This window comes from Colwellia sp. 6M3 (assembly GCF_014077595.1).
In the GTDB taxonomy this organism is placed as follows: domain Bacteria; phylum Pseudomonadota; class Gammaproteobacteria; order Enterobacterales; family Alteromonadaceae; genus Cognaticolwellia.
In genome coordinates this window covers 1-43,003 of sequence record NZ_JACGWF010000030.1, presented here as the reverse complement: position 1 = coordinate 43,003, position 43,003 = coordinate 1, and the positions used below count along the sequence as shown (strand labels likewise).

Sequence of the window (43,003 nt, the reverse complement as noted above, 5' to 3'; positions counted from 1 at the left end):
AAAAAAATAATATATTTAAATTTAACTTAAATAAATCAATGAATAGTATAAATTATCCAACTACATATGCCTTTTAGTTATATAAATACATAAAAATAAATCAAAATAATTTAGAGTAAAAAAAAATAAAGAAATTATCATTGTAGTTTTAGAAAAGTAAAATTAAGACACACTGCTAAGTTAGTTGTTACTAACAGAACTTTTATTCTAAAAAAATCAACCTAAAAACGATAATTTATACCACTTGCAATGTAATGCAAACCTCACTATCTTGTGATTAGTTTCTTGCAGAACCCTACACTACATGTAGTTGTTAACTGTTTAAGGAATTAGCTGTATATCAAAAGGAAGTGAGTAAGCTCTCTGAATTTTCAGACTCCACATCTGAAAAACAGAGAACTTGAATTCAGTGCAAGCAGAAGTTTAAAATCTGGTGACTAAATCAGGTGTACTTGAACGGTACCTGAGTAGATTATAATTGATAAGCCTTTTTATCAATGATTATTATCCGCAAAATCCACCATTTTTAAAAACTTCTTTATGTTCAATCTTTTAACATAAGGAAATTATCATGAGTTTTTTATCTGATGATTTAGTTAATGTTTCGAGCTATACAAGAAGACGAAACGGTCTTCTTGAGTATGTGTGCGAACACACTCGAAACTACCCTAATACGAAATACTAAATATTAGTGAAAATTTTGGGGCTAATTATTAGCCCCCTTTTACAAAACTTAATTATAAGGAAAAATATTATGGCTAAAGGCTCTAGTATTAATGGAAATGGTAATAATCGTAATAATTCATACACTATAAAAGGGCGAGGTGTAGTTTCCCGACCTAAGTTAGTTAGTGAAATTAAACAAGGCTTACACCCTGACACTCATATCTATCTACGTAACGGTGTTGAATATGCGCGTAACAACAAAAACCAAGACAAACCTGATAATATCAACAATTAGGGCTTGATGAATTGAGGATGCTCTTGCAATAAAGCAAGAGCATTAAATTAAAAAGATACTCTTTTTAAAAGTTGACTTGAACAGGAGTATTATCTGCAATTACGGTAACATTTTGTGAAATGATGAAGTTTACTTCTTCGTTAACCTCTGGATCATCCTCAGTATCACAACTAACAGCAACGGTGTAATCACCTATAGTAATAAAACCTATTTCAAAGTTATAGCTTGTTTGTTCGCTATCAAAAGTCACTGCGGTACTTGCATAAGGTAAGTTTCCAGTTTCATCTCCACCGTTATCTTCTAAGGTATCAATAACCAAATCCGCACCTTCATATATATAGACACTTGCAACATTTGCAGTTGAATCAGAAAGTGGCGTACATTGATTTTCAATTAATAACGTTTCTGATACAGTTCCATTAATATGACCCGCTTCATTGTTATTAACTAATCTAACACCGCGTGGCTTAAGAAAATAACCAGCTTGACCAACAGGATTCGTCATTCCTTTATTTAAGTCAAATTCTAACGTGAAGTCTACCGTTCCACCTAACGTTGCAGTGAAACCATCTAATTTGAGTTCATTTGAAGGTACACTTACACTGATTTTATCACTCGTTTGTGCATCAATGCCGTAAGAACCATCACTCATGATTAAACGTAACTGTGTATAATCACCTGCTTCAATGCTGATACCATCGACTAAAGCAATTGAATCACTACCTTTATATTGTAATAAATCAAGACCTACCGTATTAGGAATAACATCACCGCTATTATCTAAACATAGATCATTGACTGCAATCATTCCTTCTTCATTACCTACAATGAAAACGGTATCTGCACCATTACCTTTAAGTTCTATTTGGTTGAAACATACAACGACTTCAGAAAGATCATCTACTGGCGCGTCACTTACCGATAAAGAAAAGCTAGGTAATGGTGTGATATTTTCTACTGGAGCTTTATCGCTTGAGCCGCCACAGGCAGTAATTAATAGAGCAGATAAAGTGAAGGTGGCAAGGTGTGTTTTATTTAACATAATTTTTCCTAATGAATTAAGGTTATAGCAACTGAATCTTTCAGCTTCTTATTCTTTAGTGAAATCAAACAAATATGAATATTACGTTTCATTATTGATAGACTTTTCTAAGAAAAATGACACAGTTATTGTTGCGTCACGATTGCTATTAAGCAATTTATCAATTGAACTTAAAGTTTCTATAGTAAGAGAGCTTAAGCCAACAAGGTTAAGCATAACATTTAATTGAGTACGATATATTGAAGGGTGATGCACATCTGTCACTGTTTAGTGCGGGAGATACCTACTTAAAGGTACAAAGTAGTAAAAAACCTTTAAGTGTAAAGCAAATGCAGCTGTAGATTAGTACAACAGGAGTATTCACTAATTATAAAGGCTTTAGGGGCCCTAAATAAAAGAAATAATAGCAAGTTATTCGGCTGTTTAGACTACTGGCTAAGTTACCTTACATTCTGATAGCTTAGACCTTAGCTCCTCATTAGATTTACTTAAAATGGTTATATCAGCCAGCGCAATATCTAACTCAGCTTGAGCAGCCAACATCTTACTTATTGTCGCAGTTTTATCTTTTTGAGCCGTAACTTCTCTAACTTTTACTTTGGCCAATTCAGCTTTAGTTTCATCTAGCAATGCTAATAAACGCACTACATCTTTATTCTCAGTAAAGACTTGATCACTACCTATTTTGGTTTCAATAGGTTCATCAGCTTCAATAAATTCATCAGTTTTGTTAACGAAATACAAAAACGATAATCTTAAAATATAAAACAATAACGTTAAGCATAAAACCACACCATATTGAAATGAGTGTTCCGTTAATGCGCTAGTGAATTTATCACTTAAACTACCATCGGCGACAACTAAGCTCATAAAAAAGTTATTGTGCCAAACAAGGGCGATTAAAAAGTAAACTAGAAAAAAGTTAGGCGCTTGATTTTGAGCTCGATTAAAAACTAGGGTTGATTTAAAAAATTTTGAAAGCATAAAAGTCCTTTTTTATAACTAAATAATCAATTTAGTATAAATATATTGATTGGATACTGAGGGTTTCGACTATTTTAATGCTGTAAAAACAATCAGTAAACCATCTTCGTTAGTTACTTCATTATAAGGTGGAATTATTGATATTTATATTATTATTTGTCATCGATATTGAGAAAATTAAAGCATTAGATCAAAAGAAGTGGTTTATTTTGGCCCTTACGACAAAGGAATAGCTTGTTCACAAATCTCAGGGGTTGCAAAAAAATACTAAACAACTTTATCAAAAGCTATGCTGCAAATATTATTATTAAAGAAGCCAAAGGTTGTTAATGCAAGGCTTAATAAGTTGATTTTAGGTTCAGTTATAAATGCTCGTTTACCATAATTTATTTAACTGTTAATACTCGTCAAAGTACCTTAAATCTAATCAAGGATTACCACTAAAACAGATTTATTCAACGGTGTATTTTAACACAACAACAACTCAGCGTGTTTATTCTACAATTGAACGCATATTACATTTCAGTAACCTGACCTATTCGTTAAAAAAATGTTATAAAGTACCGATAATATTAAAAATTCACTTAGTTTAACTCCTTCAGGAAGCACATGAAATATTCAATCAACACAGCCTTACTTTGTTTATGCATTGCTGTTAGTGGTATTGCGGTAGCCAAAAGCAGCATTAGTGACGATAAATTTCGTCAGCTAGAAGAAAACTTACCAACGCCAAATACTTATCGCACAGCGTCTGGTGCACCTGGCCATCAATATTGGCAACAAGAGGTGGATTATAAAATTGATATTACCCTAGATGACGAGAAACAAACGTTATCAGGCAGTGAAACAATTGATTATACAAACAACTCCCCTGATACTTTACGTTATTTGTGGTTACAGTTAGACCAAAATAAATTAGCTGATAATGCAGGTGCAAAAACAACACGCACAGCACCAGAGAAAAAAATCACTTATACCGGTTTACGCAATGTTATTGAAACAGACGAATTCCAGGGCGGTTATGACATTACTAAAGTAGCTGGTTCAAACGGCAAAGCGTTAAGTTATGTTATCAATGGCACTATGATGCGCATTGATTTACCAAAAGCGCTCAAATCAGGTGATAGCGTAGAGCTAAATATTAATTGGAACTACCAATTACATGAACAAAAAGTCTTAGGTGGCCGTTCAGGTTACGAGTATTTCAAAGAAGACGATAATTACCTTTACGAAATAGCGAGTTGGTTTCCTCGTGCTGCAGCTTACTACGATGTCATGGGTTGGCAGAACAAGCAGTTTATTGGTAGCGGCGAATTCACCTTAGAGTTTGGTGACTATGACGTTAGCATTACGGTTCCCGCTGATCACGTCGTAGCAGCAACAGGTGTGTTACAAAACCCAAAAGATGTTTTAACAAAAACTCAACGTAATCGTTTAGCAAAAGCTAAAGATGCCGATAAGCCAGTACTCGTTATTACACCTGAAGAAGCTTTAGAAAACGAAAAATCGCGTTCTACTAATACTAAGACTTGGGAATTTGAAGCGAAAAACGTACGAGATTTTGCTTTTGCCTCAAGCCGTAAATTTATTTGGGATGCACAAGGTTACAAAGGTGGAAAAACCGACACAATGGCGATGTCTTTCTACCCAAATGAAGGTAACCCGTTATGGGAAAAATACTCTACTGAGTCAATTATCCACACCATGGAGCAATATAATAAATATACCTTTGCTTATCCTTACCCTGTTTCTATCTCGGTAAATGGCCCTGTTGGTGGCATGGAATATCCGATGATCACTTTCAACGGCCCGCGCCCGACATTAGATAAAGAAACGGGTGAAAAAACCTATTCTCGCAGAACTAAATACGGACTTATTGGCGTAATTATTCATGAAGTGGGACACAACTATTTCCCAATGATTGTGAACTCGGACGAACGTCAGTGGACTTGGATGGATGAAGGTTTAAATACTTTTCTACAATTTGTTGCTGAACAAGCATGGGAAGAAGGTTACCCATCTCGTCGCGGTGATGCTGCAAATATTACCAGCTACATGAAAAGTGACAACCAAGTTCCTATCATGACGAATTCTGAATCAATTTTGCAATTTGGTAACAATGCATACGGTAAGCCAGCAACAGCATTAAACATTTTACGTGAAACTGTTATGGGCCGAGAGTTGTTTGATTTTGCTTTTAAAGAATACGCGCAACGCTGGAAGTTTAAACGCCCTACTCCTGCAGATTTTTTCCGTACTATGGAAGATGCCTCGGGTGTTGATTTAGATTGGTTCTGGCGTGGTTGGTTCTACACTACAGATCATGTTGATATTGCCTTAGGTAATATTCACTTATATCGTCCAAATAGCCAAAACCCTGATACGGAAGAAGCTTGGGAACGTGCATTAGATAACGAAAAGCCTGACTTTATTAGTAAAGTTCAAAATAAAGGCAAGTGGGTTAGAACTGACGATAAACCTGAGTTGTTAGACTTTTACAATGAGCATGATAAGTTTACAGCTACAAACGCAGCGCGTAATAAATATAACAAAAGCCATGCAAAATTAGAGCAATGGCAAAAAGACCTACTTATTGACGAAAGAAACTTCTACATTGTTGATTTTGAAAATAAAGGCGGACTTGTGATGCCCGTTATTTTAGAGCTAACTTATGCTGACAATACCACTGAGCGAGTAACTTTACCTGCTGAAATTTGGCGTCGTAATAGTAAGTTAGTCTCTAAATTATTTGTGCGTGAAAAAGAATTAACCGGTATCGCTATTGATCCTAACTGGGAAACCGCTGATGTAGATGTTAGTAATAATTACTGGCCTGCACGCCCAATTAAATCTCGCTTTGATTTATACAAACGCAAGAAAGATGACATGATGCGCGATTACAATGTTGAATTGAAAAGTACTAATGATAGCAAAAGTGCAGAAGAAGATAATGAGGCTGAACAGTAAACATGTTGTTAAGTCTAGCTAAACGCCTTTTGGTTTTGCTATTGTGTGGGTTAGCTGCTAATGCGGTTGCCCACCGTTACTTTTTTAGTATTTCCGATTTATCGTTAAATGAACGTACTCAATCAATTGAAGTTATTCACCAAATAACGGCTCATGATATCGACAACGCTATAGCTGAAACGAATCAAATACACTTCTCTGTTGCTCATCCTGATTATGAGAAGTTTATTCGCCAATACGTAGAAGCGCATTTTCAATTGCATTATCAAGACCAAGCCATAGCATTAAATTGGATTGGGCTTGAGGTGAGTAAAGGTAATATATCTATTTATCAAGAAGCTGAGTTTTCTCATGCTTTAACAGGCCTTAAAATAACTAATCGTTTATTGACTGAGCATTACCCAAAACAGGTGAATACAGTTAATTTCAAGGATAAGCAGATAAAAGGTAGCCTAACTTTCAAAAGATCAGTTATTATTAATGAAATAAAACCTTAAAATTAATACAACCAGATTTTTATTTTGCTCTAGAATGCGCAAAATAACCTTACCCTTTTAAATTGAGTCTTTGGAAAAAAATTCATGAATGCAGAGTTTATTAACCCCTTCCTTTCTTCGATGCTGAACGTGATGACAACCATGGCACAAATGGAACTCATTCCTGAGAAACCTCGCTTGAAAAAAAATGAAATAGCTAAAGGCGATGTTTCAGGATTAATTGGTATGGTAAGTCAACAAACCAAAGGTTCTTTATCTATTACCTTCGAGGGTAAGTTAGCACTTGCTACCATGAAAAAAATGGTCGGTGAAGGGCCAGATGAAATAAATGAAGAAATTACTGACCTCGTTGGTGAAATCACCAATATGGTTACCGGTGGTGCCAAGCGTATGCTGAGTGAAAAAGGTATAGAATTTGATATGGCAACGCCTATGGTAGTTTCAGGGCCTGGTCACTCTATTCATCACATGGCTGACGGTCCAATCGTTATCATTCCGCTCACTTCAGAATTTGGTAATGCCTATATCGAATTTAGTTTTGATAAATAGTTATATTTAATCCCGAAAACCAGCCTCGTTAATACGGGGCTTTTTTATGTTCAGGATGAACGGTATGTCATGGTCACATGGATGTGAAAGAATGACGATGTTCAGGATGAACGGTATGTCATGGTCACATGGATGTGAAAGAATGACGATGTTCAGGATGAACGGTATGTCATAGTCACATGGATGTGAAAGAATGACGATGTTCAGGATGAACGGTATGTCATGATCACATGGATGTGAAAGAATATTTGCGTCTACAACAAAAGAGTAAAATAACCTATGTGGCAACAAGTCGAGTTAACATTAAAACCTTTCCCTCGTGGTTTCCATTTGATCACTGAAGACATTGAACTGGCACTAGCTAAATTTCCACCTGTTCATTTTGGCTTATTACACCTTTTCATTAAACACTCATCAGCATCGCTTACCATTAATGAGAATGCCGATCCGACTGTACGTGATGATATGGAGCGACACTTTAATCAATTTGTCCCTGAAAATGCTCCCTACTATCGTCATACCTATGAAGGTTCAGATGATATGCCAGCCCATATTAAGGCAAGTACGTTAGGTAGTAATATTACTATTCCCTTAAAAAACGGCAGAATGAACCTAGGTATTTGGCAGGGAATTTACCTTGGTGAGCATAGAGATTATGGTGGTTCGAGAACGTTAGTCATTACTGTAAATGGTGAATAAATGTTGTGATATAACGAATGCCTTTGTTTACATCACACATTTTTAAACTGCGGTCTATTTTCTCATTCACTAATATTTTTTGAACGATTGAACTTATCTATACCATTAGGTACAATATAACTGATAAATATAATTAATGGTGATAATTGTGGTAAGTGGACGTAAACGAAAGTTTGATGAGCAAACAGCATTGCAAGCTGCAATGGAGGTTTTCTGGGCTAAAGGTTTTGTCGGTGCGTCTTTGGCCGATTTAACGAAAAGCATGAATATCAACAAACCTAGTATGTACAGCACGTTTGGCAATAAAGAAGCTTTATTTATAAAAGCGACTCAACATTATATTGATCATAATATGAAGGTACATCTAGATGCTTTGTTTACGCCCGACACGCCATTAAAAATCCGTTTAAAAAACTATATGATGTCGATAGTCGGTATGCAATGTAGTACTGAACAGCCTAAAGGTTGTTATCTTGTATTGTGCCAATCAGAAATTGCTGGTGGCGATATTCCCGATGAAGCCAAAAAGTTACTTATTGATATTGAAACTGCGCCAAACGCTTTATTTACCGATTTATTTACTACAGATAAAGAATCGATATCACTAGGCTTAAATGTAAATGCCGAAGGTAACGCATTAAGTTTATACACCGCATTAAAAGGCTGTGCTGCTATGGCTCGCTCTAAAGTAGCATCTACCGATCTTTCATTCGTTATTGATACTATTTTAGCTGGTGTGTTTATTAGTAATACTGATATCGAAGCAACAGCAATTAAATTGCAATCCTGACTTATAAGCTTTTGTTAATAAAGTTATTTTATTTTTTACTACCTTAAGCTTGGCTTTTTTTAACAATGTTTATTTAGACTTAATAGATATCAACTCGTTTTATCCGCCCTTCGAAAAAACATATAGCCCTTCATAAAGACAGGCTAACTTTCAAGCCTGTCTTTACACAACTAAAATAATCGTATCAGCGCATTGTAAAATATTTACACAAATATTTTTCAAAATAACTGTTGACTTAAATATACCGATCGGTACAATAACAATTAATTACCGACCGGTATAAAAAAATTTACTGGTTATTTTCTTTAAACTATAGATATATTATCTTCAAAAATATCTCAATAGATACTTTTGAAAGACATATTATTAAGGTACTTTGACATGACTACATTAACTACACACACAATCGAATCAGCACCAGAAGCAAGTAAAGCACTTTTAGAAAAGTCTGTTGGCGCATATGGCATGTTACCGAACTTACATGGCGTATTAGCTAGCGCACCTAATACATTAGATGCATATCAAATATTGCATGAGCTTTTCCTTAACACTTCATTTGACGCAGAAGAGCTTACCGTAGTATGGCAAGGCATTAATGTTGAACATGGCTGTAACTACTGTGTTCCTGCTCATACAGCGATTGCACACTCAATGAGTGTAGATGCGGATTTGATTCAAGCATTACGTGATGAAAAACCTATGCCAACCGCAAAACTACAAGCTTTACTTGATACAACATTAATTATTGTCCGTAACCGTGGTCACATTTCTGCTGACGAATTAGCAAACTTTTACGCAGCGGGTTATGGCGAGCAACAAGTATTGGAAATTCTTTTAGGCTTATCTCAAAAAGTGATCAGCAACTACACAAACCACATTGCTAATACCGTTGTTGATAAACCATTTAGTAAATTTGCTTGGGAAAAAGTATCTAAGTAATTTAAGCATAGTTTGAACGACCAAAGCTTGATTTCATGCTTTGGTCATTTTCATATCTCCATTTTAATGTTAAATACTTACGACATACATTCAAGTAATGCTATTAGAACAATGGTCGCTAGAAAAGCCATCATGATAACGTCAGGTTCTAATATCCGTTTTTAACATCAAACATAACTATTGAAGAGAAATACTATGAGCAATAAAATCAAAATAGATATCGTTTCAGATGTCGTATGTCCGTGGTGTGTTATCGGTTACGGCAATTTAACTAAAGCAATTTCAGAATTAGGGCTAGAAGGTAAGGTAGAAATTGAATGGCAACCCTTTGAGCTAAATCCCGATATGCCGTCAGAAGGCGAAGAGTTAGGTGCACATTCTGCACGTAAATATGGCTCTACCCCAGAAAGTAGCGCTAAATTTAGAACCGAAATGACAGCGCATGGTAAAACCGTTGATTTTGACTTTCACTACTTCGAAGGTATGAAAATCATTAATACGCGCGATGCTCATATATTACTTGAATATGCAAAAAAGCAAGGTAAGCAAACCGAATTAAAAATGCGTTTATTTTCTGCTTTTTTTACTGAGAAAAAAGACATTTCAAAACGAGATGTTCTAGCCAAAGAAATAGCGACTGTAGGGCTAAATGTGGAAGAAGCAATGGCGCATTTACAAAGCAGTAAAGCAATAGAAGCTGTTATTGAGCAAGAGTCTTATTGGCAAAAACTCGGTGTTTCTTCAGTTCCAACCGTGGTTTTTAACCGAAAGAGTGCCCTTGCAGGTGCCCAACCAGTTGAAGCATTTAAACAAATTTTAGCGGAACACTTAGAAAATTCATGATGATTCATTTATGTTATGAGCTTTAAAGAATACAAGTAAATAACATTGATAAAGCGTAAAGTGAAACATTGATAACGTTTTAATAACGATCAATGTTTCATTTTTTCTCTTTTGCTTATTTTGTTTATTTTGTTTATTTTGTTTATTTTGTTTATTTTGTTTATTTTGTTTATTTTGTTTATTTTGTTTATTTTGTTTATTTTGAACCTAGTGTTTAGAAATAACTTTAGTAAACTCCCTTTAATCTTATTAATAATGACTACTCAGCTAACTGAACAAGTACCCGACGAGTAATATTACATAAAAGTTCATAAGGGATAGTTGTCGCAAATGCTGCAACTTCTTCCACGGGTAAATCTTTGCCCCATAACGTTGCAATATCACCTACTTTGTCTTGGCTTTGTGAGCCTAAATCTACTGAGATCATATCCATTGATACTCGACCAATTAACGGTACGCGACGATTATTAATAAGCACAGGCGTACCATTAGTTGCATGACGTGGATAACCATCTCCATAGCCAATGGCAACGACACCTATGGTTGTGCTTTTTTCACTTGTCCAAGTACCGCCATAACCTACAGCTTCTCCTGCCGCTAATTGGCGAACAGATATCAAGCTTGATTGCAAAGTCATCACAGGTTCAATACCTTCAATAACATTATCTGCAGATAATGGCGAAACGCCATACAGTAATAAGCCAGGTCTGATCCATTGATAATGACTTTCTGGCCAAAGTAGAACACCGGCAGAGTTAGCCATACTTTTTTCTGATGGCAGTGCTGACGTTAACTCATCAAATAAGCAAACTTGTTGCTGAGTAGCAGGGTTATCTTTATCATCAGCACAACCTAAGTGGCTCATTAATACTATGGGTTGTTGAACATTTTTTGATTGCGTTAATGCTTGATAAAATGCCGGTAGCTGCTCAGGATTAATACCTAACCTGTGCATACCAGTATCAATTTTCAACCAAACTTTTAACGGGGTAGTTAAATTAGCGTTAACAATTGCAGCAAGTTGCTGTTCGTTATGTACTATAGTTTGTAAATTATTAGCGGCTAAGGTGTTTATATTTTCTTCAGAAAAAAAACCTTCAAGCAAAACAATAGGTTTAACTATTCCCGCCTCTCTCAAGGCAAGCGCTTCATCAATGCGAGCGACACCAAAAGCATCAGCATGAGGTAACGCATTAGCAATTCGCTCTAAGCCATGCCCGTAACCATTAGCTTTTAAAACTGCTAGCACTTTTGCATGGGGAGATAACGATTGAATAAGGCGGTAATTATTGCTTAAAGCCGCTAAATTAATTACCGCGGTTGCTGTGTGTAATGCCATTAGTACTTAGTCTTCATCCAGTACATGCGGGCCAGCATAATTGTCGAAACGTGAGAACTGCCCTTGGAAAGTAAGTGGTACACGACCTATAGGACCATTACGTTGCTTACCTATAATAATTTCAGCCATACCTTTGTATTCAGAATCGTCGTGATAAACCTCGTCACGGTAAATAAACATGATTAAATCGGCATCTTGCTCAATGGAACCTGACTCACGTAAATCTGAGTTAATAGGTCGTTTATCTGCACGTTGCTCCAAGCCACGGTTAAGTTGCGATAGAGCGACAACCGGCACTTGTAATTCTTTAGCTAAGGCTTTTAATGATCGAGATATTTCAGCGATTTCTAGCGTTCTGTTATCGGAAAACTGTGGTGCACGCATCAGTTGAAGGTAATCAATCATAATTAAGCTGATACCTCCATGATCTCGAGCAATACGTCTTGCTCTTGAGCGCACATCTGTTGGTGTCAAACCTGCAGCGTCATCGATAAACATTTTACCTTTTTCGATTAATAAGCCCATAGTTGACGATAAACGTGCCCAATCTTCATCTTCTAATTGCCCGGTACGAATTTTAGTTTGATCAATGCGACCCAGTGAGGCAAGCATTCTCATCATCAACTGTTCTGACGGCATCTCTAAACTAAAAATTAGCGCGGGTTTATCTTCTGTCATTGCCGCATTTTCTGCCAAGTTCATCGCGAAGGTTGTTTTACCCATCGATGGACGACCTGCAACAATAATTAAATCTGATTTTTGGAAGCCAGCAGTCATTTTATCGAGATCAGTAAAGCCGCTTGAAACACCAGTAACACCGTTAGTGGGTGATGCACAAAGTTTTTCAATACGATCAACTGTTTTTTCCAATACCGAACTGATGTTCTCTGGACCTTCAGATTTATTTGCTCGTTGTTCAGCAATAGCAAAAATCTTGGTTTCAGCGAAGTCGAGTAAGTCTGCACTGGTGCGCCCTTGCGGATCATAACCTGCTTCAGCTACTTCATTCGCAACACTGATCATTTCACGCGTAACGGCACGCTCACGTACAATATCTGCATAGGCAGTAATATTGGCGGCACTGGGCGTGTTTTTCATCATTTCAGCGAGATACATAAAGCCACCGGCATCATCAAGCTTTTGATCGTTTTCAAGTGCTTCAGATAAGGTGATCAAATCGACAGGATTACCTAGCTCAATTAAGCGGCCAATAGTTTCAAAGGTAATGCGATGAGAACGGCTATAAAAATCTTGTGCAACTACACGCTCACTGACTCGGTCCCAAGTTTCATTATCTAATAATAAACCACCTAGCACAGACTGCTCAGCCTCTAATGAATGTGGCGGAACCTTTAATTCATCAATTTGTTTATCTCGAGGAAATTGGTTGTTTCTACTAAACTTGGCTGGCTTGCGATCGGCCATATCACACCTTAAATGCTTGGCGATAATCTCAGCTAATGAAAGAAAATAATCTTCAATAGCGTAATAAAATTATTCGAAAATAAAGAGAGCTAATGTAGCAGAAATTCACCTTAAGCAAAATGATAAAACAAAAAGATTTATTTCATATACATTAAGTTTTTCGAGATATTGAAAGTGTTATTTATAGTGCTGTGGAAGATAATAAATTTGATTAAAATATAATGGGATTTACCGGTAAAATTTAGGCTATTCAAATACTGTAAGTGAACGCCTCAAAACATGAGGCGCTGCTGATATTATTTAACTTCTATACGACCACTCACGGTACTTGCTCGCACTGACCCACTGGCATTACCGGTTTCAAAAGACAATTTAGAACTTGGACCATATTTAGCGCGTCTAGCTTTTGCTGATGTTAGACCGTTGACAATGTTTCCCCCGGCATTAGTTTTTAAATTAAAACTCGCTTGTACTTCATTTTTAAAGTCGACCATTAAATCACCACTGACACTCGACATTTTCACCAAGCCATTTTCATTTAATGATAATTGGCTTTCAAATTCTCCGCTCACCGTTGAAACAATTAATTCATCAACTTTTGCGAGTTTTAATTCAATGTCACCCGACACTGAATTAGCCGATACTTCATTAGCTGTAGAACTTGAGGTTAAGTTGCCGCTCACCGTTTTAAAAAGTGCTCGCCCAGACGAGTTTCGATCATGAATGTCGCCACTTACCGATGACAAACGTAATTTTCCTGATAAGTTTGTACTTTCGATATTGCCACTGACCGTTGCTAACTCGATCTGTTGCATAAGATCTTTAGCATTAATATCACCACTAACAGTTTGTATTTCACTGCCATGAGTAAAGTGGCTAATATTAATATTTGAAGATACGCCTTTAAAGCTAACACGTACATGTTTAGGCATTACGATAGTAAGATCTGAACCTTCAACGCCCCATCCACTATGACTGTTGTTTGGTATTTCAACTTTAATAATGATACGCGAACCTGACTTTTCAAACGTTAAGCCTTCAGCTTTATTGTCTAACTCACCCGAAACTGAAACCGTATCGCCACTGTTACCTATAACCGTTACTTCACCGCGTAAATTTTCAATACTGACATTGGTAATATTGCCTAACAACATTGACTCATCGACACGTTCGCCAGCCACACTAGGTATTGCCGTAATCAACAGCAAAAGGGGTAAAAAATTACGTAAGCTTCTCATGTTAACCTCTTATATCGAGTCTAATAACGACTAAATTTTTTGCCACTGGGGGCTATATAATTGTGTCAGCAAATCTAACTCTTGCTGCTGTGTCCAACGTAATAAATTTAATAAATCACTATTATTAGGATCATCTGCTAAGGCTTTGCTAATCGTTTTTTGCGCAGAGCTTAGCTTAACTAATTCGGCCTGCATTGCCACCGGCAACTGCCTAATATCTGGTGTACCAAAACTCACCAACATACTTTGTTTTTGTTGTTCAAAGTCTTGTTGCATTGCAGCAACTAAGTTTACCGATGGCATACTTGTCAAAGGCTCAGGGCCTATTGTAACCCAAGTGAGCAATACCGCAGCAACTACAGAAGCGGCCCATGCAACAGGCATAAAGGTTTTGCGCTTGCTATGATTATTTGTTGTGGTTACTTTTTGGTTAATTGCTTTGTCGATACCAGACCATAAATCACGCTCAGGCGTTATTTCTTTGGGAAGCTGTGCAATCGCTTCTTGTAAGCGTTGTTCCGTATTTTTATTAACATTCATCGTTTCTTTCATCATTTACTCACTTAACGACTCGCGTAATAAGCCTCTAGCTCTATGGTATTGGGCTTTACTTGTGCCCACCGCCATGCCTAACATATTGGCAATTTCTTCATGACGATAACCCTCAATAGCAAATAAAACAAAAACCAGCCGTGCTCGTTCAGGTAGTGTTTGAATTTTTTTATCTAAGTTTGAACAATCTGGCATTTCAACTGTAGCAACTTCAATAGTTTGATCTTCAATACTAAAAACACGTTGTATCCAGCTTTTATTTTTACGAATATGTCCTAAAACAATATTTGTGGCGACACTATGTAACCAAGTTGAAAACTTACTTTCACCACGAAAATTACTGATTTTTTGCCACAATTGTACAAAAACTTCCTGACAAACATCTTCAGCGCTGTCTTTGTCGGCTAGCATACGCCAGCACAACGCATAAATACGCCGGTGGTAGTTTTTATAGAGATGATGAAATGCTTGCTGATCTCCTTGCTGAGCTTGCGCGATCCATTGCGGCTCCAGATCTGGGCTAAAACATTCATTGGCATCAATAATTTTCAACTTATCCAAAAAGTAAATTCTCGACGTATTTCATCATTATTAAGTTAGATGCAGTATGCCGCAAAAGGGTTTAAAAAAAAGTAAAAATAAAATAACGAAAAACAAAAGCAAGTGCGGTGATGCATTAAAAATACAATCATACTCATAAATATGAGCATATTATTAGCAGGTAGGAACTTAATTTTTGGCAAAAAAAAAGCACCAAAGGTGCTTTTTTCATCTGGTATATTAGCAGAATTACTTCTTGCTAAGAGCACCAAAACGCTTGTTGAATTTATCAACACGACCACCAGTCTCAGCAGCTTTTTGCTTACCAGTGTAGAATGGGTGACATTCTGAACATACGTCTAAATGTAAGTCTTTACCTACAGTTGAACGAGTTGTAATAACGTTACCACAAGAACAAGTTGCCTTGAACTCTACATAATTTGGATGAATACCGTCTTTCATGGGAAACCTCTGTTAAGGCCGTATCGCCACTTGATCAGTCATTATTGCTGCCAAGCACCATACGAGTTAAAAATAATGGAGGCGAATGTTATAGGATCATTATCGCTATAGCAATAAAAATCGCTAAAAAAGTAGGCACTTTTTAACATTATTACATTAAAACAAAAATAGCTTCATTTTGTAGCTTGGCATTGCGTCATTTAGCAGTAGAATAAGCACAACATTTGGTTTCACTATGGCAGTATTTTTGGCAATACCTTCTACAGACATTTATGTGCAAGTTGCAATACCGGTGCCTATGCGCCAGTTGTTTACTTACAAAGTACCTGCCGAATTAAATACTAAAACTATCACATTAGGCGAACGTGTAATTGTGCCTTTTGGCTCTCGCCAAGTGATCGCCATAGTTTTGTCGATAGATGAAAGCACAGAATATGCGCCAGAAAAAATAAAGTCTGTATTGAGTAGAGTCAGTGATAGCTTTAATTTTTCACCCACACTACTCAATTTTATTCAGCGTTGTAGCGACTATTACCATCACCCGATTGGTGATGTATTCCAACAAGCATTACCCGTACTGTTGAGACAAATAAAGCAACCTGACGTTGAATTACCCCAAATTTGGTTAACAAAATCAGACTTAAGTGATGAAGAGCAAGCAACCACAGCTAAACGCTCACCCAAACAAGCTGAATTATTAACTATGCTTAAGCAACACCATGGCATGACATGGTCAGAGTTATTAACGCTTGGCTTTAATAAAGCACAGCTCAACGCTTTAGAGAAAAAACAATTTATTTACAGTAAAACCCGAACAGTTTCTCAATTTAAGTGGCAAGATCAAGCATTACAACAAGAAAATAAGCTCGCATTATCCCCCGAGCAAGCCATTATTGTTGCTACCGTAAAAGAAATGCAATCGCAGTTTTCTTGTCACTTAGTCGACGGTATAACCGGCAGTGGTAAAACAGAAGTATATTTACAGGCTATTGAACAAATATTAGCAAAAAGTCAGCAAGTGCTAGTCTTAGTGCCTGAAATAGGGCTTACACCACAAACCCTAAGCCGTTTCGAACAACGTTTTAATGTACCTATTAGCTTGCATCACTCGGGGTTAAACGACAAAGAGCGTTTACAAACTTGGTTAGAAGCTCAGCGCGGTACAGCAGCGATTGTAATTGGTACACGTTCAGCTATATTCACACCGCTACATGATCTAGGTCTTATTATTGTTGATGAAGAGCACGACGCCTCATTCAAACAACAAGACAGTTTTCGCTATCATGCTCGCGACATTGCCATACTAAGAGCCAGACAACTTGATATCCCTATTATATTAGGCACAGCAACACCAAGTTTTGAATCGCTACAAAACGCCTTAACGGGAAAATACCATTATCATCAATTGCGCAAGCGTGCTGGTAATGCATCAACGGCTAAAATAACCCTTATCGATGTTGCACAGCAACAAATGGAACATGGGCTTTCTGGCACCTTAAAGCAAGCCATTAAAAACACCCTTGCCCGTGGCGAGCAAGCCTTAATCTTTCTTAATCGTCGCGGTTATGCTCCAGCAATTAATTGTCAAGAATGCCATTGGGTAGCAGATTGTCAGCGCTGCAATAAACCTTACACGCTTCATCAAGGGCAAGGATTACTCATTTGCCATCATTGTGGCAGCCAAAAGCGTATACCTCCTCAATGCCCAAGCTGTGGAAGCGTGCGTATTAAACCGATTGGCCAAGGTACAGAGCAATTAGAAGAAAAAATTAGCAGCCTTTTTCCTGATTACTCTACCGTAAGAATCGACCGAGATAGCACGCGTAAAAAAGGCGCATTAGCTAAACTCTTAACCGAAGTGAGTAATAAAGAACACCAACTGTTAATTGGTACGCAAATGTTAGCGAAAGGTCATCATTTTCCAGATGTCACCTTAGTAGCGGTACTTGATGTTGATGGTGCACTTTTTAGCTATGACTTTCGCGCAGCGGAGCATATGGCGCAATTACTTGTTCAGGTATCAGGACGAGCCGGTAGAGCAAGTAAACCGGGTCGAGTAATGGTGCAAAGTAATTTCCCTGAACATCCTTTATTACAAGATTTAGTCAACAATGGTTATCAACATTTTGCTAAACAAGCATTGATAGAGCGCCAACAAGCCTTATTGCCACCATTTAGTTTTCAAGCTTTATTTCGCGCCGACGCTAACTACCCTTCTTATCCAGAAAAGTTTTTACGCGCCATGACAGAAATGCCTTTTGAAGGCTGTCAGTTTGCGGGTCCTGTTCCTGCAGCAATGGAAAAAAAGGCCGGTAAATTTCGTTTTCACTTAATTTTGCAAGCAAAATCACGAAAACAACTGCATCAGGCGGTCTTTAAACTTATTCATCAAAGTGCAAATAATGAATGGCAATCAAAAGTAAGATGGTCAATTGATATCGATCCGGTCGACTTGAGTTGGTAATTCGATAAGTCTGAGAAAAGTTTATTTACAAGTTAATCAACTCAATGGGTGTTATTTCTTTACCAGTTGGTTAGAATTGGCGAAAGTCTTCAGGTATTTATTTTCCATGGCACATCAAGATTACGTTTCCCGCTCGCGAGCAAAAAATAAAAAGCAAAATCCTTATAAAAAAAATGAGCAACCGCCTCAAGGACTTTCGACGAAATTGAAATTAATTACAGCATTTCTCATTATCGCTATACCTAGCTTTAGCTATATGTTGTGGAGTATTAAAGACAAACAACCTGAAACCGTTATTGAACCTAAAGTCATTAAGGCTAAGAAAAAAGCAGCAGAACTCCCTGAACTTCCGGAAGAAAAATGGACATACGTTGACGACCTAAAAAGCAAACAAGTTGAAGTGGGTGAATATGAAGTTACCCAAAGAGGTCCTTATAAAATGCAATGTGGTTCGTTTAGAACTCGTAAACAAGCTGAATCATTAAAAGCAAAAATCGCTTTTACAGGTTTAGAGGCGCAAGTCAGTAAAGCCACGGGTACCTCATCGGTCTGGTATAAAGTTTACTTAGGTCCTTATACGAAGAAGCGTGAAGCAGAAAAAGATAAACACAAATTAAAAAATAACTCAGTACATGGCTGTAAAATATGGGGCTGGGATTAATAAAGCTTAACAATCTACCAATATGAATACCTCCTGTGCAGCTGATAATCTTTGGCTGCTCATACCTCAATATAATATATACATTCAGGCAAGTGTAATTCGGCATTTATGCCAACAAATCAATCTTATAATATACCTTCATCAAGCGACCTTAAAAACTCAGCGTATTAACATCTAACTAGCCACTTAAAACGGCTAGCGAACAAGCGATTAAACTACTCGCTGGTTATTAATCATCGCTGCTCCCTTGAAAAAGCTCAAGCTACCCCTTATCTAATCTACATTAGACAAGCCGACTATATCAGTTGGCAATATGTAAGAGGTTAATTGTGACTACTATTGTTTCTGTCAGACGTAATGGCAAAGTTGCCATAGGTGGTGATGGTCAAGTTTCCCTTGGCAACACTGTAATGAAAGGCAATGCTCGTAAAGTGCGCCGCTTATACAATGGCAAAGTACTCGCCGGTTTTGCTGGCGGCACAGCTGATGCCTTTACTTTATTTGAACGTTTTGAAAGCAAGTTAGAAATGCACCAAGGCCATTTAACGAAAGCGGCGGTTGAGCTTGCAAAAGATTGGCGCAGCGATCGTGCACTGCGCAAACTTGAAGCTTTGTTAGCGGTTGCCGATGAAACAGCCTCGCTGATCATCACAGGTAATGGCGATGTAGTGCAACCTGAGCATGATCTTATTGCTATCGGTAGTGGTGGTAACTTTGCACAATCGGCTGCAACAGCACTACTAGAAAACACCGAACTTTCTGCGAAAGAAATTGTTGAAAAATCATTAAAAATTGCCGGTGACATTTGTGTATTTACCAATCAGCAACACGTGATTGATGAACTTTAACCGCCAATTTGTAAGGAATTAATATGTCGAATATGACACCACGTGAAATAGTTCACGAACTCGATAGCCACATTGTTGGTCAAGCGGATGCCAAACGTGCCGTCGCAATAGCGCTAAGAAACCGCTGGCGTAGAATGCAACTTAATGAAGAGTTGCGCGATGAAGTTACCCCTAAAAACATTCTGATGATTGGCCCTACAGGTGTCGGCAAAACAGAAATTGCTAGACGTTTAGCCAAGTTAGCCAACGCCCCTTTTATTAAAGTTGAAGCGACTAAGTTCACAGAAGTAGGCTATGTTGGTAAAGAGGTTGAAACGATAATTCGCGACCTTGCTGACATGGCTATTAAAATGACCAAAGAACAAGAAATGACGCGTGTTAAGCACTTAGCCGAAGAAGCTGCTGAAGAGCGTATATTAGATGTTTTATTACCATCAGCACGTGATGGCTTTGGTAATGACGAACAGCCAGATAATAGCTCTACTCGCCAAGTATTTCGTAAAAAATTACGTGAAGGCCAACTTGACGATAAAGAAATTGAACTTGATTTAGCTGCCGCTCAAATGGGTGTTGAAATCATGGCACCTCCAGGCATGGAAGACATGACCTCGCAGTTGCAAAGCATGTTCCAAAACATGTCGAGTGAAAAAACAAAAAAGCGTAAGTTAAAAATCAAAGACGCTTTTAAGGCTTTACAAGAAGAAGAAGCCGCAAAAATTGTTAACCAAGACGACATCAAAGAAAAAGCGATATATCAAGTTGAACAAAACGGCATCGTATTTATTGATGAAATAGATAAAATTTGTAAACGCGGTGACAGCTCAGGCCCTGATGTTTCAAGAGAAGGTGTGCAACGTGACTTACTACCATTAATTGAAGGCTCTACCGTTAGCACTAAACATGGCATGGTTAAAACTGACCACATCCTCTTTATTGCTTCAGGCGCCTTTCAAATGTCAAAGCCATCTGACTTGATCCCAGAGCTACAAGGCCGATTGCCGATTCGTGTTGAATTAAAAGCGTTGACCACTGATGATTTTGTCAGGATATTAACCGAACCTAACGCTTCACTGACCGAGCAATATATTGCCTTGTTAGCGACTGAAGGCGTTGATATTTCATTTAGCAAAGATGGTATTCAAGCTATTGCGAATGCAGCATGGCAAGTAAACGAAAGTACTGAAAATATTGGTGCGCGTCGCTTACATACTATGATGGAACGCTTAATAGAAGAGCTTTCGTTTACCGCGAATGACCGTGCAGGTGAAACGATCCTCATCGATGCTGATTTTGTTGCTAATATCTTATCTGATTTAATTAAAGATGAAGATCTTAGCCGCTTTATTTTATAATTAGCGGTTAGTATCAGGAGTTAAACATGAGTAATATAAGCCGCTTCATTATCAATAAGGCTGCATCGGTTTTATCTGTTTTTTTTGAAAATGATAAACAAGAAAGCCATAAAACTATTGATTTGAATATCGAATATTTACGTGTGTTTGCTCCAACTGACGACAAAGGTAAAGCCACAGGCGAAACACCTAAGGTCTATCATAAGAAACAAGTACAATTACTAGAAATTGAATCGGTGGGCAAGCATGGCTACCGATTCATTTTTGATGATGGACACAGCAATATATATCACGACGATTATTTATTACTATTAGCGGCTGAATATCAACAACGTTGGCAGCGTTACCTTGCCAGTACAAGTACCGTAAGTAATAGCCGAGAGGCAATAATAGAGATTAAAGAAGTTAAATAACATCAATTATATGATGCAATTAATAGCATCATATATCGTCACTGAATTCATGCTGAGTTATTTCCGTCTAAAGTATTTAGTAAACGCTTCTTCACTTATTGGTTTGCTAATAAAATAGCCCTGAACCGCATCACAGCCAATATTACGCAATAATTGTAACTGCTCTTTTGTCTCAACGCCTTCTGCCAGAACACGCTTACCTAAGCCATGTGAAAGTTCAATCATAGTTTTCACTATGGTTAAGTCTGAATCGTTAGAAGCAACTTCTTGAATAAAGCTCCGATCAATTTTTATTTTATCAATCGGTAACCTTCTTAAATATGCCAATGATGAGTATCCTGTACCAAAATCATCAATCGACACTTTAATGCCCATATTTTGTAACTCTATGATGGTTTTCATGACTAACTCAATATCCGTTATAACCACATTCTCTGTAATTTCTAACTCAAGATAAATAGGCGGAATAGCATATTTTTTAAGGAGAGTTTGAATATTTCGAATAAAGTTAGAGTTTTGAAACTCATCTGCCGTAATATTTATGGCTAAAGGGACTCGTCGATTATATTTTTTATACCATTTTTCAATTGTTTGACAGGTTTTTTCAAGCACATAATTATCTAACTCACTAAATAAATTAAGCGCTTCAATATCAGCAAAAAACTGCCCTGGTGCTAACAACCCCTTTTCAGGGTGTTGCCAACGAACTAATACTTCGGCGGCTTCTAAACGGTTTTGCTTCAAATTTAATTGTGGTTGAAAATGTAAAATCAGCTCTTCATTTGCTATAGCTTGGCGAATTTCTTTTTCCATTGCCATCAAATGTCGACCGTGTGACTGCATACCTGATTCATATTTAACAGTTCGAATATTAAGGCTTTCAGCTTGAAAAAGCGCTAGGTTAGACTTTTGCAGTAGCTCATCAGCATTATCGGCGTCGGTAGGAAATTCACAATAACCAATACTGCATTGTAAGTGCACCTCATGTTGCTCAATTTGATAAGGGTGAGCAATTAAAGCGTGCAGATGCTCTTCAGCTGTCAACTGCTGGCGCTCAGTACTGTAGTTAATAACATACATGAATGAGTCGCCGCTCAAGCGCCCTACCACTTTAGGTTGCAATAGGCTTTGCGTTAACCTGCGGGCAGTTTCACCCAGAATTAAATCACCAACTTTTAAGCCATAAGTATCATTAACGAATTTAAATCTTTTGAGATCAAGTAAGTAAACACAAAGTTTATCTCCGTTCTCGCCAGCAGTTTGCATTTCGTGTGTTAATTTTTCGAGTACCTGTTCACGGTTTAATGCGCCAGTTAGCGCATCGTGCTCATCTAAATATTTAGCGCGATTAATAGCTGTGTCCGCGATATTTCTTTCTGCGCCTTGCATCCATATAAGTATAATAAAACCTAATGTTGTATGAATGCCTAGGTCAACATAAATCAACCATTCAGTTAAATGCCTAAACCAGTCTTCGGTTAATGAAATAATAGAAGTAAATGAAAAGGCTAAATATCGAATGCCAACAAGCACACAGTAAACTAATAAAATTTTTCCAGAAAAATGCTCTACATCAGAGGAGTATAAATAGCATGCTGCAACAATAAATCCACAACCAAAAATAAATGCAGCTAAACTTTCACGTAGATAAAAGCGATTAAAAACATTTGCACTATCAAAGCCATAAGGCAGAACAGCGATGCAACTGAGAGTTATCACAACGAGCACACCAATAATAAGCACTCGAGGGTTAATTGGAGCTTTTTTTGTCGCGCTGTAAATACCCAACATCAAGAACAAGAAGTGAAAATATTGACTTATTTGTCTTATTAACGCTAGCGATGTATCAATGAGACTGCCAATGTTTTGTTGGCTCAAAGTACTTTCTAAAGCGAGAGATAGTTGGTTTACAGCTAAGGCGGTTAAACTAAATAGCCAATATTTAACATAGGTACGTCCAAAACCTCGATAATAAGCGAGGAGAAGTAAAGCAAGAATGCTAAAAATAAGAGTTTCTGTGGAATAGATTAAGCTATGGGCAAATTCCCGAACAGCCATAAATGCAACTATTAATAATAGATAATAATGGCTATTAAATAATGTTTTTTAATGAATTACAAGTTAGCAACACTTTCACTATTTTTACTATCAATAACAGCTTATCGGTTGTGCCTATGTATTCAGCCGTTATACTAGTTAAGAATAAACATTATTAGGAATACTTAACATGGAATACAACACTTCAGAGCTATGTGATATTTACACTGATTTAATCGATGTTCTTGAACCCGTATTTAGTAATTACGGCGGCAGGAGCTCTTTTGGCGGCAAGGTTGTGACAATAAAGTGCTTCGAAAATAATGGCTTAATTGCCGAAGTGGTAGACACTGACGGTACTGGCAAAGTATTGGTTATTGATGGCGGTGGTTCAACGCGCAGAGCACTTATTGATATTAATATTGCTGAACAAGCAGCAAAAAACAACTGGGAAGGCATAATCTGCTTTGGCAGTGTTAGAGATGTAGACGCTTTAGAAGATATTGATATTGGCATTCAGGGATTACTGTCTATTCCCGTAGGTGCAAGTACCAGTAATATCGGTGAAAGCGACCTCGCTATAAACTTCGCAGGGGTTACTTTTTTGCCTGACGACCATATTTATGCCGACAACACTGGGGTTATTTTATCACCTGAGCCCTTAGACATAGATTAATAAACTACCCCTAACAACATCAAGCCTAGCTAGGCTTGATCAGGGTATTGCTTATGCCATGCAGTTAACCAAGGTGGCAATTCTTCTAGCGTTATTCCTGAACTATATCTTTGCCCTTGACCAAACTCACCACCCATCGCAATAAACATTTCTTCAACAGCAATAGCATTAATATTCGTACCAATTAAGGGTAAATTCATTTTACGCGTCAGCGTTATTAACGCATTAATAATGGCCTTATCTGAAGAGCCCGCCGTTGCAGTAGCCAATGAATAGCAATCTATTTTAATACCATTAACCGCCATACGACGAATATAACGCAACGCTTCATAACTCCCTGAAAACTGGTCAATAACAATGCTAATGCCGAGTGACTTAAGTTGATCAATACTTGCTTTAGCTTGAGGTGAGGACATCAAAAGAATCGCTTCTTGGACCTCAACGGTAAGTAACTGGCAATCTATACCATGAGCTTTACTCTGTTGCTCAATATAATCAACCAGATCAGGCTCAAGTAAACTCTGATCAGACAACTTAATCGCAACAGGAATAGCAAGATTTAAGTGCTGAAGTTCTACAAGTGCTTTAAAAGCTTGATTAATTATCTGCAAACTCAGCGCATACGTATCGCCACTTTGGTCTGCAATCAACAGCATTTCATCTAAACTGAGTAATTCGTTATCTTGGCGCTGCCAATTAACCTGCATTTCGAAACTTATTAACTGCTTGCTTTGAACTTTTACTTGAGGTTGAAGGTGCCATTGTAAACTTTTTTGTTCAATCGCCAGCTTAAGTTGTTCCATTTTATGTAACTGTTGTTGATTAAAAAGAGCAATGTCTTGATTAAAAAAGCTCACCAGCTGCTGTTCTTTTTCAGCTTGTAATAAAGCATCTTCTGCATAAGCAATAACTTCAGTAACGTTTAGGCTATCTTTCCCTAGAAACGCAACACCAAAAGCGAGTTTAAAATACGACGAAAAACTTTTAAAACTCATAGGACCAGGAACCGCCAGAGCGAGGTCTTTACAAAGCTGCTCAATGATAACGTTTTCATTGTGCTTAGTTTGAGATACATCTATTACGAGTAAAAAGTGCAGACCTTGCAGGCGAGCAATCCTAACCGGTGACTCTTGTGTTGAAAAATTAAGTAATTCAGTATTATTAACAATCGACTGTTGAAGACTATACGCCAACTGTAACAGTAAAATATCGGAATTATGATGGCCTAACACCGAATTTATTTGCTGAAAGTCTATTGGTTTACAGATAATAACCGCATAGCGAGCAGAGTCATTGATGGCAATGCTGTGCTCAAATAAAGATAAAGCATATTGGTAGTTAGGCAAGTTTGTTGTTGGATCATAAGATATTTGAGCTTGAGGCATTGTTGCCAGTATCTGCTGCTCATTTTCTCTAGTAATTAAGGTAGTTACAATATGCCAACAGCCGTTCGCCATGGCTAACAAGTAGGCAATAACACTCATCCCGACAAGTAAGTTTAATGATAGGCTTCCTGCTAGCCAAAAATAAACGCCTGTGGCAAAGGCGACATTAATGGTCAACAAAGATATTGAACGAACATTGACTTCACGACTGGTCTGCCGTGATAACCAAACATAACTCAGAGTGAGAATAATTTGTAGGCTTGCCAATATCAGCCAGGCCATTGAAATGCTGATAAAGTTTGTCCAAAGTAAAAGTATGAATATCGAAAAAAGCGCGATAAAAAGACTATTTTTTAATTTAAAACTGATAGCTGAAGCTTTATCTATAACGGGATAATTACATGACCAATAACTGATTATTTGGAACAATAAACCGCTAAAGATCAGGCTGAGGTATAAATGATTTTTCGGAAAAAAACTTAAAGAATAAAGTAAGCCAAGCAACGCTAAAGTGAGTAATACAGGTAAACGCTTTTTAATGGTAGGTTTTGGCTTAATAATAAAAACAATCAGTAATACCGGCAGACTAAGTCCTAAAACAAAGGCAATATTAAACTCAATAAAGGTGAAAGACTCACTTGAAGCATGAGCCTCAAACGGAATAAATCCTAAGCTTAAAAAGGTAGCAAACAAATAAAGCATAACAAGACGCGAAGTATTATAGCTAGCCATAACAAAACCCAAACCAACAACATTGACTAAGACTAATCAATTCGTCAGCTTTTGTACAGCGACAAGGTTTAAGCTCTGCTAAGCTTTTGTAATAACAATTAAATAACTACTTTTCCTGCCTGTATTAAGTTGACCAACGGATTGACACCAAACTGATAACATAATTCAGCAGGCTGCTCGATATCCCAACAAGCAATATCAGCATCATAACCAACGGCTAACTGCCCTTTTTTTCCTGACAACCCTAACGCTTTAGCACCATGACAAGTAACACCTGCCAATGCCTCAGCAGGCGTTAATCTAAACAGTGTACAAGCCATATTCAGCATAAGTTGAATGGAGTTAATAGGTGATGAACCTGGATTTGCATCTGTTGCAATAGCCATACTTACCCCGTGCTTACGTAATAGCTCCATTGGCGGTAATTGGGTTTCGCGTAGAAAATAGAAAGCACCCGGTAACAAAACCGCAGTCATATCAGCCGATTTCATTGCTTTTACACCCGCTTCATCTAAAAACTCTATGTGATCAGATGACAATGCCTGATATTTAGCCGCTAATTCAGTACCACCCAGATTTGATAATTGTTCAGCATGTACTTTTACAGGCAAGTTATGCGCTTTTGCAGCGGCAAAAACTTTTTCGGTTTGCGCTAAGTTAAAGCCAATTCCCTCACAAAACACGTCAACTGCATCGACGAGTTTATTGGCCGAAATTTTAGGGATCATCTCTTCACAAACTAAATCGATATATTCATCGGCTCGGTCTTTGTATTCAGTTGGCAGTGCGTGTGCGCCTAGAAAAGTTTTTAACACAGTCACCGGCAGTGTTTCACCTAAACGTTTTGCTACCTTTAACATTTTAATTTCGTTGTCAGTATCTAAACCATAACCCGATTTAATTTCAATACTGGTAACACCTTGCTGATGTAATGCTTTTAAACGTTTTAATGCACTTTTGAATAATGCTTCTTCACTGGCAGCACGTGTTGCTTTAACGGTAGAAATAATACCACCGCCGGCATTAGCTATTTCTTGATAACTTTTTCCTTCCAGGCGCATTTCAAATTCATTTGCACGATTACCACCATAAACAATGTGCGTATGACAGTCGACCAAGCCAGGTGTTAACCAAGTGCCGCCGCCGTCAATAACTTTAACGGTATTTAAATCGAAATCTGGCAATTGAGCTTCAGTGCCTAGCCAAGCTATTTTTCCATTAGCAATTGCTATAGCACCATTTTCAATAGCGCCATACCCTTTAGCTCCCTCGGTCATGGTAGCTAAATTGACATTAGTCCAAAGGGTTTGCCATGCAGTAGTGTTTATTGACATAAGAATTCCAGATTACCTGTTGAAGGCCAACGTTCATTTGTAATGAGTGAGGTCACAAGGGTTAGCGGGTGATATTTCTGGTTAATACTCTAACTGATAGTATTTTAACAATCAACACTTGTATATACAAGTGTTGACCCTGAGTTAAAAAAATGAGATTGTATATACAAGTGAGAGTTTACTCTGCATATTATTACGTATTGGGCATGACAATGACACAAGTAAAAACAGCAAAATATAATATTATTAAACAACATATTTGTGAAAATATTGAATCTGGCGATTGGCAGGAACACAGTAAAGTTCCCTCAGAAAATGAACTAGCCGAGCAGTTTTCAGTCAGTCGAATGACCGCACGTCGAGCTTTACAAGAGCTTACCGAACAAGGTTTATTGGTGCGTTCTCAAGGCTCAGGTACCTTTGTTGCTACGTTTAAGTCACAGTCATCCCTATTAGAAATTCGTAATATTGCCGATGAAATACAAGAGCGCGGACATCAGTATCATGCTGAACAGTTAACCTTACAAAGTGTCGAAGTTAATGACGAGGTCGCTATTCTTTTAGCCCTTAAAACTGGAGAAACCGCTTACTACTCAAGCGTATTGCATTTTGAGAATAATGCGCCTATACAATTAGAGCAACGTTTTGTTAATCCAAAATTGATCCCAAATTACCTTGAGCAAAATTTTACTCAAATAACACCACACGAATATTTATCATCTGAAGCACCATTAACTGAAGCAACTCATGAAGTTGAAGCGGTGTTAGCCAAAGATGAAATCAGTCAATTATTGGCTATTAGCAATACTACCCCTTGTTTACAGGTTAAGCGTCGTACTTGGTCGAGCCAAGGTGTTGTCAGCTTAGCCATATTAACGGCACCCGGTAATAAATACCGTTTAGGTAGCCATTTAATTTTTTAGTTTAGGAGCGTTAAGATGACATTTAAATACGGTATCGACCATCTAGATCTTGATATTGTTAATGGTATTGCCAACGGCAGTATCAAAGCAGAACTTTGCCAAGAAGCTTTAAATAACATTAATATCAGTCGTCAAAGAGTGGAAAAAATGGCCGCGTCTGATAAAGCGGTATACGGTATTAATACCGGTTTTGGTCCATTATGCGACACTCAAATCACACCGGCTCAAACCAACTTACTGCAAACAAATTTATTGATCACTCATGCTGTTGGTGTTGGTGAGCCAATAGCTAAAGCTATTTCAAAATTAATGTTGATCACTAAAGTGCACGCATTAAGTAAAGGTTTTTCAGGTATTCGACTAGAAACTGTTGAAAGAATGTTGGCGTTTATCGAGCTTGACCTTATTCCTGTCGTACCAGAACAAGGTTCGGTTGGCGCATCAGGTGACTTAGCCCCCCTTTCACATCTATTTTTACCTTTGCTTGGCGAAGGCGAGTTCTGGCAGAGTGAAGATGGGCAAGCTGATAAAATCATCCCAGCCGCGCAAGCACTAAAAGAACACGGTTTAATGCCAATGGAATTGCACGCTAAAGAAGGTTTGGCGTTAATAAATGGCACACAGTTTATTTTATCTCATGCTATTACTGGTTTAACGAAGATGCGTTACTTGCTAAATTTAGCTGACTTAACCGGTGCAATGAGTATTGAAGGCATGCAAGGTAGTCAGTCACCTTTTAGAGAAGAGCTACACGCGACTCGTCCATTCCCTGGCAATGTTGAAGTAGCATCACGTATGCGTAGGTTTTTTACTGGCTCTGAAAACATGTCATCACACACCAACTGTGATCGTGTGCAAGACCCTTATTCGCTTAGATGTATACCACAAGTTCATGGCGCATCTCGTAACGCCTATAACCATTTGAATGACCTCGCTGAAATTGAAATGAATTCTGTAACTGATAACCCTATAGTTATCAGCAGTGAAGAAGCTATTTCAGGTGGTAACTTCCATGGTCAGCCTTTAGCAATGGTGCTTGATTATGCTTCGATTGCCAGTGCAGAACTGGGTAATATCTCTGACCGTCGTTGCTATTTGTTGTTAGAAGGTCTGCATGGTTTACCTCGCCTACTTACCGCTTCAGGTGGTTTGAATTCAGGCATGATGATCCCGCAATACACTACAGCCGCATTAGTCACCGAAAACAAATCGCTTTGTTTTCCGCCTTCAGCTGATAGCGTGCCTACGTCTATGGGTCAAGAAGATCACGTATCTATGGGCAGCATTTCAAGTCGACAGTTTAACCAAATCTTAGGAAACTTAGAAAAAATTATAGCGATTGAACTTATGTATGCTGCACAAGCAATTGAGTTTAGGCGCCCAAATAAATGTTCAGACATTATTGAGAAAAACTTCGCTGTGATAAGAGCGAAAGTGGCGAAACTAGAAGAAGATAGACTGTTAAAACCTGATATTGATGCCATGATCGCCTTAGTTCGATCACAAGCATTTACCGTTAGCTTTGATGCATAATTAGGGAGCTTTAATAATGGACACAACAATGAATCTTCAAGCGTCAACGCTTTTTAAAGAGAGTGTAAAGCAAGGCATTCCGGCTATATTACCAGAAGCTAAGCCTTACCCAATTGACGCTAACCGCGCACCTAAGCGTAAAGACATTCTTTCCGTAGCAGAAAAACAATTAGCCGTAAGAAACGCCCTACGCTATTTTCCAAAAGAGTGGCATCAGGAGCTAGCAACTGAATTTGCACAAGAGCTAAAAGACTTTGGGCGTATTTATATGTATCGCTTTAAGCCTAGCTATCACATGAAATCACGCTCAATTGCTGACTACCCAGCAAAATGTCAGCAAGCTGCAGCTATTATGTTAATGGTTGAGAATAACCTAGATCCAGCGGTTGCACAGCATCCTGAAGAGCTCATTACTTATGGCGGTAACGGTGCGGTGTTCCAAAACTGGGCACAATATTTATTAACCATGAAATACTTAAGTGAAATGGAAAGCGATCAAACTTTGCATTTATACTCCGGTCACCCGATGGGCTTATTTCCATCATCAGAAGATGCACCACGAGTAGTTGTGACCAATGGTATGATGATCCCGAACTACTCTCAACCTGATGATTGGGAAAAGTTTAATGCCTTAGGTGTTACTCAGTATGGCCAAATGACAGCGGGGTCATTTATGTATATTGGCCCACAAGGCATAGTACACGGCACAACCATTACCGTCATGAACGCATTTCGTAAGGTGCTTAATAAAGGTAATAACAAAAATGAAACGACCAAAGGGAAGATTTTCCTAACGGCTGGATTAGGCGGTATGAGTGGCGCACAGCCAAAAGCAGGTAATATTGCAAACTGTGTCACTGTATGCGCTGAAGTTAACGCAAAAGCGGCAACTAAGCGTCATCAACAAGGTTGGGTTGATGAATTAATTGATAACATGAGCGAACTTGTTACACGTGTAAAAGCAGCACAAGCCAATGAAGAAGTGGTATCAATTGCTTATATTGGCAACATAGTTGATGTATGGGAAAGCTTTTTTGAAGAAGATATTTTCATTCATCTAGGCTCAGACCAAACATCACTGCATAACCCATGGTCAGGCGGTTATTACCCAGTTGATATAAGCTATGAAGAGTCAAACCGTTTGATTCGCGAAGAGCCAGAAGTATTCAAAGAAAAAGTACAATCTACATTAAAACGCCATGCTGATGCGGTTAACAAACACACAGCACGTGGAACTTACTTCTTCGATTACGGTAATGCTTTTCTGTTAGAAGCTTCTCGCGCAGGCGGAGATGTAATGGCAGAAAATGGCATTGATTTCAAATATCCATCATACGTGCAAGATATCTTAGGACCCATGTGTTTCGATTATGGTTTTGGGCCATTTCGTTGGGTTTGTGCTTCAGGTAAGCCAGAAGATTTAGATAAAACTGATGCCATTGCCGCCAGTGTATTGAAAAAAATCATGCAAGAGTCACCTGAAGAAATTCAGCAACAAATGCAAGACAATATCACTTGGATTGAAGACGCTAAACAAAACAAGTTAGTGGTGGGCTCACAAGCTCGTATTCTTTATGCTGATGCCCAAGGCCGTATGGAAATCGCTAAAGCTTTTAATGATGCGATTAACAATGGCGAAATTGGTCCCGTAGTTCTTGGTCGTGATCATCATGATGTTAGTGGCACTGATTCACCATTTCGTGAAACATCAAACATCTATGACGGAAGCCGATTTACCGCCGATATGGCTATACACAATGTTATTGGTGATAGCTTCCGTGGCGCAACTTGGGTATCAATTCATAATGGCGGCGGCGTAGGTTGGGGTGAAGTGGTCAACGGTGGTTTTGGTATGTTACTTGACGGCAGTGAAGCGGCAGAACGCCGATTAAAATCAATGTTATTGTTTGACGTTAACAATGGTATTGCTCGTCGTAGTTGGGCACGTAATGAAGAAGCTAATTTTGCCATTAAGCGCGAAATGGCACGAACACCCAAACTTAAAGTTACCTTAGCAAACTTAGTTGAAGATGATATTTTAGATAATTTATCGCTGTAAGCTGCATTTGCTTAAATTTCAAAGCATGAATTTCCACACTTTGAATTAAGCGCCTATCAAACGAACAAAAAACCGGCATCAGCCGGTTTTTTTATGTACAGAAAATACGGTGTTTTGTGAATCTGCGTAAAGCTTTCGCTATTTAACATCAAAGATAAACGAATCAGCAAGCTTGACATAATATGTCGCACTTGTTACTTTGAATGCATCGCTGTTAACTTTAGATTAACAGTACTCATATCTTGGAGATGGTAATGGAATACATACTATTTTTTGAAACTTGGATTATCTTGGCTATTTTATTTGCCTGTCTAGAGATTTTCGTACCCGGCGGTATCTTACTCAATTTAGGCATAGCGTCATTAATCGTTGCTGTTGGCGTACAACAAGAAATTCTTGATACTTGGATAATAACGCTAACCACTTGGTTTATCGTTGCAACCTTCCTACTTATCCTTGTGTACTTTATTACCCAACGATACTTCCCTGGTGAAACTATCATTGAAAATATTTATGAAGAGGTAGATATTTACGGAAAATCCGTACTCGTTCTTGAACAAATAGGCCCAGGAACACATGCAGGTCGGGTTGAATATCAAGGTACAACTTGGACAGCGTTAGGCAATGGCTCTATTATCGAAGCAGGCAGCCAAGCCGACATCGTATGCAAAGAAAACATTTCATTAGTGGTTGAAGCCAGTAAAGAACACGCGCTAAATCAATCAATTTAAGTCAATTCAAATAATACTAAATAAAATAGGAGAATACCTATGTTAGCGACTATTACATTTGTATTTCTAGCATTACTCTTTATCGTTTTAAAACTTGTACTGGTAGTACAAATGAAAGAAATTTGCGTGATCGAACGTTTAGGAAAATTTCGCGCCGTTTTGCCCCCAGGATTGCATTTTTTAATCCCCTTTGTTGATCGCGTAGCTTATCGTCACGAAACCCGCGAGCAAGTATTAGATATACCGGCGCAGAGCTGTATTTCACGCGATAACGTGCAAATTAGTGTCGATGGTTTGGTTTATATTCAAGTAATGGACGGCGAAAGAGCCAGTTACGGTATCGAAGATTATCGTCGTGCAAGCATTAACTTAGCGCAAACTACGATGCGATCTGAGATTGGTAAATTAAACTTGGGTCAAACCTTTTCTGAACGCGACACCTTAAATGAAACCATAGTGCGTGAAATTGACAAGGCGTCTGATCCTTGGGGGATTAAAGTCTTACGTTATGAAGTGCGTAACATAACACCGTCAGTCAATGTTATTCATACATTAGAAAAGCAAATGGAAGCTGAACGCCAAAAGCGTGCTGAAATTACGCTTGCGGAAGCGGAAAAAGAGTCGACTATTAACTTATCTGAAGGTGAGCGCCAAGAAGCAATAAACCTGTCAGAAGGTGATAAGCAAAAACAAATAAACGAAGCTCACGGTCGAGCACAAGAAATAGTTATTCTTACTCAAGCTTCAGCAGAAGGTATTAATTTAATTGCCAAAGCAGCGGCTTTACCTAGCGGAGACCAAGCGATAAAAATGCGTTTATTAGAACAATTTATCTCACAAACCGGCAATATTCTTAAAACAGCTGACGTGTCTATCGTGCCAAGTGAAGTCGCTAAATTAGAAGGTTTTTTCCAAGGTATGGAAAAAGTAACGCAAAATATTCAAGGAGCAAAATCATGATAGCACTCGATGGAAATACGCTCGATTTAGCCGTATTAGCTGTTTGGGCATTTATCTTTTTATACCTTGCCTATAAGTTTTTCCAAGCTATTTGTTTAGTACCCACCAAATCAGCTTATATTGTAGAACGTTTAGGTAAGTATCGCTGCACATTAGAAGCAGGCTTTCACTTGCTATTACCTTTTATTGATCGTGTGGCATTTATTCAAGATCTAAAAGAAGAAACCATAGAAGTACCGCCGCAAGAATGTTTTTCAAAGGATGAAGTTAATGTTGAAGTTGATGGTGTTATTTACATTCAAGTCATTGATGCGGTAAAAGCAAGTTACGGTATTACCGACTATCGCTTCGCTGCCATGCAACTTGCCCAAACCACAACGCGTTCGGTAATTGGCACCTTAGAGCTAGATCGTACTTTTGAAGAACGTGACATTATTAGCGCTAAAGTCGTAGAGGTACTTGATAAAGCGGGTGAAAGTTGGGGCATTAGAGTGCATCGCTACGAGATTAAAAATATCACACCGCCAGTAACCGTTCGTAATGCTATGGAGATGCAAGTGAATGCCGAACGTGAACGTCGTGCTATTTTAGCGAAAAGTTTAGGTGATAGAGCCAGCCGTATTAATCGCTCTGAAGGTAAAATGACAGAATTAATTAACCTGTCTGAAGGTGAGAAACAACGCCGAATTAACTCTGCTGAAGGTAAAGCAGCAGAAATATTAGCGATAGCGCAAGCCACTGGTGACTCTATTAGCAAGTTGGCAGAAGCGATTGAACAACCGGGTGGTCAACAAGCTTTAGATATGCAATTAAGTGAGCAATACTTGCAGCAAATGAAAGGCTTAAGCCAACCTTCAACTAAGGTTATTCTGCCAGCAAACTTACTTGATTTTAAACAATGGTTATCAACTGCAGGTATTCACAACAAGCTTTAATACCGTTTAATGACTCGTTAATGCTGATTGTATACATAAAAACCCGACGTTAAACTGTCGGGTTTTTATTTTTGATTCAAATAATAAATTAGTTGTTGGAACGGGTCACTTCATTTTACGCACTAGGCTAGTGGATTAAATAATCAAAAATGTAATGGAAGCGAGTAAAAGTATAGAACATAGCAACCAAATTTTATCCGATATCTTTACTTTTTTATGACGATTTATCATGCGTAATTTTGTCACTAATAAAAAAAATACGGTTGTAATCAGCGCAATAAAAAAGTGTGTTTGTATAGTCAAGAATTGTGAGTTTTGTTCCCAGAGAAAAACCGGGCCGCTGTAATTTACAAAGAATAAATTTAACAATGAAACATGCGCCCACAAGATAAAAAACAGCAACACCATTTTATATTGATATATTGCTTTTAATGTTTTGGTAATTACATTTTTCGCCATAGTGCTTAAACCTTACATGTTATCAATTGCCGTTAACTCTTATAGAGCGCGGCTAGCTTCTTTTAACCAAGTTAACAAATCGTCTTTCTTATAAGTATAATTCAACTTACTTCGTAATCGTTCACCTATAATTTTTTTACCGGTAGTTTTTTGCTGCTCAAAGCTGAATTGTGGCAATGGCAAACCTAATGATTCAGCAGCGACCTGATAATACTGTTGGCGATTACTATCTGTATTACTGACCACATTATAAATATTTGGCTCTATATGAACATTATCATCACCGATCAGATTTTCTATAATATGTATAACATCAACTTGATGCACTAAATTTACGGGTGCGCCTGCATTTTCGAATACACGTTTTACCTGCAAGAACTTACCTGGATGTCGATTAGGCCCAACGAGCCCAGCTAACCTTAAGATAGTTAAACCTTTAGTAAATTTTTTAGCCGCTTGTTCTGCATCAACTAACGTTTCAACTTTTTCAGCGCTTAAATTCAGCTCACTTGTTTCATCAACTCGCCCATACAAGCCATTATAAATCGCAGTCGAATTAAGTAAAATAATGTGCGCAGTGTTACCCAGTTCAGCCATGTGTATCAGCTGTTGAATTTTCAATGGATAATCTAAACGCCCTTTTTTCAATTGCGGGGGAATAGCAATAATCAGTACCCGTTTTTGAAATAACTGAACATCAATATTCGCAATATCATCAAGGCTTTGACAACTCAACACTTCATCTTCAAGGGGCAAACTGAGCTTTGCCGCAGGTATATCAAGTTCAATCAGCTTTTCATGCGTTTTTTTTGATTGGTAGCTGGCAATAATATCGACTTTATTAGTCATTAAATGCTTAGCTAACGCTTGCCCTAACCAGCCACAACCTATAATACTAACACTCATATTTAACTCTTCTCCGCTACAAATAGCATCTAACAAGAACGTTTAATCTAACATTAATTAGTGGTTAATCGGTGAGTCTTAATTGACTCAACCACTTCTTTGGCAATAGCATTGGGCACGACAATGGATAAATTATATTGTAATATTTTCCAACCTTTTGGGGTGTTAATTAACACGCCCGTACCTCGGCATAAGCCGTAGTTTTTATTTTCCAATAACTCATCAAAAAAAACAATATGACTGGCCTGTGTTCCCGTTACATTTCGCTCAATTGGTTTATATAACCAGCCATTACCCTGACTAAAATAAGGTTTTACGAATGCAGAAAATTCATTTTTATTCCAACGTTCACTACTATCGGTACCGAGGTAAATAGCATCTCTAGCGAGTAAACTCATGTATTTTTCAAAATCAGCTTCACTCGCTGCTTGGTGAAAACCATCAAGCACTTCATCAAGTTCACCATGAACCGTTTTAGTTAACGTTGCTGCTTGGGTAAACAAGCTGAAAAATATAAAACCGAACAATACTTTATACATAATGAATGACCTCATTGTTTAATCATTTTAGCCGTGTAATTTAATACCAGCTTTACGCGAGTGTAGGTCGCTAAACGGCTAATTTTAACCACCTTGCTCATTGCGTTTTGCAATCGCAACATACGAACCGCTAAATAATGCCGCCACTTTATCACCACAACACACTTCTACATCAATATTAAAACGTGCATTTTTTCCAGCAATTAAAGTCTCTGTGTTACCCGTAATTAGATTCAACGTTGTTTGGGCATGTGCTATGCCCTCAAGTGGTGCAACATAACGAATACTCCCTTCAGCTAATACTATATCAGCGTGATATGTTTGTTTTTGCAACAAAAAATATACCCACGCCCAGCCTGTTAGCGTTGCCAAAGTATAAATACTGCCGGCAAACATTGTATTATGAAGGTTTTTATTAAAACTTGGTTCACAGCTTGTCAGTAACTTCTGTTCATCAAAATAACAAATATTGATATTCATCGCCTTACTTAGCGGTATCGTTTCATGCCAAAGTTGCTGTAAATCAACTGCATTGTGAATTAGATGCTCATTAGCGTGTGAGATACTTTTAGTCATTTTAACGTGCTCAACATCGCCATAAAGCGTATGAGAGTATCCACCATTGGCATATCCGAGCTCTTGATAAAAACCTACAGCATTGCTGCGAGCATTTAACTCTATCGTTTTTATTCCTGCTACTGCAGCTATCTGCTCTAATTGACTTATCAGCAATTTTCCAAGCCCTTGACCACGTAAATCGTCACTTATTGCCATGTAACGAATTTGTGCATGATATTGACTACTTTTATGTATTCGGCCAACACCAACAATGTTCTCCATATCGTCTACAATTACACGATGGTATGATTGGGCTTCTAAATCATCCTTTTCACTACCTAAGGGCTGTTGCCAAGGCTCACGCAATACTTGCCAACGCAGTTGATAATAGTGTGCTAATTCAGCTTTATTTTTTGGAGCTCTACATGTGTACATTGTCTATGATTAATCTTATGCCAATGAAATATATTTATTTCAGGAATTTAATAACACGTGAAACTTACTCAACATGTTAACCAAGGTCGATTAGTTTACCTCAGTAATACTGAAGACCAAATAACCATTAGCGAAAATAAACACTATCGTTGGTTAGCATTTGACGATGTCATTCAGAGCGTTATGCATTTACGTTGCCCATCAAAATTAACCTTACCTCACCAATACGCCGCCTTAATGCCTTTGTTATTTTTTCGACCAAATAAAGTGATAGAGCTTGGGCTCGGCGGAGGTAATTTAAGTCGATTCTTAAGTGCCTTGCAACCCAATATGACTATTTTAAGTATAGAGCTATCACAAACGGTTATCACTTGTTTTAAACGCTACTTTAACCCTCAGCAGCATCCAATAATAATCGAGAATAGCGAAGCTTTAGAATGGCTTCAACAATCACAACTTTCAACTACACCAGCAGCTGATTGGCTAATTTGTGATATTTATCAACATCATGCTAAAAGCTTTCAAAGTCGAGTTGTACTGCTAACCGCGCTAATAGATAATTTACAAAACAATGCCTGTTTAACTATTAATTTGCCTGATCTTGACGATCATGAAATTAATCTCTGTTTGACTATTTTAAGGCAGCTGCAAAGTTCGCATCATATTATCTACTTTCATATCCCACGTTATCTCAACGTAGTTGTTCATTTACTACCAAAGCATTGGATAATTGATAATCTTAAAAAACGCTCAAAAAGTACTTACCTTTCACCCATTCAATATCTTAGATGGAGAAAGTTATTCAGTCATCATATGAGTGCAAATTAACTAAAACTAGCCTTGTAGGTTGATAGTAACAGGGCCGTCGTTTAACAACCTGACTTGCATGTCAGCCCCAAAAACACCTGTTGGCACTTTAAATCCCAAGTTGCGCAATTGCAGACAAAAATATTGATAAAGCGTATTGCTTAACTCTGCAGGTGCTGCGCTGGTAAAGCTTGGACGTAAACCTTTTGTTGTATTCGCTGCCAAAGTAAATTGTGAAACAACCAATATTTCACCTCCAACTTGTTTAACATTTAAATTCATTTTGCCATTTTCATCAGAGAAAATTCTATAGCCTGCTACACGTTCAGCTAGGCGCTTAGCTTTTGCCTCTGTATCTTCAGGCTCAATGGCTAACAGCACTAATAAACCCTGTTCGATTTCGCCAACAATATTATTATCAACGCTGACACTGGCTTCTGTTACTCTTTGCATTAATGCGATCATTTACTCAACACTCTGTTCGGCAATAAAATTAGCCATGGTATCTGTTGCTTTACAAAAGCCATCAATTGTTTGTGATTCAAAACCGCTATGCCCCGCATTAGGCAGAATTTGTAATTGTGCAGCAGGCCAGTTTTTCACTAACAAATCGGCACTACGTAATGGGCATACCATGTCATAGCGACCATGAAGAATAATGGCAGGTATGGTGCTAATCTTATCAATTGAGGCTAATATTAGGCCTTCTTCAATAAAGCATTTATTGACAAAATAATGACTCGATATTTTCGCCATACATAACGCTCGATGCGGGTAGTCATCAGCTTGAATATCAACTGGACTATGTTCTATTGTAGATAACCTTAACTCCCATAAACACCAAGCTTTACTAGCGGCTATCGCGGCAATTTCATTATTTCCGGTCAGCACGTCATAATAAGCTTGCAAGGTATTTACATCACTCAGTTCAGAGATTTGCTCTTTAAACTCACGGTAATATTCAGGAAAGAAGCTTGCAGCGCCATGCGGTTTATAAAGCCAGTCATACTCTGCTTTTGTGCCAAGAAATATACCTCTTAAAATAAAGCCTAATATTACCTCGGGATATTGAATACCATAAAGTAATGCTAACGTTGTTCCCCATGACCCACCTGCAATTAACCAATGCGAAATAGATAAATGCTTTCGAATGGCTTCAAGGTCTGACACTAAGTGAGGCGGAGTATTGTGACTTAAGCTAGGAGATGGTTTTGAGCGTCCACAGCCACGTTGATCGAATAAAATGATACGATATTTTTCAGGGTCAAAATATCGTCGATGATTTTTACTTGAGCCACCACCTGGACCGCCATGAAGATAGACTACCGCGATCCCATTTGGGTTACCCGATTGTTCAATATAGAGTTGATGTCCATCGCCAACGTCAAGCCACTCTTGATGATAAACCGCAATATTTGGAAAAAGCATTCTAGACATATACCGTCCCTTATATAAAATCTATTCGGTTGAATATAATACTGTATAAAGTAATAAGCGTTTAATCTGCTTCTTGCTCAGATAATTTAGCTTTTTGTGCCTCGTCAAAATCTTCCAGTGACACGGTAAACAAAGCGCCAATTAACACGACTAACCAGCTCAAATATACCCATAAAAATAAAATAGGAATACTGGATAATGCTCCGTATATAGCTTGGTAAGATGGTATTTGAGTCACATAAATCGCAAACGCTTTTTTCGCGATTTCAAATAAAACAGCCGCTAATGCTGCCCCCGCCAAAGCAAATTTAACGGGTATAACTTTATTAGGTACTACCATGTATAAAATGAAAAAAGCCGTCGTAGATGCAATTAAAGGCAGTGCTCGTACAAAAATATTAGTAACGCCTAATAGGTCGTAATCACCTATAGATACCAGTGAGATAATATAAGAGCTAATAACTAAACTACTGCCCACCAATACGGGTCCTAACGTTAATACCATCCAATACATTGAGAATGAAGTGATGACTCTGCGCTTTTCATTCACACGCCATAATTTATTTAAACATTTATCAATAGCGGAAATCAGCATCATAGCCAGAACAAATAATGCACTTATTGCCACAGCAGACATTTTAGATGCATTACTTACAAAGCCTGCAATATGCTCTTGAACAACATCTCCAGAAGCAGGCACAAAATTTATATAAACGAAGTTTTCAATCAGTTGTCTTATATCGGAGAATATAGGAAAGGCAGTCATCATCGATAACATAACGACCATTAATGGCACCAATGACATCAAAGTAACATAAGATAAATAGCCCGCCGTGACATGGATACGTTCAGTTTTAAAATTCTCTATAAATAAGAGCAAAAAGCCAAAGCCATTTTCTACAAAACGATGTTGTTTTACTTTTTCTAATTTAGGATGCATATATATTACTAGTTAGCGCTATTACATTTATAGTAAGGCAATGTATAAAATAACGGTAGTGAAAATCGAAAAATTTTACCTTTCAGCTACTTATTTCGCCAGGTAGCCACTTATCTAAGTGTTTTTTCAAATTGCCACTTCTCCAGATAAGCGATGCACAATTAAATAAATAGACTATTTACACCCAAATTATTTAATGTAGTCTCGCAATGATAAATTCAGCGCCTTAATTAACTGAATCAATGAGCTAAAATTATCAAAAAATTTTTAAGAGATAAAAATGATGGATTAATTTACAAGCTTACTCTCGTAATAAGATGAAAGTAAGCTTGTAAATAACCTAACCAATCTTGTTAGGTTACTTCAAAGAATTGAGTCAGTACGAGGATGTAATTTGTTCTATATTTTCATCTGGCCAGCTAGATAATTGATTAATTTCCGCGAGCAGCGTCGACAGTTGTTTTATATTATTTGGACTAGCAATTCCTTGCTCAAATAATTCACTCAATCTTTGTAAGGTTTTCAATTGCTCTGGTGACATTAAGAAATCTCCCTTTTCTCTCATTATTCAACAAATGGTTATAAAGCTAGCTTGCTGTTCTTATAGCAGCGGTTGGAAAAGTCATCACTTTACTTTTTATATGATCTCGCCCTTCATTGATATATTCACTATACAACTCTGCAAGCTCCCCTTTTTCTAATAATTTTGCATTATTATTAACAGCTTTCTCAAATAGGTAATTTAGCCTAGTTAATTTATTAGCACCCATGATAATTACCCTCCTGATATTGAAACGATAATAAACACTTCATAAATTAAATATAGCAGTTAATACCATGACTAAAAGGTAGGGAAATACAATTTAAGAAACAAATTTACAGTAGTGATAAGTGCTCATTAAAAATAAAGCCTAATCAATTGAATTTATTGACTTTATATGATTGTAGAAATATTCAGAGTGGATATTAAGAGGTATTGATTGAGATATGTCTTACATTGACTGCCGATATAACTTCATTTATTAACATGTTGAAATAAAAAAGCCACCTGAATTACTTCAGATGGCTTGATATTAATTAACTTTTAACGTTATTTAGGTGAACGACCTTCACGTTTACGATCATTCTCTTTCAAGAATTTTTTACGTATACGAATACTTTCCGGTGTTACTTCTACCAATTCATCGTTATCGATAAATTCTAATGCTTGCTCTAAAGACATAACAATAGGTGGCGTTAATGTTTGTGCTTCATCAGTACCTGATGAACGAACGTTAGTTAACTGCTTACCTTTAAGGGCATTTACTGTTAAATCGTTATCACGGCTATGAATACCAATAACTTGACCTTCATAAATATCAACACCGTGTCCGATTAACATACGACCACGAGATTGTAAGTTAAAGATAGCGTTAGTTAATGCTTTACCTGTTGCATTACCAATCATTACACCATTTTTACGTTGGCCAATTTCGCCACCTTTATGAGGACCGTATTCGAAGAATGTATGGTAAATCAAACCAGAACCAGACGTTAATGTCATGAACTCAGTTTGGAAACCAATTAAACCACGGCTTGGCATGATAAAGTCCATACGGATACGACCAGTACCATCTGGTGCCATATCAGTTAACTCTGCTTTACGAACACCCATTTTTTCCATGATAGGACCTTGATGCTGTTCTTCAACATCAATAGTTACTGTTTCGTAAGGTTCTTGCAATTCGCCATTAACTTCACGAATAATTACTTCTGGACGTGAAACAGCAAGTTCAAAGCCTTCACGACGCATATTTTCAATTAGGATACCTAAATGAAGTTCACCACGACCTGATACTTTAAATTTATCCGCATCATCTAACTGTTCAACACGTAAAGCAACGTTATGAATCAATTCTTTTTCTAAGCGGTCTTTAATGTTACGTGAAGTAACATACTTACCTTCTTTACCACAAAATGGTGAAGTGTTTACTTGGAAAGTCATGTTGATTGTAGGTTCATCAACAGATAGTGCTGGTAAGCCTTCAACTTCTGTAGGACAACATACAGTAT

Annotated in this window: 40 protein-coding genes and 1 pseudogene; 21 read left to right on the top strand and 20 right to left on the bottom strand. The window is 37.7% G+C overall.

What is annotated here, in order from left to right:
* The first annotated feature begins 754 nt into the window (after window positions 1–754).
* Complete coding sequence (locus tag H4J50_RS08760; RefSeq protein ID WP_182255768.1) at window positions 755–961, top strand: DUF3892 domain-containing protein; 207 nt, start codon at window positions 755–757, stop codon at window positions 959–961.
* 64 nt (window positions 962–1,025) lie between these two features.
* On the opposite strand, the gene H4J50_RS08755 is transcribed toward H4J50_RS08760, so the two are convergent.
* Both H4J50_RS08755 and H4J50_RS08750 read right to left on the bottom strand, forming a co-directional pair.
* Entirely contained in the window at window positions 1,026–2,003 is a 978-nt protein-coding gene (locus tag H4J50_RS08755; RefSeq protein ID WP_182255766.1) for a DUF4382 domain-containing protein, read from the bottom strand.
* Window positions 2,004–2,438: 435 nt separating this feature from the next.
* Entirely contained in the window at window positions 2,439–2,987 is a 549-nt protein-coding gene (locus H4J50_RS08750; RefSeq protein ID WP_182255764.1) for a hypothetical protein, read from the bottom strand.
* 609 nt (window positions 2,988–3,596) lie between these two features.
* On the opposite strand from H4J50_RS08750, the gene H4J50_RS08745 reads away from it, so the two are divergent.
* From H4J50_RS08745 to H4J50_RS08715, 7 genes are all read left to right on the top strand, one after another.
* Window positions 3,597–5,954, top strand: a complete 2,358-nt coding sequence (locus H4J50_RS08745; protein ID WP_182255763.1) for a M1 family metallopeptidase — start codon at window positions 3,597–3,599, stop codon at window positions 5,952–5,954.
* A 2-nt stretch (window positions 5,955–5,956) separates the two neighbouring features.
* A complete protein-coding gene (locus H4J50_RS08740; protein WP_182255761.1) occupies window positions 5,957–6,451 on the top strand; it encodes a DUF6702 family protein in 495 nt (164 codons plus the stop codon).
* Window positions 6,452–6,535: 84 nt separating this feature from the next.
* Window positions 6,536–7,000, top strand: a complete 465-nt coding sequence (locus H4J50_RS08735) for a chemotaxis protein CheX (protein ID WP_108454838.1) — start codon at window positions 6,536–6,538, stop codon at window positions 6,998–7,000.
* A 279-nt stretch (window positions 7,001–7,279) separates the two neighbouring features.
* Entirely contained in the window at window positions 7,280–7,699 is a 420-nt protein-coding gene (locus tag H4J50_RS08730) for a secondary thiamine-phosphate synthase enzyme YjbQ (protein ID WP_182255759.1), read from the top strand.
* Between the two features lie 148 nt (window positions 7,700–7,847).
* On the top strand, window positions 7,848–8,489 hold the full coding sequence (locus H4J50_RS08725; RefSeq protein ID WP_182255757.1) for a TetR/AcrR family transcriptional regulator: 642 nt from the start codon (window positions 7,848–7,850) through the stop codon (window positions 8,487–8,489).
* Window positions 8,490–8,870: 381 nt separating this feature from the next.
* Window positions 8,871–9,428: a carboxymuconolactone decarboxylase family protein gene (locus H4J50_RS08720; protein WP_182255755.1), complete on the top strand. Its 558-nt coding sequence runs from the start codon at window positions 8,871–8,873 to the stop codon at window positions 9,426–9,428.
* A 195-nt stretch (window positions 9,429–9,623) separates the two neighbouring features.
* Entirely contained in the window at window positions 9,624–10,271 is a 648-nt protein-coding gene (locus tag H4J50_RS08715) for a DsbA family oxidoreductase (RefSeq protein ID WP_182255753.1), read from the top strand.
* Window positions 10,272–10,530: 259 nt separating this feature from the next.
* Here the strand turns inward: H4J50_RS08715 and alr are convergent, their stop codons facing one another.
* The 6 genes from alr to rpmE all read right to left on the bottom strand — a co-directional run bounded on the left by alr (window position 10,531) and on the right by rpmE (window position 15,827).
* Window positions 10,531–11,610, bottom strand: coding sequence for an alanine racemase (gene alr / locus H4J50_RS08710; protein ID WP_182255751.1), 1,080 nt, complete (start codon window positions 11,608–11,610; stop codon window positions 10,531–10,533).
* Window positions 11,611–11,616: 6 nt separating this feature from the next.
* Entirely contained in the window at window positions 11,617–13,035 is a 1,419-nt protein-coding gene (gene dnaB / locus H4J50_RS08705) for a replicative DNA helicase (protein WP_182255749.1), read from the bottom strand.
* Window positions 13,036–13,331: 296 nt separating this feature from the next.
* Window positions 13,332–14,273 (bottom strand): DUF4097 family beta strand repeat-containing protein, encoded by a 942-nt coding sequence (locus tag H4J50_RS08700; RefSeq protein ID WP_182255747.1) that lies wholly within the window; start codon window positions 14,271–14,273, stop codon window positions 13,332–13,334.
* A gap of 30 nt (window positions 14,274–14,303) precedes the next feature.
* Entirely contained in the window at window positions 14,304–14,828 is a 525-nt protein-coding gene (locus tag H4J50_RS08695) for a hypothetical protein (protein WP_259366204.1), read from the bottom strand.
* On the bottom strand, window positions 14,829–15,386 hold the full coding sequence (locus H4J50_RS08690) for an RNA polymerase sigma factor (protein ID WP_182255745.1): 558 nt from the start codon (window positions 15,384–15,386) through the stop codon (window positions 14,829–14,831). It abuts the gene before it with no gap.
* A 228-nt stretch (window positions 15,387–15,614) separates the two neighbouring features.
* Window positions 15,615–15,827 carry a 50S ribosomal protein L31 gene (rpmE, locus tag H4J50_RS08685; RefSeq protein ID WP_077286181.1) on the bottom strand — a complete coding sequence of 71 codons (213 nt, stop codon included), beginning with the start codon at window positions 15,825–15,827 and terminating at the stop codon, window positions 15,615–15,617.
* Between the two features lie 235 nt (window positions 15,828–16,062).
* On the opposite strand from rpmE, the gene priA reads away from it, so the two are divergent.
* The 5 genes from priA to H4J50_RS08660 all read left to right on the top strand — a co-directional run bounded on the left by priA (window position 16,063) and on the right by H4J50_RS08660 (window position 21,565).
* Complete coding sequence (gene priA, locus H4J50_RS08680; protein ID WP_182255743.1) at window positions 16,063–18,291, top strand: primosomal protein N'; 2,229 nt, start codon at window positions 16,063–16,065, stop codon at window positions 18,289–18,291.
* 106 nt (window positions 18,292–18,397) lie between these two features.
* Window positions 18,398–18,952 carry an SPOR domain-containing protein gene (locus tag H4J50_RS08675; RefSeq protein ID WP_182255742.1) on the top strand — a complete coding sequence of 185 codons (555 nt, stop codon included), beginning with the start codon at window positions 18,398–18,400 and terminating at the stop codon, window positions 18,950–18,952.
* 329 nt (window positions 18,953–19,281) lie between these two features.
* Window positions 19,282–19,800, top strand: a complete 519-nt coding sequence (gene hslV / locus H4J50_RS08670; protein ID WP_085306175.1) for an ATP-dependent protease subunit HslV — start codon at window positions 19,282–19,284, stop codon at window positions 19,798–19,800.
* 23 nt (window positions 19,801–19,823) lie between these two features.
* Window positions 19,824–21,152: an HslU--HslV peptidase ATPase subunit gene (gene hslU / locus H4J50_RS08665; RefSeq protein ID WP_108454829.1), complete on the top strand. Its 1,329-nt coding sequence runs from the start codon at window positions 19,824–19,826 to the stop codon at window positions 21,150–21,152.
* A gap of 26 nt (window positions 21,153–21,178) precedes the next feature.
* Window positions 21,179–21,565, top strand: a complete 387-nt coding sequence (locus H4J50_RS08660) for a gamma-butyrobetaine hydroxylase-like domain-containing protein (protein WP_182255740.1) — start codon at window positions 21,179–21,181, stop codon at window positions 21,563–21,565.
* Between the two features lie 57 nt (window positions 21,566–21,622).
* Here the strand turns inward: H4J50_RS08660 and H4J50_RS08655 are convergent, their stop codons facing one another.
* On the bottom strand, window positions 21,623–23,623 hold the full coding sequence (locus tag H4J50_RS08655) for a bifunctional diguanylate cyclase/phosphodiesterase (RefSeq protein ID WP_182255738.1): 2,001 nt from the start codon (window positions 23,621–23,623) through the stop codon (window positions 21,623–21,625).
* A 169-nt stretch (window positions 23,624–23,792) separates the two neighbouring features.
* Between H4J50_RS08655 and rraA the strand changes: the two genes are divergently transcribed.
* Window positions 23,793–24,278 (top strand): ribonuclease E activity regulator RraA, encoded by a 486-nt coding sequence (rraA, locus tag H4J50_RS08650; RefSeq protein ID WP_108454826.1) that lies wholly within the window; start codon window positions 23,793–23,795, stop codon window positions 24,276–24,278.
* 29 nt (window positions 24,279–24,307) lie between these two features.
* On the opposite strand, the gene H4J50_RS08645 is transcribed toward rraA, so the two are convergent.
* Complete coding sequence (locus H4J50_RS08645; protein ID WP_182255736.1) at window positions 24,308–26,395, bottom strand: bifunctional diguanylate cyclase/phosphodiesterase; 2,088 nt, start codon at window positions 26,393–26,395, stop codon at window positions 24,308–24,310.
* A gap of 98 nt (window positions 26,396–26,493) precedes the next feature.
* Window positions 26,494–27,729: an imidazolonepropionase gene (hutI, locus tag H4J50_RS08640; protein WP_182255734.1), complete on the bottom strand. Its 1,236-nt coding sequence runs from the start codon at window positions 27,727–27,729 to the stop codon at window positions 26,494–26,496.
* A gap of 212 nt (window positions 27,730–27,941) precedes the next feature.
* Between hutI and hutC the strand changes: the two genes are divergently transcribed.
* The 6 genes from hutC (at window position 27,942) to H4J50_RS08610 (ending at window position 34,870) form a co-directional block, all read left to right on the top strand.
* Window positions 27,942–28,652, top strand: a complete 711-nt coding sequence (gene hutC, locus H4J50_RS08635) for a histidine utilization repressor (protein WP_108454823.1) — start codon at window positions 27,942–27,944, stop codon at window positions 28,650–28,652.
* 15 nt (window positions 28,653–28,667) lie between these two features.
* Window positions 28,668–30,185, top strand: a complete 1,518-nt coding sequence (gene hutH, locus H4J50_RS08630; RefSeq protein WP_182255732.1) for a histidine ammonia-lyase — start codon at window positions 28,668–28,670, stop codon at window positions 30,183–30,185.
* 16 nt (window positions 30,186–30,201) lie between these two features.
* A complete protein-coding gene (locus H4J50_RS08625; protein WP_182255730.1) occupies window positions 30,202–32,244 on the top strand; it encodes a urocanate hydratase in 2,043 nt (680 codons plus the stop codon).
* A 254-nt stretch (window positions 32,245–32,498) separates the two neighbouring features.
* Window positions 32,499–32,975, top strand: coding sequence for an NfeD family protein (locus H4J50_RS08620; protein WP_182255728.1), 477 nt, complete (start codon window positions 32,499–32,501; stop codon window positions 32,973–32,975).
* Between the two features lie 39 nt (window positions 32,976–33,014).
* On the top strand, window positions 33,015–33,935 hold the full coding sequence (locus H4J50_RS08615; RefSeq protein ID WP_108454821.1) for a stomatin-like protein: 921 nt from the start codon (window positions 33,015–33,017) through the stop codon (window positions 33,933–33,935).
* Window positions 33,932–34,870: an SPFH domain-containing protein gene (locus H4J50_RS08610; protein WP_108454820.1), complete on the top strand. Its 939-nt coding sequence runs from the start codon at window positions 33,932–33,934 to the stop codon at window positions 34,868–34,870. The genes H4J50_RS08615 and H4J50_RS08610 overlap by 4 nt, the downstream gene beginning before the upstream one ends.
* Window positions 34,871–35,368: 498 nt before the next feature.
* Here H4J50_RS08610 and H4J50_RS08605 read toward each other — a convergent pair whose 3' ends face one another.
* The 3 genes from H4J50_RS08605 to H4J50_RS08595 form a co-directional block, all read right to left on the bottom strand.
* Window positions 35,369–36,235, bottom strand: coding sequence for an SDR family NAD(P)-dependent oxidoreductase (locus H4J50_RS08605; RefSeq protein ID WP_182255726.1), 867 nt, complete (start codon window positions 36,233–36,235; stop codon window positions 35,369–35,371).
* A gap of 53 nt (window positions 36,236–36,288) precedes the next feature.
* Window positions 36,289–36,774 carry a nuclear transport factor 2 family protein gene (locus H4J50_RS08600; protein ID WP_162533698.1) on the bottom strand — a complete coding sequence of 162 codons (486 nt, stop codon included), beginning with the start codon at window positions 36,772–36,774 and terminating at the stop codon, window positions 36,289–36,291.
* Between the two features lie 84 nt (window positions 36,775–36,858).
* Window positions 36,859–37,767: a bifunctional GNAT family N-acetyltransferase/hotdog fold thioesterase gene (locus H4J50_RS08595; RefSeq protein WP_182255724.1), complete on the bottom strand. Its 909-nt coding sequence runs from the start codon at window positions 37,765–37,767 to the stop codon at window positions 36,859–36,861.
* A 57-nt stretch (window positions 37,768–37,824) separates the two neighbouring features.
* On the opposite strand from H4J50_RS08595, the gene H4J50_RS08590 reads away from it, so the two are divergent.
* A complete protein-coding gene (locus tag H4J50_RS08590; protein WP_182255722.1) occupies window positions 37,825–38,595 on the top strand; it encodes a hypothetical protein in 771 nt (256 codons plus the stop codon).
* A 6-nt stretch (window positions 38,596–38,601) separates the two neighbouring features.
* Here H4J50_RS08590 and dtd read toward each other — a convergent pair whose 3' ends face one another.
* The 6 genes and pseudogenes from dtd to H4J50_RS08560 form a co-directional block, all read right to left on the bottom strand.
* Complete coding sequence (gene dtd / locus H4J50_RS08585; RefSeq protein ID WP_182255720.1) at window positions 38,602–39,039, bottom strand: D-aminoacyl-tRNA deacylase; 438 nt, start codon at window positions 39,037–39,039, stop codon at window positions 38,602–38,604.
* On the bottom strand, window positions 39,040–40,011 hold the full coding sequence (gene pip / locus H4J50_RS08580; RefSeq protein ID WP_259366203.1) for a prolyl aminopeptidase: 972 nt from the start codon (window positions 40,009–40,011) through the stop codon (window positions 39,040–39,042).
* A 61-nt stretch (window positions 40,012–40,072) separates the two neighbouring features.
* Entirely contained in the window at window positions 40,073–40,951 is an 879-nt protein-coding gene (locus H4J50_RS08575; RefSeq protein WP_182255718.1) for a virulence factor BrkB family protein, read from the bottom strand.
* A 376-nt stretch (window positions 40,952–41,327) separates the two neighbouring features.
* On the bottom strand, window positions 41,328–41,492 hold the full coding sequence (locus tag H4J50_RS08570) for a hypothetical protein (RefSeq protein WP_162533697.1): 165 nt from the start codon (window positions 41,490–41,492) through the stop codon (window positions 41,328–41,330).
* Window positions 41,493–41,538: 46 nt separating this feature from the next.
* Entirely contained in the window at window positions 41,539–41,721 is a 183-nt protein-coding gene (locus H4J50_RS08565; protein ID WP_108454812.1) for a hypothetical protein, read from the bottom strand.
* 320 nt (window positions 41,722–42,041) lie between these two features.
* Window positions 42,042–43,003, bottom strand: a pseudogene (locus tag H4J50_RS08560) (translational GTPase TypA); the annotation flags it as partial.

Bases quoted from the DNA above. Each gene is read 5' to 3' on its own strand.
- H4J50_RS08655 (WP_182255738.1), bottom strand. From the start codon at position 23,623: ATGGCTGTTCGGGAATTTGCCCATAGCTTAATCTATTCCACAGAAACT.
- H4J50_RS08760 (WP_182255768.1), top strand. From the start codon at position 755: ATGGCTAAAGGCTCTAGTATTAATGGAAATGGTAATAATCGTAATAAT.
- H4J50_RS08575 (WP_182255718.1), bottom strand. From the start codon at position 40,951: ATGCATCCTAAATTAGAAAAAGTAAAACAACATCGTTTTGTAGAAAAT.
- H4J50_RS08735 (WP_108454838.1), top strand. From the start codon at position 6,536: ATGAATGCAGAGTTTATTAACCCCTTCCTTTCTTCGATGCTGAACGTG.
- alr (WP_182255751.1), bottom strand. From the start codon at position 11,610: ATGGCATTACACACAGCAACCGCGGTAATTAATTTAGCGGCTTTAAGC.
- H4J50_RS08695 (WP_259366204.1), bottom strand. From the start codon at position 14,828: ATGATGAAAGAAACGATGAATGTTAATAAAAATACGGAACAACGCTTA.
- rpmE (WP_077286181.1), bottom strand. From the start codon at position 15,827: ATGAAAGACGGTATTCATCCAAATTATGTAGAGTTCAAGGCAACTTGT.
- H4J50_RS08645 (WP_182255736.1), bottom strand. From the start codon at position 26,395: ATGGCTAGCTATAATACTTCGCGTCTTGTTATGCTTTATTTGTTTGCT.
- H4J50_RS08755 (WP_182255766.1), bottom strand. From the start codon at position 2,003: ATGTTAAATAAAACACACCTTGCCACCTTCACTTTATCTGCTCTATTA.
- H4J50_RS08565 (WP_108454812.1), bottom strand. From the start codon at position 41,721: ATGGGTGCTAATAAATTAACTAGGCTAAATTACCTATTTGAGAAAGCT.
- H4J50_RS08620 (WP_182255728.1), top strand. From the start codon at position 32,499: ATGGAATACATACTATTTTTTGAAACTTGGATTATCTTGGCTATTTTA.
- H4J50_RS08740 (WP_182255761.1), top strand. From the start codon at position 5,957: ATGTTGTTAAGTCTAGCTAAACGCCTTTTGGTTTTGCTATTGTGTGGG.
- dtd (WP_182255720.1), bottom strand. From the start codon at position 39,039: ATGATCGCATTAATGCAAAGAGTAACAGAAGCCAGTGTCAGCGTTGAT.
- H4J50_RS08730 (WP_182255759.1), top strand. From the start codon at position 7,280: ATGTGGCAACAAGTCGAGTTAACATTAAAACCTTTCCCTCGTGGTTTC.
- H4J50_RS08720 (WP_182255755.1), top strand. From the start codon at position 8,871: ATGACTACATTAACTACACACACAATCGAATCAGCACCAGAAGCAAGT.
- hslU (WP_108454829.1), top strand. From the start codon at position 19,824: ATGTCGAATATGACACCACGTGAAATAGTTCACGAACTCGATAGCCAC.
- H4J50_RS08605 (WP_182255726.1), bottom strand. From the start codon at position 36,235: ATGAGTGTTAGTATTATAGGTTGTGGCTGGTTAGGGCAAGCGTTAGCT.
- hutC (WP_108454823.1), top strand. From the start codon at position 27,942: ATGACACAAGTAAAAACAGCAAAATATAATATTATTAAACAACATATT.
- H4J50_RS08715 (WP_182255753.1), top strand. From the start codon at position 9,624: ATGAGCAATAAAATCAAAATAGATATCGTTTCAGATGTCGTATGTCCG.
- H4J50_RS08595 (WP_182255724.1), bottom strand. From the start codon at position 37,767: ATGTACACATGTAGAGCTCCAAAAAATAAAGCTGAATTAGCACACTAT.
- H4J50_RS08750 (WP_182255764.1), bottom strand. From the start codon at position 2,987: ATGCTTTCAAAATTTTTTAAATCAACCCTAGTTTTTAATCGAGCTCAA.
- H4J50_RS08660 (WP_182255740.1), top strand. From the start codon at position 21,179: ATGAGTAATATAAGCCGCTTCATTATCAATAAGGCTGCATCGGTTTTA.
- H4J50_RS08570 (WP_162533697.1), bottom strand. From the start codon at position 41,492: ATGTCACCAGAGCAATTGAAAACCTTACAAAGATTGAGTGAATTATTT.
- priA (WP_182255743.1), top strand. From the start codon at position 16,063: ATGGCAGTATTTTTGGCAATACCTTCTACAGACATTTATGTGCAAGTT.
- H4J50_RS08745 (WP_182255763.1), top strand. From the start codon at position 3,597: ATGAAATATTCAATCAACACAGCCTTACTTTGTTTATGCATTGCTGTT.
- hutI (WP_182255734.1), bottom strand. From the start codon at position 27,729: ATGTCAATAAACACTACTGCATGGCAAACCCTTTGGACTAATGTCAAT.
- hutH (WP_182255732.1), top strand. From the start codon at position 28,668: ATGACATTTAAATACGGTATCGACCATCTAGATCTTGATATTGTTAAT.
- H4J50_RS08615 (WP_108454821.1), top strand. From the start codon at position 33,015: ATGTTAGCGACTATTACATTTGTATTTCTAGCATTACTCTTTATCGTT.
- rraA (WP_108454826.1), top strand. From the start codon at position 23,793: ATGGAATACAACACTTCAGAGCTATGTGATATTTACACTGATTTAATC.
- pip (WP_259366203.1), bottom strand. From the start codon at position 40,011: ATGTCTAGAATGCTTTTTCCAAATATTGCGGTTTATCATCAAGAGTGG.
- H4J50_RS08610 (WP_108454820.1), top strand. From the start codon at position 33,932: ATGATAGCACTCGATGGAAATACGCTCGATTTAGCCGTATTAGCTGTT.
- H4J50_RS08700 (WP_182255747.1), bottom strand. From the start codon at position 14,273: ATGAGAAGCTTACGTAATTTTTTACCCCTTTTGCTGTTGATTACGGCA.
- dnaB (WP_182255749.1), bottom strand. From the start codon at position 13,035: ATGGCCGATCGCAAGCCAGCCAAGTTTAGTAGAAACAACCAATTTCCT.
- H4J50_RS08675 (WP_182255742.1), top strand. From the start codon at position 18,398: ATGGCACATCAAGATTACGTTTCCCGCTCGCGAGCAAAAAATAAAAAG.
- H4J50_RS08625 (WP_182255730.1), top strand. From the start codon at position 30,202: ATGGACACAACAATGAATCTTCAAGCGTCAACGCTTTTTAAAGAGAGT.
- H4J50_RS08600 (WP_162533698.1), bottom strand. From the start codon at position 36,774: ATGTATAAAGTATTGTTCGGTTTTATATTTTTCAGCTTGTTTACCCAA.